This window comes from Paenibacillus sp. FSL R10-2778, assembly GCF_038593035.1.
Classification (GTDB): domain Bacteria; phylum Bacillota; class Bacilli; order Paenibacillales; family Paenibacillaceae; genus Paenibacillus_AQ; species Paenibacillus_AQ odorifer.
Genome location: NZ_CP151956.1, coordinates 6,106,585 through 6,164,255 on the forward strand (window position 1 = coordinate 6,106,585; position 57,671 = coordinate 6,164,255).

Below are 57,671 nucleotides of genomic sequence, written 5' to 3' on the forward strand. Positions count from 1 at the left end.
GGCACGAACTTTTTCTTCTTCCGTTAACAGACAAGCCTCAATGATGACTTTTGTCAGGGCTTTGCCGCGCGCTGCATCTACAACAGCTGCAATATCACGTTTAACCAACTCATCGTTGCCATCTTTTAATGCTCCGATATTGATGACCATATCCACCTCGCCTGCACCTTTAGCGATAGCATCGGTAGTCTCGAATGCTTTGCTCTCTGTTGTCGATGATCCCAGCGGGAAGCCGATTACTGTACATACTTTAACCTCAGGCGTATCTTTCAGCACTTCATGGGCAGTAGCTACCCAAGCAGGGTTTACGCAAACAGAAGCAAACTTATAAGTTTTAGCTTCCTCCGCCAATTTAATAATGTCTTCTTTCCGTGCATCTGCTTTAAGCAGTGTATGATCAATGATCCCCGATAGTGTAATTTCGCTCATTTTTATTATTCCTCCATGATTTGGATAGTAGTTTTTTTCATCTCTGTAATCATACCAATAGAACTGTGCTTTGCAAAGCAAACAGGATGGGCATGCCTACCTCAAACCTTAATTTGTGCAGATTTTATGGATTTTAAGTAGTTTCTCATTCCCTAAATTATCTTTTTAAAAAAATAAAGGTTTAATCCCCTAAACTTTCCCAATTAAAAATACGATAATAGTCTTAGATAAATAGGTTTTTTTATCCTATTCATCAAAATTTTTCTTAGATAAAACTTAGGAGGAGATTAATCAAAAATGGGAAACTTCAATTTCGCCACAAATGCTGCCGATCAAAAACTGAATGTACAAGTGGAAGGAACTATGTCGCCAGAAGATGCAGGACGTTTCATTAATGAGTACAACCAAATCATAAGTGCATTCGACCCGAAACAATATGAGATCATCCTAGATTGCAAGACATTGAATGTATCCTCAAAGGACACACTTCCCATGCTTGAGCAATGCTACATACTGTACAAACAATCCGGATTTAAAAAAGTAACCTTTATTATTGCCAAAAGCCCTGTCCTAAAAATGCAGTTAAGCCGAGTGGCACGGGCAACGAAATTAGAAAATTACGAAATTATTGAAGCATAGGAGGCGCCACTTGGGACATATAGCGATTCGCCAAGCTGCTTATTACCACCCAGAGCATATCGTAGATAACGAATATTATCTGAAGCATTTTCAGAGTATGGGCAAGGACATCAAACGATTCCTAGAAGTCATGGGTCGCGACCGGAGATACATCGTAAAAGAACAGGGTGAAAATGCTCTGACGATGGGATTAAAGGCTGCCCAAAAAGTGCTTAGCGAAGCGAATTTGCAAGGTGAGGATATGGACATGATCATGTTCGCTTCACAGACGCCAGAGTACACCTATCCTACCAATGCACTTCTCCTACACCGTATGCTTCAAGGTAAACACCGGACCATTACGCAGGATTCCAATGCTAACTGCGCAGGAATGGTCTCCGCCGTGGAGCAGACAAGTCGTTATATGCAAGCCAATCCCAGCATCAGGTACGCACTCGTTGTAGGAAGCGACTACAGCTCAGTAAACTGCAATACAGATGATGAAATTACTTACCCTAACTTTGGGGACGCCGCAGCAGCAGTGATTCTAGAGCGCAGCAGTGAGCATGCAGGCTTCATAGATTCCCTTTATTACACCGATTCTGAAGGCTCCGAAAATATTATGTTCCCGGCCTGCGGCCTGTCGAATATTTATCAAGAGGGTATGACCCCAGAGCAGATTCGGATACGGTGGACCCCTTTTGACGGTACAGTGTGTGTGGATGCGGCTATAGCGGATATGAAGGAGCTTCTCTCACGCAACGGTCTGACTACGGATGATATCTCTGCATTCTGCCTTTCACAATTCTCACTGAAAAATATCGAGCTCATCCAAATCGGACTTGGGCTAACCGCAGAAAAGTTCATTTATGTAGGCGACGAGTTCGGCTACACAGCCACAAGCAGTCCTTTTATCGCCTTTCAACGCGGAGTCGAGGACGGACGAATTAAACGTGGCGATTATGTCTTCTTTTGGTCAGTTGGCGCTGGCTGGCAAATTCCTACGATGCTTTATCAATATTAATAGCATAAAAAGCCCTACTTCTATAGAAGTAGGGCTTTCCTATCAGAGGATCAGTTGTTGATACACTATGGGCTGTCCTTATTGCCAAACCCGAAATTATATAAGGTAAAATAGGGAGAATTATTGCGTACGAGCCACTATCGGACACAGCTGACCTTATAGGCAGCCTAATTGCACATTTGGGAAACTATCGGACCCCATAGCCGCTATTGGCATAAAAAACACCAAATCCGAACCTCTACCTAATGGATAGCGCCACTGGAGTCCGAAGCCATGCTCCTAAGCCTTAAAACTTACAAATAACATCTTCTGAGTCCGTAAGCGTAAAGGGATAATAAATACTCTGTTGAAGCAGACAGCTACGATCTCAATCACAGAACAGCAAATTGTGAAATAAATCTGAAACCCAATAATGAATTATTTAGTCAGAGATTGAACATCCACAAAAGGTGTGGCTCCCCCTGTTACAGATGGCAACACGCCGTTCCATTTTTCCAGCGCTTTCTCCTGAACCTCAATTTGCTTCAGCTGCACCAGCTCAGGTGTAACCTCTTGCTTCTTAAGTCTTAAAGATTCAGCCTCTGCTTGCGCCTGGGCGATTTTTTGCTTCGCTTCAATTTCAATCCGCCGGAGATCATTTTCGGCCTTCAATGCCTGCTGCTGGGCGACCTGCTTTGCTTCAATCGACTGGTTAAATGCCTCCGAGAATTTAAAGTTAACGATGTTAATATCGTTGACGATCAGGTCATATTTTGCCAGCCTAGCGGTTAAGTGCTCACTAATCTCACTCGACACTACATCACGACGCGTAATCAAATCTTCTGCTGGATATTTGGCTGTCACTTCTTTAACGATTTCTTGAATGGCCGGATTGATAATTACACTATCAAAATTACCTCCGATATTGTTCATCAGATTAAAGGCGGAAGCCTTATTTACGGAATAGTTCACCGCCACATGTGTGGACACGGGCTGAAGATCTTTTGAAGAGGCTGAAGTATCGGTCTCCGCCTTCGTTACCTGTGTATTGACCTGAATCACCGTCTGAATAAATGGAATTTTAAAATGAATGCCGGGTGACAATGTATTGTCATTTAATTTACCAAAGGTTTTGTATAAACCTACATGCCCATATTCCACAGATACAAAAGAGTTCGCGCCGATCAACAATACAATAAGCACCGCTGCAATACCGGTGACTATTTTTCCCGGACGCAGCTGTTTCAATTTCGGATTCATTTGCATATTCATCCAATACCCCTCCTAGATTATGGATAATCATTCAAGCTTAACCGTCTATACGGAGGTTTAGGGTAAATGGTCGCAGGAAATATTTCAACAGCAGTGGTCATGGCGTTACCGCTCTGGAATCAGTCCTTCTACGGTCAACCGGAATTTCTTGCTCTGCTTGTCCCCGCTATTAGAAGCTTCATATATTCCTTCATCCGTTAGCACCACGGAGTCCGCCTTTAAAGCATCATTAACAAAAGTTATCTCAGCGTGATCAACATTCCAGCGGTAAATATAGGCACTCATCGGATTTCCATGTGCGGCTACACCCTCAAAAGATCCATCCTGATCAACATCCAGCTCTTTGGAATGTCCGGTATCAATTTGCAGCAAACCCGAGGGGTTACCGCTCTCATCGATTAAATAATAGTTACTGAGCGAGTTATTTGCTCCTAATCCTCCGGTGATTTTCAACACCTTTTCGCTAAATAGCCGCACTACTTCTACCTTGATATCCTCCGGTTGACGATAATTATAAGTTCCTATCGCCCCTAGACTGTATTGTCCTTTGGAAGTAGAAGTTCTGGCATACACATAGTCTTCGTCACTAGCCATCGTATACACACTCACTTTGACTCCTCCAAAATCCTCCAGCTTCTTCTCTGTAATCAAAGTAGCGCCTGTGGGTGGAGCACTTAGTTGAGAGACTATGGGCATTGTATCCACCAGGTTCCACTCCAGCTTAATGAGGTTAGCAGCGGTGTTTGTTGGCTTCGGTCTTGAGGTGTGGTAGTCGTTAGCCGATTGAGCGGGGGATGGGTCCACCTGATGTTGGCAACCTGCCAGTAGATTCATTAGAAGCAAGGCTGTCAGCGTAACGGATTTATGTAAAGGAAACATCCTTGATCACTTCCTAACCTCTTTTTAAAAATAAATCTTTCATTAATCATAGATGAAGTTAGGCATTCAAATGTTACTTTTAGGAGGCGGGAGGGTTAATTTATTGTCTTTTGAGGGTATGCGCCGATCAAAAAGCTAAATTGGCATACAAAAAACCCGCATCAAATGCGGGTTAAGGTTAGCTATCCAGAATCAAGAGCCTAGCAGTTCACGCGCCAGTAGCCGGTAAACCTCTAGCCGTTTCTCCTGCGAATGTGGGATGCTGCATATCATTGCTTCTTGGAATCCATATTGTGCTTGTTCTTCTTGCAAACGTACGGCGATGTCTTTAACCGCACCAACTAAATGAATCTTGCGCCCTTCCTTGATTGACATCCGGTCAATTTCCGATAGCGAAATGTTCTGAGCTTCTTCTGGTGTCAGCACCTGAGTAATCCGGCCCTTACTCATCATCAACCGAAAAATATCCTGCGGTAATGCTTCATACTCAGCTTCTTCCTTCGTTTCTGCTGTGGTCACCATATAGGATACACTGATCTCTGGTTTGTCCATAAAGATAGAAGGCTGGTAGTTATTCCGGTAATGGTCCAAGATCTCATTATTCATCGCACCATTAAAAAATTGTGCGAAGGAGTATCCGACTCCCATTTGTGCAGCTTTTCGCGCACTATTGCCGCTCGAGCCTAACAACCATACTTCAGGGAGCGCCACCTTCGTTGGAGCAGCGAGATTTTTGGCATATAGCTCATCTTCCGGAATCTGATCACTAAGCAGCTGCATGGTAATGCCAAGCTTGTCATACATATTATGCAGCATTAACTCACGGCCTTCAGATAAAGCGTACATGGCGCTTGTATCGCCACCAGGAGCTCGTCCCACACCAAAATCAATTCTCCCCGGGGAAAAAGCACTTAACGTTTTAAATACTTCAGCCAGCTTAAGCGGAGAATAATGCATCATCATTACACCGCCGGTGCCGATTCGAATACGGTTGGTCTTGGCGGCTAAACGGGCAGCCGTTACTTCCGGAGCTGAGCTAGCAAATGTATTTCCGCCATGGTGCTCTGCCATCCACATTCTGCTATATCCCAGCTCATCTGCTAAAATAGCGAGTTCTTCTGCTTTATTCAGGGCACCTTCCGCAGTGTTGCCGCTTGTCACGGGTGCCTGATCCAATACGCTTAATCTCATGCGAATACATCCCTTCTTTGGTTAGATGACCATTTTATTACTGACCCATTCCTCTAAGACTGCAATCTTATCTTTAAAGCGTTCACCATGCATTTCCTCCGACAACGAAGCAATAGTCTCCCGCTTTAATACGGCTTTCCAAGAGGATTCAGCTTCTTCCATCAGATTCGATAACAGGCAGCAGCTGTCTTCTTTTTCTAAATCCAACATATCTACCAGAATACCATTCGATGAATACAGCGACTGCTGGCCTTCCACCGCGAGGTAAACGTCATATACACGAATATCTTCAGGGCTTTTCTTTAATTTAAAACCGCCTTTAATGCCGGGAACAGACGTGATGATGTCTGCGGTTACCAGCTTTCTTAACAGTTTCTGAAAATAGGTCGCCGATGCTCCGAGCTGCTGGCTAATCGCTTCCCCAGACAACACCGCCTTATCCGGCAGCATGTTGAGTAGAACCAGTGCATATACCGACTGCTCTACCCCTGTTTTCATATGCATGTACAGCACCTCGATTTACGTAAATAGCTTGATTCAAACTGTAGATAATACCATCCGCGTATAAAGCGGATAAACATTATCCACTTTATATTTTATATTATTTTAAACCCAAAGTAAAACCTTGCTGGCCTTTCTTTCAGTTAATATCTGCTATAAAAAAAAGATCGCGCATATAGCGCAATCTTTTTTCATATGGATAATCCCACCCGCTGAACCAGCTGTGAGCTCTGGTCATTAAGTCCGGTAATGGTGACTTTTTTGCCATGCTCGGCGTATTTGCTCATCGTCTTCGCTATGGCATGGACAGCGGATTGGTCCCACACATGGGAGTGTGAAAAATCGATAATAATATGATCCGGATCGCTATCGTAGGCGAATTCATGAATGAAGTGGCTTGTCGTGCCGAAGAACAACTGGCCGGATACCGCATATGTTTTGGAAGAGGTTGCTTCCTGAACAGTTAGGCGGATCGAAGCTATTTTCCAAGCAAACGTTAAAGCACTTAGCAGAACTCCAAACAAAACCCCAATAGAAAGGTTGTCCGTAACCACCACAGTGACCACCGTCACAATCATAACCAGCGCATCGCTTAGCGGAACACGGGTTAAAGTTTTGAGTGAGCCCCATTCAAAGGTGCTGATACAGACCATTATCATTACGCCGACGAGCGCACCCATCGGGATCTGCTTCACCACATCGCCAAGTACGATAATTAAGAATAATAAAAAGATCCCTGATACAAACGTGGACAGACGCGTGCGTCCTCCTGACTTCATGTTAACCATCGATTGGCCAATCATCGCACAGCCTGCCATCCCTCCGAAAAAACCAGTGACTACATTCGCAAGCCCCTGTCCCTTCGCCTCTCTGTTCTTATCACTACCTGTGCCCGTAATATCATCTATTAAGGTGGCAGTCATCAGGGATTCCAATAGCCCAACTACGGCCAGCGAAAGTGAATATGGCAAAATAATAAGCAGCGTATCCAGCGTGAACGGGATTTGCGGGAGATGGAATAGTGGCAAAGTTGCTGTAATATTCCCCATATCGCCTACGGTTCTTACGTCCAGATGAAGAGCGATACTAAGAACAGAAACAATAACAATCGCTACAAGTGCTGAAGGTACGGCTTTGGTAAACCGAGGAACCGTGTAGATAATAAGCAAGGTCAGAGCTACCAGTCCGTACATCACCCAGCCTTGTCCTTTAAAATGGGTAAGCTGTGCCATAAAAATCAGTATCGCCAGCGCGTTGACAAAACCCGTCATGACCGGCTGTGGCAAAAACGTGATAAACCGCCCCAGCTTTAGCATCCCCATCAATATCTGAAACACGCCAGCCAATACAGTTGCCGCGAACAGATACTCTATTCCGTGTTCCAGTACGAGACTTCCGACTAACAGAGCCATAGCTCCCGTAGCCGCCGAGATCATTCCGGGTCTGCCTCCGGCAAGTGCCGTTACAATCGCAATGCAAAAAGAGGCATATAAACCAACCATCGGACTTACTCCCGCCAGGATCGAAAAAGCGATCGCTTCAGGAATCAGCGCAACGGCTACGGTCATCCCCGATAAAATATCGGTTCGAGTGTTAGAAAACCACCCATTATTTAAGGTAAGCTGCTTCAAAATCTATTTTCCTCCTGTGACTATTAAAATGTGTGGATCTTTTGTCAGAAAAGACCCGGGGCCGGTGCAACGCTAATGTTGCTTATTGTACTCGACCCACCTTCACCTTCACAAAAAGATTAGTTAGACTTGTAAGCGCTTATACACCTCATTTTCTAGCGAATCCTTAAAATATCAAGCAAATTCTATATTTCTAGATTACCGGTACAATCCGGAAGCCTTCACTTCATTAAAGAAGGTGTTGAATTCATCAATGTTCAGCTGCTGAGCGGCATCAGACAATGCCGTTGCAGGATCAGGATGCACTTCCACCATAATGCCGTCAGCTCCAGCTGCGAGTGCGGCTTTCGCACATGGAATAAGGATGTCTTTGCGGCCTGTCGAGTGAGTTACATCAACCAATACTGGCAAATGACATTCCTGTTTGAGAATTGGCACTGCTGAGATATCAAGCGTGTTGCGGGTCGCTTTTTCATAGGTACGAATTCCACGTTCAATCAGCATGATCTGTGTGTTTCCACGAGACATGATGTATTCCGCTGCATGGATGAATTCATCGAGTGTGGCAGCCAATCCACGTTTCAGCAGTACCGGCTTGTCGACTTCTCCGACCGCTTTTAGCAGCTCGAAATTATGCATATTACGTGCACCGATCTGGATGATATCCACATAATCAAGTGACTCTTCAATATGTCTTGGATCTACAATTTCGCTGATGGTCAGCAGTCCATATTCATTTGCTGCTTCTCGTAATATTCTCAAACCGTCCATTCCCAGTCCTTGGAAATCATAAGGTGAAGTCCGAGGCTTGAAGGCACCGCCACGCATTACACGTACTCCGGCTTTTTGCAGGGCGGCAGCTACGGTACGAGTCTGCAGTTCACTTTCCACGGAGCAAGGACCGGCTACCATCAGTGAAGAAGGACCGCCAACCGTTACATCTCCCGGCAGAACAATCACTGTATCCTCTTTGTGGCTCTTGCGGGCTACCAGTAAAGTTTTTTTATGATCATCTGTTTGTAAGTCCAGAGAAGCTGAGAAAATTTGTTTGAAGAGGCTACGGATCGTCCCGTTAGTGAAAGGGCCTTTGTTGCTCGCTACGAGCTTATCCAGCATCTGTTTTTCCCGTTCTGGATCAAATTTAGGGACACCTTGTTTTTCTTTAACTCCTCCAATCTCCTGAACAATCTTAGCCCGCTCGGAGATCAGCTCCAGCAATTGCCCATTAATTTCATCCAGACGACCTCTAAGAACATCCAATTCCACGTTACTCATTACCCTTCCACTCCCTCTTTTTGTTATAATTTGGAACGCAAAAAGGCCCCCCGTCGCAAGGGACGAGGAGCCGTGGTACCACCCTTATTTAGAATTAACCCGAATACTAGCACAAAGGAATAGAATCTCATATTCCCCTGACTAAGAATTAATTCTGTCTTTCACCCGGTAACGCGGGGCGCGGGCCTCCCTACTCATACCTGCCACAACCTGTGACAAACTACTTCAGGGGCCGACTCGGAAGTGAACTTCGGCATTAATCGTCTCATGAGGGTGCTCTCAGTCTCCGGCACGCCTTCCCTGTTAAGATCCGCTATAATGCTTACTCTCTTCGTCATAGTCCTTATCTATGTCAGCGCGGCTTTTGCGCTGGTTTCTGCTATCTTAATCAAAAAACGTCCCCGATGCAAGATAATAATGGAACGCAGAGTAGCTTTAACGCAATAAATTTTTTTGACTGATCCATACCCATTATCTATCCTATTCCAACCTGGCAATTACGGTTCCAATTCCTTCAAGCTGTATTGTTTGACAGCGATAATTGAATTGTTTACAATTTAATTATTATAAATATTTCCTGTTCTTTTTCAAAAAGCATAGATAACTGAAGGGATGTAGCAGCCATGAGCATTTATCAATATTCAGCACGCAGTATTCGGGGAAAAGATATCGAGCTAGAGCAATACAAAGGTAAAGTGCTACTGATAGTGAATACAGCAAGTAAGTGCGGATTTACCCACCAATATTCAGATCTGCAAAAGCTTTATGAGCGGTACGAGGAACGCGGCCTCCAAATTCTCGGCTTTCCTTCCAATCAATTTGGAGAGCAAGAACCCGGCAGCAATGAAGAGGTTAATGTATTTTGCCAAATCAATTACGGGGTAACCTTCCCACTCTTTGAAAAGGTTGACGTAAAAGGCGAAGCTAAACACCCTCTTTTCACCTACCTGACAGAACAGGCTGGATTTGAAGGGTTCGATATCAACCATTCTTCAGGAAAGCTGTTGCAAAGCATGCTTGAAGACAAAGATCCAGAGGCTCTGAACAATGACGAAATCAAGTGGAACTTCACTAAATTCCTGATTGATCGCGAAGGCAATGTGGTCACTAGATTCGAATCTACGGTGGACCCGCTGGATATTGAACCAGCTATCGAAGCCCTGCTATAAGTTTCTAATATATGAAAAATCCGCCCAGCTTTCGGGCGGATTTTTTGGGTTTAAGCATCTGCTTAATCATGTACGGTACTGCTCGGTAAATACTTCAAAATAAGGAGTCGTGTCCCTCTCCGCCATCGAACCATTCGCACCAGGTCCCCAGCCGATTTCAGCACGCCAGCTTCCCAACACACCTGACTGAATCAGCGCCTCCTCATTTACACCGATCAGCTGATCCGCCTGTGGTGCCACGTATAAAGCATCTACAGGACAATAAGCTTCACACATGAAACAGGTCTGGCAATCTTCCTGACGGGCAATGACCGGAATCTTCCCCTGCATTTCGAATACGTTCGTCGGACATACTTTCGTACACAGCTTACAACCAACACAACGCTCCAAGCTGATTAATTCGATCATATCGCTTGCCCCTCCTTCAGCGCATTCAGTTCATGAGCATGGGGCACAGCCTCTGTACTGACGCTTATATGTTGAATACCGGATAAGATCAGCCGGTGAGTCTGGCGCGGATCAAGCTCCGGATATTCCGCTAGTTTTTGCAGTCCGCGGGTCTCTTTCCGGGCGAGTGCCGCGGTGTACATCCACCTGCCGACCGCGAGCATAGCCGCGGCTTCACGTGATTGCACGATGCCCTGAACGCTGGCAGGAGCCTGCCCGTTCAAATAGGGCATCAAGGCATTCAGCCGCTTCAAGGCTGAAGAAATGCCCGGCTCGCTGCGGAAATAATTGATCTGCAGCGGCAAGATTTCACGCTGGATTGCCGCGATTAGCGGCTTCACCTCCAGCGTTTCCGAGGCATCGGCGCCAGCCGCCAGCCCGTAGCGTCCCGCTGCGGTCAGCTTGCGGCTGTTCGCCTGTCCTCGGCAGGACAGCGCATGCTGCGCGGCTCCCTGTCCAGCCCAGCTTCCGCTGCACATGGCCCAGGAAGCGTTATAAGCCCCGCCGCCGGAGATGGCGCCGGTCACTTTCTCGCGAGATGCGGCATCTCCGGCCGCATAGAGTCCGGGCACGGTCGTCTGGCAATCCGTACCGCTCAAGCGCAGACCCCCAGTCCCGCGCATCGTGCCCTCATAGCGCAGGGTGAGCGGGAATTTCTGCTTAAACGCATCAATTCCCGCCCGCTCCAGCGGCATAAAGAAAATCGGATGCGCTTTGCGCAGGAAATCCTGTTTCTCCGCGGTGTCTGCCAGATCCAGCGAAGCGTAAACCGGACCCTTCAGCATCAGCTCAGGAATGCTGCCAAAGGTCCGATCCCCTCTATGCAACGGATGACCGTCCGCGTCATAGAGAGTGGCCCAAGCCAGCATGCGTCCACGTGTTACGGTTCCGTCCGCAAAGCTTGGCGCATATTGGCGGCTGAATTCCATACCCGAAAGATCAGCTCCCACCTCTGCGGACATCAACAATCCTTCCCCTGTCAGCACATTGCAACCAAGACCTTTACTGAGAAAAGCACAGCCGCCGGTAGCCATCACAACGGCATTTGCCTTCACTTCCCAGGACTCTCCTGTCAGGCGGTTGATCCCACGCGCTCCACCAACACCGTGTTCATCGTGAAGAAGTTCCAGCGCTGGTGACTGATCAAGAATTGTGACCCCTGCTTTGCGCACAACTTTTCGCATAATCCGCATATATTCTGGTCCATGGAGATGGGTACGCAGTGAGTTTCCTTCTTCATCCTTCGGAAACGGATACCCCCACTGCTCCACTTGAGCCAGGTTCTGCTCTACCTGATCCAGCACCCGGTGAATCCAAGCATTCTCCGATAAATATCCGCCGGCCTTAAGTCTGGCCTGCACTGCCTGCTCCCGCAGCTCGGCAATGGGAGGAATAACGAGCAACGTTGTTCCTCCCGGTGCAGTTGCGCCACTAGTGCCCAAGTAGCCCTTATCCGCCAGGACTACCTTTGCACCTTGCGAGGCTGCACTCCATGCCGACCACGCCCCAGCAGGACCTCCGCCAAGCACGAGGACATCCACTGTCATTTCCTTCTTAAGCTGCGACATATTTTTTCCTCCTACACCATTAGCTGAGTTAGTTGAACTTAAAAATCACTAAAGGGAGGAGTGGCGGAGAGGCGGCCGAAAGTCCAAACATTCACCGCAGTCACTCAATTACCTTTACAGAAGAATCTTAAGTTCAATTAAAGCAACCTTTAAGCAACTTATTTCAGCTGCCAATCGCTAATATTGAAGTCTTTTTTCGCTAACTTCTCTTCGACGAGGAAGTTTTTGGTACCGTCCAGCAGCTTTGTTCCTTCATCAGTGAACGCAGTATCCTTGATATCACTAATCGGATTCACTTGCTTCGCCAGCTCAGGCGTTGTATCTCCGATTTCAGCCAGAAATTGATAATACTCATCTTCATGCTGCTTCAAGTCTGCCAAGGCCTTCTCTCTAGCTTCGTTCCATACCTTCGGAAAATCAGGGAATTTCGCCAGATAATCCTCAGACACAACTGTTGCGCTAGAACCAAGCAGGTTCGGGTGCTTCGAGGCATCATCCAAGTGAGTGTAGCCTTGGTCAATCAGCTTCAGCGCAGGAACACCTAGATTTGTTGTAGCATCTACATCTCCACGGGCTAAAGCTGCAGTAGCATCAGGAATGAGCATATGCACGAGTTTGTAGTCGGTCACGCCTTCTTCCTGTAGTAATCCAACTACATATCGGTGCATGAAGGAGCCTTTTTGAATCGCGATAGTTTTACCTTGCAGATCTTTCACCGTCTTGGGCCCATCCTTCTTGCCGATCAAATAACCAATCGTGTTCGCGGAAGATTGTGAAATCAGACGGGTCTTGGCCCCAGAAGCGTAGGCAATAATAGCAGGTGTATCTCCAAGACTGCCGATATCCAGCCGACCACTAATCAAGGATTCTGTCTGATCCGGACCGTTTGGAAAGCCAGTAAGCTTCACTTCAGTAATGCCGTATTTCTTCAACTCTTCTTGAATAATCCCTTTATAAAAGCCCCAACCCTCTGCACCGCCGGGCACATTCAATTTGTTGGAACCGATAAACCCAAAGTTCAATACCGCTGGAACATTGCTCGTGCTCGTGGCCCCTTCTCCCGCCTTCTCCGTATTTGATCCCCCGGAGGCAGATGCTCCATTGCCGCCCGTATTATTTCCGCAAGCCTGAAGCACCAGCATGGCCATCATAATTGTAGTTAAAAGTGCAAACCGAATCTTCCTAGAACGTTTCCCTTGAATCTCTCTGTACGCTTGTTTCATTGTTTCTCCCCCTAGGTTTATGCTATTTATTTAAATCTTGATCAAGCTCAGAACCCTGCCCTCGACGCCAACTTATACATAAAGTCATGGCTTGCCACCGGCTGCCTGCCCTTACCCCAGCCTACTTTTTCACGATAACCGCCAAGTAGTCCCTGCTCCTGAAGTTCCGCTTCTGTCACACCAATAATATTCTCAGAGTCTGGTGCAACGTAGAGAGCATCGACAGGACAATACAGCTCACACATAAAGCAAGTCTGGCAATCACTCTGCCGGGCAATAACAGGAATGCCATCCTCTACCCGTTCGAAAACATTAGTCGGGCAAACAGATACACATTGGTTGCACTCTACACATCTGGCAGCGCTGATCACCTCAATCACGATAGAACACCCTCCTTAGCCACGGCTTCCGTCTTCACCCATACCTGATCTAATCCGCCACTGATCAAGCGGTGATGCTGGCCATGATCTGTAGCCTTGAAATCCTCACGCTTATGCATGCCTCTCGTCTCTGTACGAGCAAGTGCTGAATTGTACATCCAGCGGGCTGTTGCGGTCATGGCTTCGGCTTCCCGTGCCTTGACCCCTTCTGGCGTACGCTGAATTTCGCGGCTTCGTTGCTCTTTCCACAATCCATCCAGACGATCTAGTGCAGACGTCAGCCCTTGTTCTGTCCGGAACAAATTGATATCATACGGCTTCACCTCAGCCTGTACAGCAGACACATACTCTGCTGTTTGGGCTGCCACTCCCGGCTTCACTTCCTGATGTACCAGTGGTGATGACGATAAGCCGACTGGACTACGCTGCGCGGCATGCGACCCCAGACTCTGTGCATAGACAGCAGCTCCTTCACCAGCAAAAGAACCTGAAGACATCGCCCACGCCGCATTATGGCTGCCTCCGCCAGTAAAACCTCCGCAAATCAGCTCGCGGGTAGCAGCATCTCCTGCCGCGTAAAGTCCGGGAACACCTGTGCCGCAGCTTTCATCTGTAATATGGATGCCACCCGTCCCCCGAACCGTGCCTTCGAGCCGCAAAGTAACCGGAAACGCATCCTTGAACGGATCAATTCCCTGGCGGTCAAATGGAAGGAAAAAGTTCGTCTGCGCCACCCGCAGCAGCGGTCTTAAATCCTCTGGTGCCCCATCCAGCTTGGCATACACCTGATTACCTGCCAACAGATTCCGGGCAATTACAGAACGGCCTTTCTTGGAACCGGCTCCCTCCACAATGCTTCCATCCTCATAATAAAAGCTGGCATAGCTGTAATACGCCGTCTTGGTCACCGAAGAGAACGTAGGGCAGATCGCATAGGCATTGGAGAATTCCATGCCGGACAGATTCGCCCCAGCCTCAGCAGCGAAGAGATAACCATCTCCGGTCAACACGTTGCAGCCAAGTGCCTTGCTTAGGAAGGCGCAGCCTCCGGTAGCAATAACGACTGCTCCTGCCTGAACATTCCAGGTTTCTCCACTCTGGGTATGAACTCCAGCCGCTCCAGCTACGCCATGCTCATCTGCCAGGAGTTCCAAGGCTGGGCTGTGATCTAGAATTTTAACGCCTGCCTTTTTCACCAGCCTACGCATTAATTTCATATATTCCGGTCCTTGCAGACTTCTTCGGAATTGATTGCCCTGCTCATCTACAGGGAATGGATAACCGGAAACACCCAGCTTGTTCATATTGGCATAGGTTTGATCCAGCACCCGGTCCATCCAGCGAGATTCAGCCAGCTGACCGCCAAGCGCATAACGACTTGCTTTTGCCTCTTTCCGGAGCTTCTCATCCGGCTTCACATACCAGACTCCCGTTCCCGACGGTGCCGTTGCCCCACTTGAACCGCAGTACCCTTTATCTGCAAGGATTACTTTGGCCCCCTTCGCTGATGCAGTAAGGGCTGCCCACGTTCCTGCCGGACCTCCTCCGATAACGAGCACGTCTGCCACCAAATTCACCGATCCTTTTTTCACCGATCCACTCATATGTTCAAGACCTCCTCAGTTTGTTTAGCCTTCGTAACTATCGCGCCAGAACAGGAACTTTCGTTCAATAATCCGGAACAAGGAATCGATCAGCTTACCGACAATTGCGAAAATAATAATGCCTACGAATACAACCTCCGTATTAGAGTTCTGCTTCGCCTCATTGATAAGAAACCCAATACCTGACTGTGATCCAATAAGCTCTGCTACAACCAAACCAATCCAAGCTACAGCCAGCGACAACCTTAGCCCTAACAAAATTCCGGGCAGCGCCGCCGGGAGTATAAGCCTGCGCAGCTTCTGATATGGACTGAATCCCAATACCCGAGCTACTTCGAACAATTTATTGTCCACATTACGGATGCCCATAAACGTATTAATATAGAGCGGAAAAAATGAGCCTGTCATAATGATCACAACTTTAGACATCTCTCCAAACCCGAACCAGAGAATAATGAGCGGCGCTATAGCTAAATGTGGAACAAGCCTAAGCACTTGTACGCTAGGATCGAGCACGTATTCTACACTGCGAAACAAGCCGGTCAGTACGCCGAATAGAAGACCCAACACACCTCCAATAAGAAACCCGATGCCCGCCCTACCCATGCTGACACCCAGATGATGAGTTAACTCTCCAGTAACCAACAAGTCGGTAAAAGCTCTTGCAATCGAAAGCGGAGTCGGCAAAAAGGTTGCTGAGACCAGCCCTGTACTCCCTGCCAGCTGCCAAAGAACTAACGTCGCCACCGGGATAATTGCCCCCATTCCCCAATCAGAGAGCAGGGGTTTCCATGCAACTTGTATTGCGGGTTTCTTCGGTGTCTTCTTGGATAAAGGAGCTGTGCCGCTGCTATCCAGCGTTTCTCTGGCTCTTTTAGTATTTTTGATAATAGCTTCTACTCCATCGCTCATGGTGCATCCCCCTTTTGTTTAATGAGCGTTCAAGGTTATCCGCGATAGCTGTCTTGCCATCTCAACAACCGTCGTTCAATGTAACGAACAATGGAATCACTCAACAATCCAGCTACGGCAAAAATAATAATTCCCACGAACACCACTGGTGTGTCCGCGAATTGACGCGCATCGGACATCATGTATCCAATGCCTGAGGTAGATGCAATAAGCTCTGCCACTACTAACCCCAGCCAAGAAAGCCCTAGAGAGAGACGCACTCCGAGAATAATGTTCGGCAGCGCTGCTGGAAGTACTAACCTGCCAATCTGCTTCAACCGGCTGAAGCCAAGTACCCGGGAAACTTCGAACAGCTTGTTATCCACGCCGCGAATTCCCATGAACGTATTAATATAAAGTGGAAAAAAAGCTCCCTTAGCAATCAATAGCACCTTCGACTCCTCACCGATCCCGAACCATAAAATGAACAGCGGTACTACCGCCAGACTGGGAATCATGCGGATCATTTGCAGGGAGGGATCTAACAGCTTCTCCGATCTGCGGAACAGGCCTACGAGAAGTCCTAACAGCAGACCCAGTCCACCACCTAGCAGGAATCCAGAAAAGGCTCTGACCAAGCTGATTCTAAAGTTCGGCCACAGATCGCCTGAAGCCGCTAAAGTTACAAAAGATTCCGCAATCGTATACGGCGTAGGGAACAGCATCTCCGAGATCATTCCATAATGCCCGAGCGTCTGCCACAGAATTAGCACACTGCCCGGCAGCAAAAGACCAAGTCCTAGTGTTGCCACCTTTCCGGGTCTTCCGGAAGTTCTTATGGCTACAGCCCGATTTGTCATACTTTGTACCCACCTTTTTCCAGATTTACAATCACTTTAAATAAACAGAAAGAGACCCTCGAATGTAATGCCTTCGAAAGTCTCCATGGGTATGGTCGACCTATTTTATATTCCGGCTCCGTCTGTAAGCTCTAGCTCATCTACCTTTTCAAAATAATTCAACACCTTCAAACGCAGCTCTTGAAAGGAGGTCGTTGTTTTTTTCCGTGGATACGGTAAATCTATCGGTACAATTTTACGTATTTTCCCGGGACGCGGCTCTAGAATCACTACCCGATTCCCCAAGAACACAGCCTCATCAATATCATGCGTCACAAAAATCATGGTTGTTTGGTTAGCCCGCCAAATGTCCAGCAATACCGTCTGCATATGAGCCCGAGTGAATGCATCCAGTGCACCAAACGGTTCGTCCAGCAGCAGTATTTTCGGATTGCGCAGAAGTGCACGAGCTATTGCCACCCGCTGGGCCATCCCACCCGACAACTCGCGGGGATAAGATTTCTCAAATCCATTTAACTTCACCAGATCAATCAATTCATCGACCTTCCCCCTAACCTCCTTGTTCCCTAGCGGTAAATCAGAGGCAATATTCTTCTCAACGGTAAGCCAGGGAAAGAGGCGATGCTCCTGAAAAATAAAACCCTTATCGATCCCAGGACCCCCAATCTCCGCCCCTTCCAGGGTGACACTGCCAGTGTACCCGCTATCCAGACCGGCTACGATGCGTAATAGTGTGCTTTTTCCACAGCCGCTGGGGCCGATGACTGTAATAAATTCGCCCTCCTGTACATGGAGATCTACATTATGGAGTGCTTGAACATGACCACCGGCAGACTCAAAACGTTTATTTAGGTTCGAAATAGACAGCAACGCTTCTCCCACCTTGACCCCTCCTTTAATCTGTATGGACAAAAAAACAGAGGCATTGCGTTTTTACATTCGCAATACCTCTGTAGGAACAGTCGGCAATCATTATTCAAAGTAAATCAATTGGAATTATAATATTTAAAATATCATCGATTTTATAAGCTGTCAACAAAAAACAAGCCCTTTTATGGAACAGAAGTGGAGTTATTTCTAGTTCATAAGTTAGAAAAGCAATGAATTTAATCACTTTTAGTAGGATGAAAGTATTAAAAAACTTTGCTTTTGCGTCGATATAATGAAGTAAGCTTATGACAAATTGGTTCTAAGGAAGGGGCTTTTGCTTGAAAAGCATATCATTAAAATGGGGAGCAACACTTGTTGCCCTTAACACCTTGTTCGGTGGTACTCTCTATGCATCTGCAGCTGAAATCACTCCACCGTTCTCCGATTTAACCGAAATACAACAGACGAAAAGTGCCGCAATCCTTGAGGCTGCTCGTCTAGGATTGCTTAAAGGCGATCCCAATGGACAATTCAGACCCACTGCGACTATGACTCGCCAAGAGCTGGCAGCCATTTTAGCGAAGACCTTAAAGCTAGATTCCCCAGTGAATTCCGCTTCTTCCTTTAGAGACGTATCTGATTCCAGTTGGAGTGTCTCCGCTATTGAGGCTGTTAAAAAGGCAGGATTTATGGAGGGTGATCTTACAGGTAATTTTAATCCATCCAGACCTGTAACTAGAGAAGAGCTTGCAGTTATATTTGTACGTGCCATCCGCGGAACTGGAGCACAAGGCGGACAAGCCAACAAGGTTAATGACGAATCCACAATCAGCAATTGGGCAAAAGAGTATACTGATGTCGCACTACGTCTTAAACTTATAGACTCTCCCGAAGATAGGTTCAGCCCCAAAGGTACTGTTCAGCGGCAGGATATGGCTTCTTTTCTGCTGAATATTTTTAAAGAAGAACAACAAACTGCAACGATCGACAATATAGATGGAGATTTCGTAACGATCAATGGCACGCCTTACCTCATTGAAGGTACACTCAAAGAATTAATGGGTGATAGCAACCATGATGCTTTAAGAGGAGCTGTCCTTAAGTTCAATTCCTTGAATCGTCATGTAGATGGTTTGCAAGAGCTTGAAATTGTACAAAAAGGGGTTCAACTAAATACCGCCGGCTTACCCTCCGGTTCTTTGCTCAATATTTCTGGAAATGATGTTGTTATTAAAGGCAATGTTACCGGTGATTTGAAGATTAAAAATGGCGTTTCGAGTATAACTTTTCAGGGCCAAGTGGGGCAGATCATTGTGGATTCTATAACTCCAGTTACTATTCATGGCAGCGGTTCCCTGCAAACCTTAAAAATAGTTGAAGGCGGCGCTAAGATCACCATCGATCCCTCCTTGTCTATTCAAAATCTGCAGTTGCCTGGCAACAGTCTGCCTTCACATTTCATAACAAATTACACAGCCATTCAAGATAATATCCAAAAGGTTCAAAATGCATCTGGAGCCGTTGCTCCTGTGTATACTTCGTCCACGTCTGCTAACGCCGTGAGCGATCCGACTCCGACGCCTACTCCCGTTGCGACTCCTGAGCCTACTCCGGTCGCGACTCCGATTCCTACTCCAGTGGCGACTCCTAGCCCTACTCCGGTGACGACTCCGGTGACGACTCCGGTGACGACTCCGGTCGCGACTCCTAGTCCTACTCCGGTGCTGACTCCTGAGCCTACTCCCGTTGCGACTCCTAGTCCTACTCCGGTGACGACTCCGAGCCCTACTCCCGTAGCGACTCCTAGTCCTACTCCGGTCGCGACTCCTGAGCCTACTCCCGTAGCGACTCCTAGTCCTACTCCGGTGACGACTCCTAGTCCTACTCCGGTCGCGACTCCTAGCCCTACTCCGGTGACGACTCCTGAGCCTACTCCGGCGACGACTCCTAGTCCTACTCCGGTGACGACTCCTGAGCCTACTCCGGTGACGACTCCTGAGCCTACTCCTGAGCCTACTCCGGTCGCGACTCCTAGCCCTACTCCGGTGGCGACTCCTGAGCCTACTCCGGCGACGACTCCTGAGCCTACTCCGGTCGCGACTCCTGAGCCTACTCCCGTAGTGACTCCTAGTCCTACTCCGGCGCCGACTCCTAGTCCTACTCCGGTGGCGACTCCTGAGCCTACTCCGGCGACGACTCCTGAGCCTACTCCGGCGACGACTCCTGAGCCTACTCCGGTCGCGACTCCTAGTCCTACTCCGGTGAACCATGCACCAGTCGTGCAAAATAATATTGATCCAATATCTGCTCTGATCACAAGTGGTGTCCAAAACGTCGACATCAGTAATGTGTTCATTGATCCGGACGGCGACCCGCTTACATTCGCAGCTGCATCCTCTAACGCTAGCGTTGCCACTGTATCTGTAAATGGGAATCATCTCAACCTTTTGCCGGTCGATTCAGGCACAGCCATGATTACAATAACAGCAATGGACGGCCAAGGTGGCGTTAACACTGCTACTTTTGCATTCACTGTAACGTCTAATCAGCCACCCATTGCGATATCTGGAATCACTACTCAACTCTTAACACCAGGTATCACTGCACCACGTACATTTGATCTGGCCCAGCTTTTTCAAGATCCCGACAATGACATGCTTACTTATTCAGCTTCTATAGATAACGTAAATGCTGGTACACTTAGCCTTAATGGCAACACTCTGACGGTAACTCCGGCAGCTAATAGTTCAGCTAGTGGTTTAGTGACCCTCACAGCAACGGATGATAAAGGAGGTTCAGCTACCTCAACTTTCACCTTGATTACAGCCCAGCTTGTAAACAACGGCTTTGTGCCAATAACCACCAAGCAAGGTGTATCCAATATTTCCTTCGATATTTCCAAGCTGATTCCTAATCAGAGTCAATTTAAAGTGTATACAGAAAGCAGCACAGGTTCATTGAGCGGACCTGCAACTCTGAATGGAGCTATATGGAATGGTCCTACAAGTCCAGGAACGGTATGGATAGTAGGTTCTGATGGCAAAGCGGTTGTATTATCTATAAGCGTGGCTTCACAGGGTACCTCTGAGCTATTCTTCTCAGAGTATCTGGACGGCGGTGACGGCAGAATCGCAGTTGAGCTGTACTATAAAGGAAATGGTAATCCCGCAGGAAAAGCAGAAGGTTACACCCTTGAAGTTCACCAATTTATGAAAGCCACCCAAACCAAACAGGTTTATTCCCGGCCATTATTTCCTGTACCTGTAGCAATGCCGTATATGTTTATAGATTCTACTTTTGGGGACGCATTTGATTTAATGAATATCTCCTATTACAATGATGAGCTGAGTCTATATAATCCAAAAACATATAATATTACAGCATTAGTACTGAAGAAAAACGGCCAAATCGTAGATGTTATCGGTGACCCTACCTCTACTCAGCAATTCCTCTCCACAGGTGGAACTATTGTCCGTAAATCTGGTATATACACTGGATCACAGCAGTATTCACTTGAGGGCGAGTGGAATCAATATCCCAAAGGAACTTACCAGTATTTTGGAAGCCATACTCCTTAAGCAGCCCTTTCTAATGTAAAAAACAAGCAGGCAGTGAGCCTCCAGATATTGGAGAAACACTGCCTGCTTGTTTATCTGCATTGCGTAGGGTTAAGTCGACTTTGGGTAAACCTCGGAATAACTCCTCCGGACCCCCCGTATATTTTAATTACCGAATCTAAACCCAATCTTTGATTTAGTTGCATTCTGTACACTTATTTCGTATAAAAAAGGGGTTGTCCTGAATATAACTGTATTCTATACAATTAAAATCCAGAAAAATCACCTTTAGCTGAGGAAATCATGAAAATAAGTGTACTGAATACAGCTATTTTTTGGGGACAATTTATTCGATGAGTTATAACTGTACAAAATACACTTATATGCTCCCACCGTCACTCCAACCTATGTCTACCGCTTCAAAATCTGCATTTTGCCTCCACTTGTTACTTATACTTCTGCATCTACTCCCTCTACTCCCACTACTTCCTCTATTTCCACCACTTCCACTATTTCCACCACTTCCTCTACTTCCACTACTTCCACTACTTCCACTACTCCTACTCCTTCTACTTCCTCCACAACTTCTACCGTTTCAAAATATCACTTCAAGCATATCGCTCCCCGGCTCTTAGCAACGCTGCTTACATCAGATATCTTAAATATAAATACACGCTGGAGATCACAATGGACAACAGCATTAAAGGAAATCCGACCTTCAAATACTTCATGAATGTAATCGGGTACCCCTCTTTTCCTGCCAAACCTGCTACGATCAAATTAGCACTCGCACCAATCAATGTGCCATTGCCACCCAGACAAGCGCCTAAGGCCAAACTCCACCATAACGGCTCCAAATTGCTGATCCCCATATTGCCCATCTCCTGAATCAGCGGGATCATAGTTGCTACAAAAGGGATGTTATCCAGAAATGCCGAGGTAATGGCGCTGACCCATAAAATCATCATTGAGCTCATCAGCACATCACCATTCGTTATTTCAATCGCTTTTGCTGCCAGCTCTGCAATCACACCTGTCTCTACAAGCCCTGACACCAACACGAACAGTCCGATAAAAAAGAAGATCGTAATCCATTCCACGCTGTGAAAAGCTTTTTCCAGCATATGCTCCCCTCCGGTCAGCAGCAGCAGTAAAAATGCACCAGCCAGCGCAACCGTAGCGGACTCCAAATGTAACGCCTGATGTAAAAAGAACCCGGCAATCGTAATTGCCAGTACGATCAAACATTTTCGCAGCAACTTATGATCTGTAATCATAACCTTCTCATCCATGTCCATGATGCTCTGCTGCAATTCAGGTGTAGTTTTAATTTGTTTACCGAACATCAATAACAGCAGCGGGATATACGCCAAAACGATGATGATAATCACGGGTGTCAGATTGCTAATAAAAGCCATGAAGGTCAGCTCCTTAACCGCACTGCCAATCATGATATTAGGCGGGTCTCCGATCAAGGTTGCCGTTCCCCCTACATTAGATGCGATAATTTGTGACATCAAAAAAGGCAGCGGATGTATGCGCAGTTGTCTTGTAATACTGAAGGTGACTGGCACCATAAGCAGCACTGTCGTCACATTATCCAAAAAGGCTGAAGCCACTGCGGTAATCACAAACAAAGCAATCAGTATTCTCTTCGGCTTCCCCTTCGCCAACTTAGCTGATTTCACAGCTGCGTATTTAAAGAGCCCCGTCTCTGCGGTAATCCCTACAATCATCATCATCCCTACAAGCAATCCTATAGTATTAAAATCGATGTGCTGTAGTGCCGTCTCCTGATCCACAATGCCCATCGCTATCATGACGATAGCTCCTAACATCGCCAGAATGGTACGGTGAATCTTTTCGGAAATAATAAGTCCATAAATCAGCAGAAAAATACCTATCGCCCAAACCGCTTGCTGTTCCATAATATCCCTCGGTCCTTCTATGTAATTTCGTTAACTTACAGTCTACTCATCCTATAACCTTATTATCATAAAATAGATTTGTATTTTTCGCACTGGGATTGTGGAATCATTTCACTAAAAAACGACTCTGCCGGATGTTTATCGGAGAGCCGTTGTGGATTCGATTATTTCATTTTCAGAGCCTGAGGCTCCTTGAAAGCAGTTAACTTCCCTTTACTCTGCACAATAATCATCCCATCCTCCAGCAAGGTTGGGCCGAATACTCTACCTGATGTTTTGAGCTGCACGATAGGTTTGGCGGTAATTAGATCAATAGCATCCAATTTCCCATCGGTCTGGGCAACATACATGCCATGTCCGAGCAGATCGAAGCGGGCAATCGGATTGCTGATTCCTCCGTACTGGAACACAGATTTATTAGACATTTTAACACCATAGATGCTCTGTTCGTTACTAAAAAGAATTCTTCCATCATAAGGACCCGCCGCGTAGGATAACTTAGCTCCGATGGATTCATACGAATAATTATCTCGTGTTACGGCAGCTGGATCAACATTTACTGGGTAGCCATAGACTCCTTTTTGTCCCCCAATATATATCCTGTCCCCAATGATCCAGGCTCTGCCTCCGCTAGTCATATATTCTTCTTCTGGTTTCGGATGATTAGGATCTATATGAGTGGGGTTATACTCTACAGCCTTTACAAGCTTACCTGTCTTCACATCCAAATGATCGAGTGTCGTCAAAGGAAGAGGGTCTACCAATGTAGCTTCCCGTTGTGAGATAAGCGTAGTCCCATCTGCTGCAATCGGAAGACTATGATTACCACTATTCCAAAGCTCTTTACCTGTTGTTCGATCAAACGCATGTAAAATGTCATACGTATACGCTCCGGATTCTGAGTTTTGAGCTAGCACCAGATTCCCCTCAACCATAAATGGTTCAAACAGCATTTCGCTGAAATTATCGCGCCACTGCAACTTGCCATCTTTCAGATTGTAGGCTTGAATATCGCCATTAGCAGCGAATAGCTGCTCTTTATCAATTAACAATTTACTGACACCTTTACTGGTTGCCGATGAGCTCCATTTATTTTTGCCCGTAGCCGCGTTAACTGCATAGATCGTACCTGCCTCCGAAGTGACGTAAGCCACGCCATCCTGATAGAGCAGCGGCGTTGTTAATTTGGAGCCGTATTTCCACATTACTTTTCCAGTCTGGACGTTAATCGCTAAAAGCTGACCCTTTTGAAGGATAAAAGCTTTGCCCGCTCCGACTGCAATAACACCCTTACCCATGATATAATCCGACGGCACATCTTTCAAAGCTGGCAAATCCATTGTTGTTGACCATTCAACCTTCGCAGCAGGCAGGTTTGCATAGTAATCATCACCATTCGAGCCTATAAAAGAGGTGTGTGGATCAACCGCAGCTGCTTGTACCGGATTTACCATAAGCAATACCCCTAAACCAATAACTGCAGTACGAAAATAAGATTTCAATATTGTTCCTCTCACCACCAAACTCCTCCTCATATAAGTAACTGCCTCATTTGGATAGCTTCTTAAAATCAAATATAATAATATTGGACGAGCAGGACATAATACTTATGGATTATTATTCCATTTTGTCAAAAACAACAGAAGAAATCAAAACATTTACTCACAAACTTACATTTTGTAAGTCATTGTGTTATAATAATCACATTCCTCCATACACGGACAGGCTTTAGCAAATATATGAATAACAAGGGGTTTGTGAGCATGAGTAACGAAGCAACCGCAGCACCAGCATCCGATTTTGAATTTGGTATCTATACCTTAGGAGACATCGTAGCGGATTGTCATACAGGGAAGAAGATCAGTCCAAAACAACGTCTCGACGACGTTGTAGCTGCAGCTAAGCTGGCAGATGAGGCGGGACTTGATGTATTTGGTGTAGGTGAGCATCATCGTCTTGATTTTGTAATTTCTTCGGTGCCAGTGGTGCTGGCTGCCATTTCTCAGGTTACTAACAGAATTAAACTAACGAGCGCAACAACCGTATTAAGCACCATTGATCCTGTACGGGTGTTCGAGGATTTCGCCACACTTGATTTGCTGTCGAATGGACGTGCAGAGATTATTGCGGGGCGTGGTGCTTTTGTGGAGTCTTTTCCGCTCTTCGGGTATGAGCTTGAAGATTATCACCGTCTATTCTCCGAGAACATCAATTTACTCTTGGAGCTTAACAAACATGAAGTTATGAACTGGGAGGGCTCCTTCCGTTCATCGCTGAAGGATTCGGAGATTGCTCCACGTCCATTGCAAGAGAATCTTCCGCTCTGGATTGGTGTAGGCGGTTCTCCAGAAAGTGCGGAGAAGGCCGGGATGCTCGGGACCGGAATGGCTATCGCCATCCTAAGCGGCAGTCCAGAGCCTTTTCAAGAGCTTGCCGCAACCTATCGGCGTGCCGGAATTCAAGCAGGACATCCACCTGAGGATCTAAAGATTGCGATCACTAGCCACGGCTACATTGCTGAAACCTCACAGCAGGCTTTGGATGAATATTACCCTTACTACTATAGTTACCGTAACTCTATCAGTCCAAAACCGGGTCAAGAGTACAAGGTGTCTCGTGATGACTTTGGGCAATATGTATCTGCTGATAACACGATGGCTGTAGGCAGCCCGCAGCAAATTATCGAAAAAATTCTCTATCAGCATGAGCTGTTCGGTCATAGCCGCTTTATGACTCAGCTCGATATCGGCGGCCTTCCTTACGCTCAGGTAGCCAAAGCCATTGAACTTTTGGCAACAGAGGTTGCACCTGTCGTACGGCGCGAGATCGCCAAGAAGAACAGCCGTTAGAATGGAATACCAAAAAGGGGCCCTCAAGCCAACGGCTGAGGCCCCCTTTTTATAAAAAAAATCACGCAAAGGATGGTTTATTATTATCTACTTTCCCGCTGATAAGCTTCTTATATTCGTCGTCTCCGCCGTCCAAAGAAGGTGCAGTATAAATCTGAGCTGAAGCTGGCTGCTGAGCAGAATGACTCGAGCCTGCTTTTCTTTTGGTGCTTTTGTCATCGCCGCCTGCACTCCTGCTCCCACCACTCGCAGATCGGAGAACAGCATCGGATAAGCTGTTAATACCTTTTATTCTCTTCATGCTGAATCCTCTCCTACTAAATGATTGATGGTACGGAATAAATCCTGATTATTCCCAACTACCGCCTTAAGATCATCTGCAGATAATCCATCACTTCCTGAGAAATGAACGGAAAGAACATACTTCTTACCTAGAGGATAGCATAGGATATATACCTCTGCAACTTCCGTGCGTTGAAAAAAAGTCCATTTACTCGATAAAAATGCATCTACCACACTAGGCTGCTTCTCATTCCCTTTCGTTACAGACAAGGGATAGGAGTGACCACGTCCGACATTCCCCCCCACCTGAACAAGTTGTTCCTTCTCTTGTGCCTGCCAGATGGCTGCACCGATTACACGACAATGCTTCGGAGGTAAAAAGGAATTGCGTATCGCCTCACTAAGTGCGTGATATTTATCTCCATTCTCGGAGATGGTCACATTACTATTATATTGCCAAAAAAAATGAAGGATACTTTCCTTGCGCCTTAAATCCATCTTTAGCTGCTCTAAATCTTTAAGCGGGTCACGGAATCTTCCACGTTCTTGAATACTATCAATAATCTTACCACAGCTCACATCCACAGCAGCCGTAGGATTATCGTGATGCACTTCATACTCTAAAGATGTAATTCCCGCTAAATCAGATAGCAGATGATATTCTTCTACATTTTCTCCAGGGATGAGATCATCACGCGCAGTTACCTGATCAGGCACTAGACAAAAAACACGGCTGCGCCGTAATCTAGCCCAAAACAAACCCATTTCAAACCCCGTATTATCGCGGGTCACATAATAATATTTACCACGGATTTTGGCGACATCATCTGGCGAGAACACAAATACGGCAAAATCGCTCTCATCCAAATTTCGCTCCAACGCCTCCATAGTGTATTCATTCGCCCGAAAAGCGTTGGCATACCAAGGATGCACTTCAGCATCCCTCTTCAGCTGCTCATGAATCGCTCTTGCATAACGTATAGACTCCCTGGAAGATCCAATGAATAGCTTTGGTTTAGTCACGGCAATGCTCCTTCATCCTCTTTCCCGATATGTAATAATTATACAAGTCTTTAGACCACCAGAAAAGAGGCCATATTCTCAAAAAATATTATTCTAAACCTCGTAAATTGGGTAAGGAATTACGACTACTCTCAAAAAGCGAGGATACTATGAACAAAATGATAGGTGTCACCCTGCTCACAGCTTGCCTTTTGGGTATAGCAGCGCCACAGTCTGCTGAAGCAAAGACAGCAGCGGGAAGTTATACCGCACAGGTATATGCGAGTTCTTTAAATGTACGCGATGAACCGGCTAAGAATGCAACTGTTGTAGGATCAATTAAGAATGGGGCTCGGGTTACTGTGACTGATGAGCAGCACGGATGGTTAGAGGTTAAAGCGGGGAGCACCTCTGGCTGGGTCGCGGGTTATTACCTAAAAAAGGTGAACAGAAACTCCCTGCAATCCAGCGCTTCTGGAACGTCTATTGCTTCTAAAACCAATACTGCCTCGTCAACATCAGCCAATGCTTCTAGTAGAACTTCAAAGGCTACAGTCACGGCTGATTCTCTGCGCATCCGAAGTGGCCCAGGAACACAATATAAGGTGCTCGGTTCTTTAAAAGTCAAGGATACAGTCACTCTCCTTCTTCATCAGAACGGCTGGGCTCGAATTCGCACAGTCAGCGGTGAAACCGGTTGGGTGGCAGAGCAGTATATCCGAAGTGGAAGCACATCAAGCAGTACAAGCAGTACAAGCAGTACAAGCAGCATAAGCACCGTCCAGCATAAAGGCGGACTACGAGGAAAGCTGATCGTCATCGATCCTGGTCATGGCGGCAGTGATCCGGGCATGCTTGGCACTACATATAACACCATGGAAAAAGATTTGAATCTGCATACTGCACTTTATGTCCGCGATGCTCTTGTTGCTAAAGGAGCACGGGTAGAGATGACGCGCACCCGAGACGATCAGAAGCCGACGTTAGCTCGTCGTGTTCAGATGAGCCAAGCCCTGCGTGCTGATGCTTTTGTAAGCGTTCATTATAATTCTTCACCTAAAAATGTATCCGGAACGTTGACCTTCTTTTATTCAGAAGCGGATGATTTGAAGCTGGCGCGGGCGATTGAAACCCGGCTGGGGCAAGGCATCGGTCTGAAAAGCAACGGGTTGTCCTTTGGCGATTATCACATCCTAAGGGAGAATCGGATTCCAGCTACCTTGGTTGAGCTTGGATTCCTTACCAATCCTACAGACGAGTCCATTGTCCGCAAGGCCTCCTATCAGAAAAAAGCGGCTAAAGCCATCGCTGAAGGCGTTGCGGATTATTTTAAATAACTGGCTGGAACAACACTCCAAAAAAAGCCCGACCCATGTATCTCTCAGGTATGATCTGAGGAGATCTGTGGGTCGGGCTCTTTTGACTGCTTCCTTATACGAGCATTTGATAGACCAAGAACAAGTTCAACGATACAACCAGACCGGAGATAATCCAGCCCAGAGTGGCTGTCATTTTGCGATTCACTAACCCGCCCATAATCTGGCGATTGCTTGTAAACACAACCAGCGGAATCAACGCGAACGCAATCCCAAAGGACAGGATCACCTGACTGATCACGAGCGCTTTGGTTGGATTCACACCAAAACCAATGATCGCTAGTGGCGGAATGATGGTAATCGCACGGCGCAAGTACAGGTTAATTCTTTTGTTGATGAAGCCTTGCATAACCACATCGCCAGCCATAGTCCCTACGGAGGAACTCGACAGTCCCGCAATGAGTAGTCCCAACCCAAACGAGATCGCCGTTACTGGCCCAGCTAAGTGACCAAATTGTTGAAACGCGACATCCAGATCCTCAACCACGAGACCATTTTTGAAAAACAATGCCGCGGAGACAATAACCATAGCCAGATTTACTGCACCTGCGATAATCATCGCAATAATAATATCTATAAATTCCAATTTGAAAATCTGTTTTTTCTCCGATTCATTCACCCCGACGATACGGTTCTGTGTAAGTGATGAATGCAGGTAAATCGCATGTGGCATCACGGTTGCACCTAGAATTCCTGCGGCCAATAGGATGCTGTCCACCCCTTCAAACTTAGGTGTAAACATGCCTACGGCAACTGCTCCCATATCCGGTTTAGCTACAATAACTTGAAAAGCGAAGGCTAATACGACTATAAGGATCATCGCGGCAATCCCTGCCTCTAAGGAGCGATATCCCCGGCGTTGCAGCTCTAGGATAGCAAATGAGCCCACCGCAGTAATCAGTGCTGCTGGCAGCATGGGAATATCAAATAAGAGATATAGTCCTAATGCCGCCCCGATAAACTCTGCCAGATCCGTAGCTATAATCACTAGCTCACTTTGAATCCATAAGAAGATAGATACACTCTTCGGAAAACGATCATGAGCGATCTCAGGCAAGTTCTTGCCTGTCGCAATCCCCAGCTTGGCGGATAACGCTTGGATTAGCACAGCCATTAGATTAGAGGCCACGATCACCCACAATAAGAGATATCCATATTTGGAGCCCGCCGTAATATTGGTGGCAAAATTACCTGGATCCAGATAAGCAACAGCAGCGATAAAAGCTGGGCCTAGAAAAGGAAGTAATCGTTTAATCCCTTTGATCTCCCCGTTAAGTACGGCTTGTGCTGAAATCGAGTTCTTATGTTGTTTTATATGTGGTTGTTCTACTAAAGTTTGTTCGAGCATTTCAATTCCTCCTCTTGCCCTGAAAAAGTTGTCTATATACACGAAAGTTTCCCCTGTGCAACTTATATTTAAAGTATATGCTTATTTCTGAAAAATGTAAACATGTTTCATATGGAATTTTCATTTGCTTGTTCACCAACGACTAGGCACAAAAAAAGCTGGACGATGATCAGGAATTACCCGATCTTCGCTCAGCTTAAGCTGCTTATGAATTTTTCTTCCAAGTGTCCTTGAGCGGTACTATCCGGTTCAGCACCAGCTTATCTGCCGTGGTATACTTCTTATCCACACAGAAAAATCCGTGCCGGATCAATTGAAATTTATCTTCTGGCCTTGCGTTGCCCATTGATGGCTCCAGCAAACAATCCTTCAGGACCGTTAAGGAATCTGGATTAAGATATGCGTCCCAGCGCTCACCGTCTTCTTTAGGACCGTCGTTATCTTTTAGCAGCCGCTCATATAGATGAACATCAGCCTTGATAGCATGGTCTGCCGATACCCAGTGAATGGTTGCCTTAACCTTCCGTTCATTAAACCCGCTTCCGCTCTTCGTTCTCGGATCATAGGTGCAGCGAAGCTCTAGGATTTCTCCGGTAACTTCATCCTTGATTACTTCATTGCACTTTATGAAATAAGCACCCTTCAGCCTTACTTCGTTCCCCATAGTCAGCCTGTGATACCCTTTTGGCGGCTCCTCCATGAAATCTTCTTGTTCAATATAAAGGGTTCGTGAAAAAGGAACCTCTCTTTCTCCAAGTGACTTATCTTCACTGTTATTCTCAATCGTCAGCCATTCATTATGATCTTCAGGATAATTAGTAATGACCACTTTTAAAGGCTTAAGAACAGCCATCACACTTGGAACCTTTGCCTTCAAATCTTGTCTAAGCGCATGCTCTAACATGGCAATATCCACAATGGTGCTATTTCTGACAAAGCCAATTTCCTTCACAAAATTCCGGATACTCTCCGGCGTAAAACCTCTTCTGCGTAAACCGCGAAGCGTAGGAAGTCTCGGGTCATCCCAGCCATCCACATAATGGCCTGTAACCAGCTGTCTGATATACCGTTTACTCGTCACAACTCCGGTGATGTTCACCCGTCCAAACTCTCTTTGCTTAGGAGCCTCAGGGATATCCAGCTCCTTCAATACCCACTCATAGAGCGGCCGATGATCCTTAAATTCAATCGAGCATAAGGAATACGTAATCCCTTCGATAGCATCTTGTATAGGATGGGCAAAATCATACATCGGATAGATACACCATTCGTTACCCGTTCTATAATGCTCCGCATGAATGATTCTGTAAATCACCGGATCACGTAAGTTGATATTAGGTGAGCTCATATCTATTTTAGCCCGCAACACTCTGGCTCCCGTTGGATAATCTCCAGCTTTCATCTCCGTAAATAACCGCAAATTCTCTTCCACAGAACGCTCCCGGAACGGGCTGTTTTTTCCCGGCTCCGTAAGCGTCCCTCTATAGGCTGTCACCTCTTCAGGTGATAAATCACAGACATACGCCTTTCCTTTTCGGATTAACGTAACTGCGCTATTGTATATTTTCTCAGAATAGTCTGATCCATAAAAAATATAGTCCGGTGGATAGCCCATCCATTGAATATCTTCGATGATGGCATTTACATACTCCAGATCCTCTTTTAAAGGATTGGTGTCATCAAAGCGCAAATGGAACTTCCCGCCATACTTTTTCGCAGTCGTATAGTTTGTATGAATAGCATACGCACTGCCAATATGCAGATACCCGTTAGGCTCCGGTGGAAATCTCGTGCATATATCTCTACTGTAAGTCCCTGCTTCCAGCTCTTCTTGAATCAATCTGTCGATGTAACTCTCTGTTAATACTTCCGGTTCCTCGTTCATTGGTGTTACCTCCTGTTTATAAGTGATATCCGCCTGCTTAATCTGCAAAATAAAAAGAACCTCACCTCCAAGACTTATGGTCTTGGGGACGAAATTCTCGCGGTACCACCCCAGGTTCATTAATATGTCGCCATATTAATCTCATCAAGTACGGCAAAACATCTTGCGCAATGCTTATACTCTAGCTCTATAACAGGAGCTCCTGTCATACCATCCCCTTAGTCGGGTTCCGATATGCCGCTCAGAGGCTTGTTTCGATAAAATCCCCCTTACCCTGTTCTCATCATCCAGGGCTCTCTGTGAAGGAATGATTTCATGTACTCTTCTCGTCATCGCGTTTGATTATTTTGTATAGGATACCAAAAAGATAACCCTATGTAAATGTGCTTATTCCCCGCTAAGCGTCGTTAGGAGCTCCAATACTACTTCATTGTCAGGCTCTGCAGCCAAAGCTCTACGCGCGTATTCCAATGCAGCAGCTTCAGCTCCTAGCTCATAGTTACAGATTGCCATGCTATACAGCACTGATGCCAATGGTTCTTCCGTATTCGCATGCATGGAGCGTTCTAAGTAACCCAATGCTTCCGCGAATTTATCCATTTCATACAGCAGCAACCCCGCATCTAGCGACAAATCATAACTCTGTTCCATCGGATAATAGCCCGTCCACATCAACTGTATACCTCGCTGTAGATCCAGCATTTCTTCATCACTGGCACCCGGCAGCAGCTCCGAAATCTGTTCAGCGCTATGGATAAACCATTCAGCATCATACCCACCCAAACGCCAAAAGGCCAAAATTTGCTGCAGCCCCATCGTATCTAATTGCTGATCCATCCATTCCTTCATACTAAAGAAATCATCCGGGCCAAAACGTTCTATAAACCGCTTGTAACCCAGCCGAGTGTTTGTATAGCTCAGCGGTGTTGGAAGCATAAGAATACAGCCGATGTTCAGGTTTTTATAGTGATGACTGGTGAATATTGAATGCGCACCCTTTTGTTTCAGCACATGCTCTATCGCATGATAATTCGCGGTCAAAGAGAAGCTTCCGTGATGAATCAGCAATGGAGGTTCTGCAAATTCCCAGTTCTCTAAGCGATGGTCTCCCTTATCCGCTGTAAGCAGCACGAATCCCTCTGTAGAGAGCCGCGCAAGCCGCTCCAGACAAGTAAGCCCCACCACCGGAAAGAGTATATGTGAATCCTCCAGCTTCTGCTGATAAAGCGTTATAACGTCATGATAGGGATAAGTCTCCTCTTCATAACTAGCCGCACGCCGATAATGGTACTGCGGGATGATTTTGCCGAGCGCATCGGAGGGGTTATCCGGATCAACTTCCGCCGAATACTGGATCGAAACCTCACATTCATATATTTTTCCTTCATCCACATAAATTAATTCTTGCGGAATGCTGTCAAAAAAGTAATTTGCCACAATCACCAATGGCTGCTGTAAATCACCCGGCCGAATGCTGAGCTTAGCGTGTACTAAATGTAGTTCTACATCCTGCACAGCATCAAAACGAGCGAAGTCCAAAATACCCTGCTCTACGTAAGGAAGTAGGCTCGGGTGCTGCTGCCAGCTGGATATATTTTTGGAAGGCAAATCACTCATCACATAACGAAAAGGAGGAAGAGGAATATCTGCGTAGTCTACGATTTCACATAACTTTTTAAGCACATGGAAGGCTAACCGGCCTGCTCCCGCTCCAAGTTCTAGAATCGTAACGGTCTCTGAGAGATGCCCTTGTCCAGCCCGGTCTTGCAGAAATCCAAAGATCATCTCTGCGTATGCTGTCGCAATCATAGGGTTACTCGTGATGTACTGCGGGACCTGATCATTATTCCAAGCCTTTAATCCCTGCTCTTCATAATATGTTCGTTGCAATTCCCATATCGGTGCTTCGCTGAAGCGATATTGCTGTTCTTTGTTACCTGTCATCTGTTTCTTTACCCGCTCTCTGTCTAGCTTGTTGGAATAATCTATAGCAATTGCCTTATTGCGCTCTCAAGGTGCGTGACCTGAAAATGACGTATTCAGCCTCTGTTGGAATGGTAGCGGAAAATGATAATAATGCCGTCTTGGAGGTTGAGGAATCAGGTCCTTTCAACGTTTGATAAAAAGAATTCCCTTTACTGTCCACACTCACCAGCTCTAATTCCGCGTTTCCTTTAGGGATGATGAATCCGGAGGTATTTTGCACGCCTAAGGTCAATCTATATTCTTTCCCGGCCTGAGCCTGCGTTAGCATAGTAGGATATAACGGATACGGATGTGCTGTCGTTTCGAGTGGATAAGGAGCAAGCGCACGATCTGCCTCAGGCTTCACCCATTCCTCCCCTTTTCTGGCTCCAATACCAAGGGTTAATTTATTCACATTATTAAATTGCACTTCCCAGCGAAAAGACTTAAGCCCTTCTAAAATGGGGGACGCCGGAACAAACAGAGTGCCATCCTTTATCTCTGGAGCAACGCCTAATGAATCTACGGTCTCCCCATTAAAATCTGCCTCTAGCTGCCCTGCTTTAATATTTCCTACCGATCGGTCCAGCAGTGAAACAGTAATACTCTTGCTCAGAGCGTCATAGAGCAAATCTGCGCCAATCGCATTGGAGAAGGCTCGAATCGGCACCATTAATTTACCTGCTTTGAAATAAGGGGCGAGTTTACCTGGAAAAAGCACGTAATATCCCCCGTATGACAGTGGCATTACCTGTGTCCCTAACTGGACAGCCGCCGACACCGATGTAGGTGTAACCGCAGATCCCGCGGCGAACATAATCACTAATAGACCTATTACATAAGCTTTTATTTTCCCTAATCGTTGTAAGGACTCCTTGATGTGAATCATCACAAACCCCTCTCCAGTTCATCTAGAACCTTAGCCTCTATTAGTAATAATCAATGATGACCCTACACATGTCAACTTGTACCACTTCTGCTATCCATCATAAAAGACAGCATTCCGCATATATTTTCATTGAACGCTTAAGGAACAAGAAAGGAGAACATCTTATGACTTCTGCTGGACAGGATTCGGCAAACAAAACAAACATCCCCCAGCCCATCCGAAGTGATGGCACAGGGGGATTAGATAAAGGACCCCGCGATGTTATGCGGGATCTTGAGAACCCGGATATGTTCGTACCTCCGGTGACTGATGCGGGCCTGGTTCCCAATTTAAAATTTTCTTTCTCTGATGCGCATATGCAGCTTAATCATGGTGGCTGGTCCAGAGAAGTAACACTCAGAGAACTCCCTATCGCAACTACACTGGCAGGTGTGAATATGAGCCTGACCCCCGGTGGAGTACGAGAGCTTCACTGGCATCAGCAAGCGGAATGGTCTTATATGCTGTTAGGCCGCGCCCGGATTACTGCTGTGGATCTGAATGGACGGAACTTTATAGCAGATGTAGGACCTGGTGATCTATGGTATTTTCCGCCGGGTATTCCTCACTCTATACAAGGTCTTGAAGAAGGCTGTGAATTTCTCCTTGTCTTCGACGACGGAAGCTTCTCTGATCTGAATACCTTGTCTATTTCCGATTGGTTCACCCATACGCCCAAAGAGGTACTTTCAGCTAACTTTGGAATACCTGCCGAGGCCTTCGACTCCATCCCCACTGAACAGGTTTACATTTATCAGGATCAAGTTCCCGGCTCATTACAAAGCCAAAAGGTGCAATCGCCGTATGGAGAAATTCCACAGAGCTTCAAACATTCGCTGTTGGCACAGCCTCCATTGAAGACTCCTGGCGGGAGCGTCAGAATCGTTGACTCCAGCAACTTTCCGGTCTCCAAGACCGTGGCTGCTGCACTGGTAGAGATTGAACCTGGAGGAATGAGAGAGCTCCACTGGCACCCCAACAACGATGAGTGGCAATATTATCTTACCGGAAAAGGACGGATGACTGTGTTTGCCGGAAACGGTGCAGCACGTACCTTTAATTACAGGGCTGGCGATGTTGGGTATGTTCCTTTTGCATTTGGACATTATATTCAGAATACAGGAGAAGAGTCGTTGTGGTTCCTCGAAATGTTCAAAAGTGACCGTTTTGCCGACGTCTCTCTGAACCAATGGATGGCTCTCACTCCCCATGAATTGGTTCAAAGTAATTTGAACGTTGGGCCCGAAGTGATCAATGCCTTACGGAAAGTGAAATGGCCCGTGGTGAAATACCCTAAGTTAAAAGAATAGGTTACTTCCTCCCTTTGCTTATTCACCCGTCTCCGCAAATTGTTTGATTCTTTCACCAATCTGGTCACGCACATGCTGGAACACTGCCCACTTCTCTTCATCACTCCCTTGCGCTTTTGCCGGATCATCGAAGCCCCAGTGTTCCCGTTTGACCTTCGGAGGGGTCATTGGACATTTATCCGCAGCATCTCCACATAAGGTAATGACCAGATCGGCATTATTCAGCAGATTAGCATCAATAATATCCGAAGTCTGGCCGGAAATATCTATGCCTACTTCGCTCATCGCTTGTACAGCTTTTGGATTTAGACCGTGAGCTTCAATACCTGCACTGTACACGCTCCATTCTTTTCCTAGATATTGCTTAGCCCAGCCTTCAGCCATCTGACTTCTGCAGGAATTCCCTGTACATAAAAAATAAATCGTTCTCTTGTTCATCTTGATCTTCCCCTGTCCAAATTAGTTAATCAACAACCACATATAAAGACCTAAAAGCGTAATAAATAACGTTGGAATGGTTAAAATAATACCTGTCTTAAAATACGTTCCCCAAGAAATCTTCACGCCTTTAGCCGAAAGTACATGTAGCCACAGCAGTGTGGCGAGTGAGCCAATCGGAGTGATCTTCGGTCCTAAGTCCGAGCCTATAACATTCGCATATATTAAAGCCTCTCTAATGATTCCAGTGGTATGCGTCGCATCAATGGCAAGCGCGTCAATCAGAACGGTAGGCAGATTATTCATCAGCGATGAGATCAATGCAGCTATGAAGCCCATACCCATCGTTGCGGCAAATAAGCCCTGATCAGCAATAGACCCAATCATCTTAGCAAGTAAATCCGTCAGCCCAACATTTCGAAGTCCATATACTACGACATACATTCCAATGGAAAAGAACACAATCGCCCAAGGCGCTCCTGTAATCACTTCTTTCACCTTGACGTAAGGGCTTCTTCTCGCGAGAAGCAGGAACAAAATAGCTATGATCCCCGCAACCACAGATACCGGAATACCCAAAAATTCGCTGACAAAATACCCTACCAAAAGAACAGCCAATACAATCCATGACAGCTGGAACATTTTTTTGTCTTTAATCGCCTCATGCGGATCTTTTAGCTGTGAATCGTTAAAGTGCTTGGGAATACTTTTGCGAAAAAAGAAATAGAGCACTACGATGCTCGCCACAAGTGAGAACAGCGTAGGTATAATCATCTTGCCTGCATACTCCATAAACGTAATCCCGAAAAAATCCGCTGATACGATATTGACCAGATTGCTGACCACGAGCGGCAATGAGGTGGTATCGGCAATAAAACCGCTGGCGATAATAAACGGAAATACTTTTTTCTCATCAAAATGCAGCGCCCTTACCATCGCAAGCACAATAGGCGTAAGAATCAGAGCCGCTCCATCATTCGCAAAAAATGCAGACACTAACGCACCAAGAACGATGACATACACAAACATTCGTCTGCCATTCCCGCGGGCAGCCCGCGCCATATGTAAAGCAGCCCATTCAAAAAATCCGATTCGATCCAGAATTAAAGAAATCAGAATAATAGCCACAAACGCTAAAGTAGCATTCCACACGATCTGCGTTACATCCAGAACATCATTAAAGCTGACTACCCCAGCTAGCAAAGCTATGCTCGCGCCACCGCAGGCTGACCATCCAATCGATAAATTACGGGGCTGCCAGATTACAAGGATTAAAGTTACTAAAAATATAAGGATAGCTACAATAGCCAAAGTGCCATCCCCCTTTTACTGCAAATCCACATCTTTTTCAACACTCCTATATAAGCATGTGACTTCAATCCAACATCATTATATAACTATATGATTATATATAGATCAAAAAAAACCTTACCTAAATTTAGTCGCAGCATGGCTCTTTAGCCTCTTTATTCAGTTCAGCCAATATCGATTTGGAACTAGGCATCTGTTGAAGAACAGCTTTAAGATGTGGTTTATCTTCGACATTTAACGAATAATGTACCCACTGTCCCCGCTTGCTTTCCCGAACGATTCCTCTACTTTTCAATTTCCGTAAATGCTGGCTAATCGCCGGCTGGGAGATGTCAAAGATATCAACGAATTCACACACGCACCATTCCCGCTCTTTCAGAAGAGAAAGCATTGCCAATCGGGTCTTATCTCCGAACAGCTTCAAGTCTTCAGCAATTTCCATTAGTGTCTGCATTTCCTTCTCTCCTCCTCTCGAAAGTATATAAGCTAATACTTATATTCTAGTGAACTTACCATTGGGAAGCAAGAGTTAATTTTTAGCGGGCTACCGTCCACTCATGCTCCAACATACTGAACATCAAAGAATCCCGCCATCCATCTTTAATAAGCAAAGCATCCCTTAATCTTCCCTCATAGGTCATACCTATCTTGGTGAGCACCTTGGATGATCCGCTATTTCTAGGGTCACAGGTCGCGTATATTCGATGTAGTTGCAGTCCTTCAAAACCAAATTTCAACATTCGTCTGGCCGCTGCTGTAGCGACTCCCTGTCCCCAGGCATCAGGATGGACAATATAGCCGATTTCGCCGCTTCTGTCCGTATGGCTTCTAATATTTAATTCAATCATGCCGATCAAATGTTCAGTTCCTACTGCAACTATGGCTTGCGCGAACCGAGTTCTGGGAACTTTTTGAGAGTCTTCTATTGCTTGGTTCACAAATGAAAGGGTCTGCGTTTGCCTTAAGCTTCAGCCCGTTAACTATTCATAGGGTTGAGAGACAGGGATCGAGACAATAAACTGAGTTCCTTCCCCAACCTTGCTCTCCACTTCTATTTTACAATCATGCATTTTTAGAATTTTTAATACAATAGATAATCCAAGTCCATTCCCTTTATGAACGCTGCTCCGCGCTTTATCCACCATATAAAAACGATCAAAAATGCGGGGCAATGCTGCCTCTGGTATGCCTTGACCAGAATCTTTAATAGAAACCTTCACAAACGCTATAGAACGCTCGATTTCGACATGAATGATACCCTCTTGGCTTGTATATTTTATAGCATTATTGATTAGGTTTTGCCAGACTTGATCAAACAAATCTTTATCCACCGTAATTTGGCAGGGTAATAAATCCAATTCTATCTGAATGTTTTTCTGTGCCCATTGTGGCTCCGCCAGAACGATCGCTCTTCTTAACTGTTCATCCAGCTGAAAAGTGGTGAGATTAACCGGATGATGTTCTGAATCAAGCGACGCTAATCTAAGCAGATTGTCACTTAGGCGGGATAAGCGCAGCGTTTCCTGATAAATAATATCCAGATGTTCTTTTTGCTCTTCTACTGGAACCACACCATCTTGCAGCGCTCTAGTAAACCCTCTAATGGACGTAAGCGGAGACTGCATTTCATGAGAGACATTGCTGACAAAATCATCACGAACAGAGTCTATCTTTTGCAGCTCACTAGCCATATGATTAAAGCTTTCCATCAGTTCCCCGAACTCATCTTGATTTTTATGCGTCAAGCGCACAGATAAATCGCCTGATGCCATTTTTTTAGCTGCTTCCGTCAGACGTTTGATAGGCTTAACAATGAATCCGGACATCAAGAGAATCAGTAAACTTCCAATGACTAAAACCGTTAGAAGTGTAAAAAACACGTTGCGTCTGAATGTGATCAAGCTCGACGAAAAATCAATTTTAATGATGAGCGCAGCTTTCTCCTTATCTACGATGGGAATGCCAACAATAGCAACACCAGACTTATCATTAAGCATCACTGCGTCTGTGGAATCCGGCTTAAATAGAGCGGCAACCTTCTCCTTATCCACTGAAAAAACAGCATCACTCCACTCATTCACTCTCACTTTCGCAATATCGACCCCATATTTATTGAGCAGTTTAGTAAATGCCTGTGCTTTTTCCGGATCATCGATTAGGGTAAGCACTTTGGCTACGTCTCCAGCTACTCTAATGAAGATATGGTTTGGGGTCACATTATTTTCGGAAAACCGTACATTTAGCAAAAAAGAGATCATTAAGCTGACGATCACAATCCCAATGAACGTAATGACAATACGCAGACGCAGGCTTTTTTTCAACATTCAGGCCAACTCCAGACGGTATCCAAGTCCTCTTACCGTAGAAATAATTAGCTCGGGAATCGATTCAAGTCTTTCTCTCAGACGTTTGATATGCACATCTACCGTACGCTCGTCGCCTTCATAATCGACACCCCAAATATTTTCTATGAGCTGAGAACGCGTGAATATTTGCCCTGGCGAACCCGCCAGAGCAAATAACAACTCACATTCCTTTTTCTTCAACTCCACCGTTCTCTGAGCCGTAACAACGTTCAAATTCCCCAGATCAATCATCACTGCGCCTAGTTGAATCACACTCGAGGAGGTTAAATGATATCTTTTTAATAGTGATTTTACCCTCAGGACCAATTCAATGGGATCAAACGGTTTGACTAAATAATCATCTGATCCGGCATTAAATCCTCTGACTTTGTCCTTAGATTCTCCTCTAGCTGTAACCATCAGAATTGGAATATCGATATAAGACCGGATATCTTCGGTCAATTCAATACCATCTACATTTGGCATCATCACATCTACAATCACCAAATCGATCTTTGTATGCGCTAGAATGTCTAATGCCTCTTGACCGTCTGCTGCTTCCACTACGGAAAATTGGTTTTTTTCAAGATATAATCGTATTAATCTACGGATATGAGAATCATCATCCGCCACTAGAATCGTGTTCATCTCTCAATTTTCCTCTCTGCTAACCTATTTATTCATATCGTAGAGATTCCATTGGATCCAGTTTGGCAGCCTTAGAGGATGGCATCAAACCGGCGATAATACTAATCAGGGTACTCACAACGATCCCAAATAACACATAATAACCGGATAGATTAATAAGTTTCACTCCAAAAGCATTGTCCAAGAGAATATTTAACACATAACTAATGACAATGGCAAAGAGTACCGCAAAGATACCGCTGAATACACCTAATAAAGCTGATTCAGAAAAGAATATACGTTTGATATCTTTTTTCCTTGCGCCAATTGCCCGAAGAATCCCAATTTCCTTAGTCCGTTCCACTACACTGATATATAGCACAACCAATATCATGATCCCTGATACGAGAAGTGAAATCCCGGCAATACCAGAGAGAACTATAGTAGCCATATTCACATAAGTTGTGATTCGCTCCATGATTTTTGCCGATTGAGAACCTGAGAATCCAGCATCAACAGCGGCTGCATTAATATCATTCACATATTTCATATCGGTTGCAAAAGCATTAACTTGAATTGGACCTATTGTAATCCCCTTGTCAGCATACATTTGCTCCAAAGTCTGCGCTGGAAGATAACCCGTGGGTTGCATTTGCGCTCTTGGATCAGTGCTTTCATAAATACCAGAGATAGTGACTTCTTGTTCCAATGTGATCGGTTTATGCTTAGCATCCATTTCATTAATATATAGATAAATCGATTTCCCTACTAAAGACTCTGGACTGTCATTTCCGCTTAATTTACTTGCCGTTTTCACGGGTAATAATATCTCTTTGCCCTCTGGAAAAGCCCCTGCGGTAATCGTCTCTTTAGCAAAAGCATCCGTTAAGGTTGTTAATTGTGTAAGACTAACCGTCTGATCTGCATAAACCATAGTAGATTTGCCCGAAATGGAAGTGATGGTTTCTACATAATCAACATTTGGAATATTTCGGATGGTTTCAATATCGGCAGCCGTAAACGTTTCGCCGGGCAACATCATTGCCTCTGGACCTTGCATGCCTTTAGCTTCTTCACTGGGTTTAGTTATATCCACGAGTAAAGGATCCATACTTGAATTAATTTCGTCATTCATATAGTTCGTAATTCCATTCCCTAAGGAAAGCATCAACAGTACGCTTAAAATACCAATAGACCCACCCAAAGCTACCAATACATTACGTTTGGCGTTGAGTTTCATGTTCTGCAGAGCCATTTTAAAAGATGCAAATAAACTGAGATTCCGGGATGACCCCTCTCCTCCATCGTAACTAATCAAAGAGCGGTCCTTTAACTGAATATCATCTTTAATCCGTCCTTCTTCCACCTTTACGATACGGGTACCAGAGTCGGCTACTTTCTGTGAGTGGGTCACGGTAATGACCAATATCCCTCTTTTGGCTATGCTGTCCAATAAGGCTAAAATTTGATCGCCGGTATCCTTGTCCAAGGCCCCTGTAGGTTCATCTGCCAAAATAATATCAGGATTATTCGCTAGCGCGCGGGCGATGGACACTCTTTGCTTCTGTCCACCGGACAGCTGATTGGGACGTTTTTTCAGGTGCTCTTTCAAGCCTACCTCAGTCAAAATATCTATAGCACGTTTATTACGGTCCTTCTCACTGGTATCCGTCATCTGCATCGCCACTGTAACATTCTCCAAAACTGACAGATGTGGGATCAGATTGAAATTTTGAAAAACGAAACCAATATTGTTCTTACGATAATCATCCATTTCCTTTTCGGTCATCGTGCTTAAATTCTTTCCGCGGACAAGGACCTCGCCCTCATAATCGGAGTCCATTCCCCCAATGATGTTCATCAGTGTGGACTTTCCGCAGCCAGACTCACCTAGAATAGAGACGAATTCACCTGTCTCAAAGCTTAGATTCACATCATGGAGTACTGGCACCTTTTCTTTACCGTACAAAGTATATGATTTCTTTACATGTTTAACTTCTAATATTTTCATTTGTTTCTCTTCCTCTCCTGGTCATGCTCTATATCTCTTTTGATGTTTCATATCCTAACAAATTTGTGTGAACTGATAATGAACTGGATAGCCATATGGAAGAGTCAGAGCTACAGCAGATATTTAGGTTAAGCAATATAAAAAGGCGAATTCACACTCAAAATGAGTGGAACTCGCCTTTTCTATTCGGCTTATTTTCAAAAGAAATTAGTGCATGAGGTAATAAGCTAATCCTCCAACTTGTTTTCCGGCGTAATAAACGATGTCTATAATCACCACTGTTAATACAAATTTCGAGAGCAGCGGATATTTCTTAAATAAAGGCTTTATATTTTTCTCTATGTACTCCATTCGCGCGCCTCCTTTCTTAAGCTAGTGCTCTTTTTCGGATCAGCCTAATCTGGCCTCTATGATTGATTTCATCCTCAAAAACGTGAAACCACATAAAATAGTAGTTCGCAGGTTTGTTATGCCAGAATTCCTCTTCAGTATATAACCAATTATCATCGACGGTTGCGAATAATTCATAAGTCTTTTGTCTAACTTCATTTAGGCGATCTAAATAATAGCTAAGGTCATTCCCCTTAATATTGGCTCGTCCTTCGTCGCCTAAATTTAATGCTGGTCCCCATTTTGTTAGCTCTTCTTCAGACAAATCTCTTTGCTCAAACGTTGCCACTTGATATGCATATTCTACAGCAGCGTAGTGCAATAATAACGCTCCAATAGAGTTACTCTGAGCATCCAATAAATAATCCAGTTGTTCCACAGTTAGACCCTTAACGGCTTCTAATGTTGTATATCTTGCATAGTTCATCATGGATAAAAGTCGGCTGATTTGCGGGGAGTAACCTGGGATATCTGTAATCAAAAATATTTGGTTCATGTCAATCATATGGATGTTCCTCCTTGATTTATTCAGAATAATACTCTAAATACCGGAATGGTTCAGAATTATGAATTACAGGTAATGACGATCAAGATGTCAAAGTGAGGTGCTTAACACCATGAATAAAACTAACAAAACTATGTATTGGGTTGTATGGGCTTCAACTTAGAAAGTCTCCATCCTAACAAGACCTAGTCGCTTCCCTTCCACTATAGCTTCGGATCTGGAATGTACACTAAGCTTCTCAAAGATTCTCGTCAGGTTATACTCTACAGTCCTTTGTGACATTAAAAGCTTGCTGGCTATGTCTTTATTGCTTTTTCCACTAGCTACTTCTTGGAGTATTTCCTGTTCTCTTTGATTAATGGACACTTCTTCAAGCAGCCGATTATCCTGGTGATTAGAAATCTTGATATCATTTCTTCGTAGCTGTTTAAGTAAAGACACCGGAATGACCGCCTCATTCCTCAGCGCACAACGAATGGTATTTAACAACTGTTCCCGGGAAGCTGTTTTAGAGATAAATCCTGTGACCCCTGACTCCATCAAAAGATTATAGTGAGCACTGATCTCATATCCGGTATAAATCACCACTTTAGATTCAGGATCACGTTGAACGGCTCTTTTGGCGAATTCAAGTCCGCTGATGGTAGGCATGTTGAGGTCGCATAAGATGACATCAAATTCTTGTTGCTCCAGCCTATCCAAAGCTTCCATCGCTGACAAAACAAAAGTAACCTCCATATCCGCGTCCTGCTCAATCATAGTTTTAGTTCCTTCTCCGACTGAAGGATGATCATCAACCAACAAGATACGTATCATCGTCATCGCCTCCTCTGTGCTTTTCTTCTACAAAAGCCATTGTCGGTAAATAAATAATAACCTCCAGTCCCTTCCCTTTCTCCGAGGTAAAAGTGCACTTCCCCTCTAAGCTCGCAACACGTTCTTTGATTCCAGACAGGCCCATATGCTGAAAAGATTCCCTGATATCAACTATATTCATGCCAATCCCATCATCCTTATATCGAAAATAGAGGTGCTCTTGCTGGTCCAGCTCAATTTCAATCTGATTCGCCTTGGCATGTTTCCCGGCATTCCGCAGGAGCTCCTGTACTATTCGATACAACGCAATCACCAGGTCTTCACTTAGCTCACCAATCGGACTGGATGTAAAGGTGATAATGTAGTTGGACTGCAGCTGGGCATACTCAAACAATAGTTCCAGTGCCTTCACAATTCCGGTCTCTCTTAGCAGCGGTGGACGCAGTTCATTGCAGGTCTCCCTAATCTGATATATCACATCCAGAAGTCCCTCTTTAATCTGAAGCAGCTCTGGCAAAATATCCGCCTCAATATCATGATCGGAGATCAGTGTTTCCAGCCTGCGAAGCCAAATGAGCTGATCCTGAAGAGCAGAATCATGTAAATCCGCCGCCAGCTTTCTGCGTTCTTTCTCTGATAAGTTAAAGATCAGGCGTAGAACCCATGGTGCTGCATGTAGCTCTTTTTTCATCTCTGCTTCAAGGTCTTCAATCAAGCCTTCAATAAGATATAAATTCTCATAGACAATACTCGCATAATTTGCGAGGGTATTTAACCAGTTAAGCTCATCCGAATTAAGCTTTGTATGGTTCTTCTTATGATCAATCCAGAGGAGATGAAATTTTTTTTGGTGACGTCCAATTACGAGTAAGATCCCCTGTTTGAGTTGAACTACTTCTCCTACCTTAAAAACTGGAGATTTCGATACAAATTCTATGTTGATCTCTTGGCCCGAATTGTCGACTATTTGTTCGAGGTTACTCATATCCTCATCTCTCTCAAAAAAAGCAGACCGACTAACCGGTAAAATCTCATTGATTTCCTTGTAAATTGCAGCCTCCAAATCAGACCGCTTCATAACCTTGGAGATTTGCTTCGAGAATCGCTCCAGACTACCTTGATAATGATAAAGCTCACGGAACAGTTTAGGCCGGAAATAATAATCTATTTTCTCCTTAAAGAATAAAAAGATTGTAATAGATAAATATACAACCAAAAACATCTGAATCCATTTGATCCAATCATACTCTTGCCTGCTCTGAATGATCGCAAGTACGGCTACAATCATTAGCGCCGGAAAAAAAGCAATTAATAAATAATATTTAAACCGATTAAAAGCGAAATCAATATCAAATAGTTGCCTAGCCGTCAGCAGATAAAAATAAGTAACTGGCATCAAAAACAAAAAGATCGTAGTAATTTCGTAAGGAATCAGGTTGACCCCAACAGCAATGGGTGCAGCTGAGAAGAGAACAAACGGTGTAAACGCAAGGATTTGTCCGGTAAGCATAATTTTAAACATCGATTTAAGCGCTGTGCTTCGATAAGTAATGTATAAATATAGCAGCTTAAATATGCTGTAAAAAATTCCAAAAACAAAGAACCCAATAATAATTAACCTTACAAAGGAATACAAGGATCTATCCCAGGAGTAAACCATTAGACTGGAGGTGGAAAATAGGCTTAGTAAAATGACCAGGCCATAGTATATTTTGATTACAGTAGTAGATAGAACTAATACATCAAATCGTTTCAGATATACTTGGAGAAAGTGAATAAAAACCAGTGGAATTAAAGGCAACACGCTACCCATCGCGATTCTACCTATAAGATCAGATCTACTTGAGGCATATCCCGCAAAGTAAGTTATTCCGACTAATAAAAAGAATAAAATCAGCAGCTCTGCTGAGCGATCCCCGCTTTTCCTGCGGTATAATAGAAGGCTTAACACTGCCAAAAAAACAAATGTCGCTCCAGGGACTACAAGCTGGGTAAACGTATGATAGATGGAGGACTTATTCTCAATATCATAATGCAAAGCAAGTGGAGCCCCCCCTTTGGAGTTACGAAGAAGGTCAACGGATTGAACCTGAGTTAAGCTTCCATATCTCACAGCTTCATCCACTTTATCAATCGGTTTCCCATTAACCCGTAATAAGATATCCCCTTCCCTTAAATTCTGTTTATACCCTTCGCTTGAAACGTCTGCCTCAGCAATATAATATTGCCCTTCTTCATTCTGCTCCAGACCAACGCCAAGCAAGATGTTAGAGTGAATGACCCACACAAAATGAATAATAAGAAAAACAAAAAGGCAAAGTAACCCTGATATGAATAACTGGCGGAGTTTTACTGTCATTTCAAATCCCCCGAACGAACAAAATTATACATATCTCTATTCTTATTTGGTATTCCCCTACCATTTTATATGAATCACAAAGGAAATTATATACTTTTATGCATGATATTCCTTCTCCTCTAAATATCCGCATTGAATTATAGCTCTATCCTGGCTTTTTGCTGGTTCACTCTGTGGTTTCGATTCAGAATCCATATAGCTGCGCAGCTATATAAAATCACTGGAACCCAACCACTCTCCCCGGCTACATACTCCAACATAGGTGAAGAACTGACAGTAATATTGTGCAAAACACTATCTACAGCATTATTAGTTCCGTGTAAAAGCACTGCCGGCCAAATACTACCGGAGGTCAGACGCAGTTCATTTATAATGATGCCCGCAAACATAACAGATAAGGTAAAGAGCACCACCACGAGCCAGCGGCTTCCAGAGGAATGATAAGCACGCGGCCCAAGAATCGCCGGATAATGCCATATAGCCCAGATTAAGCCCATTGTTACACTAGAACTTACTCTTCCCATCCATTGAAAACGCGGGAGCAGCCAACCCCTCCAACCGATCTCTTCCCCCAAAGCAGATAATGAACCAAGAACAATGTAAACGAGCAAATATATAGCAGTCTTGATCCATGAATCTGGAGAAATTAAGCTTGAGTTCCATCCCATCCAATAGACAGCATATCCAGCTCCCAGTGAACCTAAGGGAATAACTAAAGCCAATATGTATTCTTTGCCTCCCCTAAATTTGAAGCCCAACCTTCTCCATCCCTCAGCACTGTATCCATCTCTCACAATCAGAAACATCATGATACATACTGTGAAAAAAGGAGTAAATCCATACAGACCTTGCGCCGATTCCGGAAGCAGCAACATCCCTAACGCCATTGCCCATACGATAATAATAAATAGAAGAGATTGTTTCTTGTCTGAGAGCAATATTATCACCTAACCTTTTTAGATATAAGGAACTATATCTTCCTATTTAATCCAATTGTATATAACCAGGCAGGACGTTTCACCGAAAACAACGTTCGTTAAAACCACAATTCTTTTGCGGTACTGCTTATCTGTATGCCGCAAAGTCTTCAGTAAGGTTGTCCTAAAAATAGTGAAATGGTGAGCGATGTGCGATGTGCAGCGTAAGTGTAAACTAATTAGGGAAATACTCCCTGAAAATAGCCGATTTTGGCTCTAAAAGGACGAAATCAGGGAATTCCTCCCTAATAATCAGAGGGATTTCTTTATTAGTTACTGAATCGGCCAAAATTCAGGGAAGTTTTCCCTAATTATAAGTCTGATGAACAAAATTCTCTGAATTTTAGGGAGAAATCCCCTAATTGCTGTATAAGTGCTTCACTTATTGCATCATTTGGAGCATCATTAGGTACGCCCCATGATTCAATTGGTTATCAAATAAAGGATGCTCCGCCGTAACATTAGAGACCAGGTGGCTTTACTTTTGCCCCTAATCTACTGAAACAAACAGTAGTTGACCAAAAATGCAGAACAGCGATTCCCCGATATTAGGAGAATCGCTGTTCTGTTTGACTTTTATGGTTTTGGGCATGAACGTTTTGGGGACAGCCTTTTTCTAACTATACGTTATCTTAATAGGTCCACCAGTTACCAGACATAACGATCATCGAAAACAGCTTGATGCTGTCTTCATAGTAATCTTCTGCAGCACTGCTTGCTGTGTGGCTCCAGAGAGAATTCAACCAGCTTTGGTAAGTTGATGAGGTCATCGCACTGACTCCAAATGGAGCATAGAAGGCACCGCTATTGTAACTTCCAAATACGGTTCCGTTTAGCTTATACCCATCTTTTATACTACCAGGTGTACTGCTTACTTTAGTCTTAATCCAGCTATTCATCTTATTGAGCTGCGTAAGCGCCCTGCTGTCTCCAGTAATCAAATAATCTGTTGCGATCCGCCATGGGGTACGACAAGAATTGTAATTGTAATTCCCGTCATTGGCATCCTCAAGGAAATTCGCCGCAGCAGGTTTATACACACCCCCAGAGTAAACTACGAAATCAGGCAAGAGCCCAGTGCTAGAGCTATAACCCGTATAAAGGCTATTTATAATCGTGTACGTTTTATCGATAACATTCGTCCAGCGGGTATCTCCTGTAGCCTGTTGGAATGCTTTTAAATGATTTAGCATGAAATCAGAAGGTCTAGTTGCCGTATTATACGAGCCGCTATTCGCCCAGTCACCTAGACGGATCGTCCACTGTGTCTGGTTAATCTCATTGTCCATAATCGCATTAATAATATCTTTTGCAGCTTGTAAATAATTGATTGTACCACTACTTCCCCACTGCTTGTCCGCAAGCAGCAATGAGAACGCTATATCCATATCTCCATCTGTAGCAGAGTCCTCGCCTTCAATATTTTGAAAGCTGCTGTTTTGCTTCCAGGACATCAAATAAGGGTTAATTGCACTTGGGTGAGCCTTGTAATAATTATATAAGCCGTCAAAATAAGTCTGAGCATTGCTGTCATAACCAGCCATCAAAACTGTGAACAACATCCCGTAACCATGTGCTTCAGATACCGTTTCTCCATCTGAATTATACTTAACGTAATATTTGCCAGTGCCAGCTGGTTTGAGATAGGCCGTTTTCCACGCATCCCATTTGGTCTTCACTGAATTATCCATACTGGTCTGGGTTACATTGTTTGGCTTGATAGATCCACTCGTGTAGGTGGTATGTTGCGGAAAAGGTTTGTTCACTGCTGCAAACGCGGAACCGGCAGGAAGAATACTAATTACCAAGCATACGACAATAAGGCTTTTCCAACTCAACCTAAGCTTTGCATCCTTCTTCATCATTCATTGCCTCCTCTTCAATTGTGGTAATAAATTTGAAAGAAAACAGTAAGCTAATTCGTATTCGCTATCATTGTAATACAGAATATGGAATTAATATATAAGCAATTCCATTAATAGATCATTAGTACTATATATCTGAGACTTAGATTTGTTCTCACTCCTCAACTAAAAAAAGGATGGTTCCACAACCAACTTCATTCATGGCTGTGCAAACATCCTTTAGATAAAAATCCATTCGCTATTCTCGTAATTTATTCAATTTGAATCGATACGCAATGTATGGAAGACCCGGAAAGACCAACATACAAAGTGTGACCACTACTAACACCAGGCTGATATTCCTCACGATCTCAGGTAACCATCCATTAACGCCCAAGATCGCTAGGAAGATAAAAGCAATCAAAGCTATAAGCAATGGCAAGGCTACTTTGCTCATCGTTTTCTTTTCACGTTCATATTTGTCAATGAGGGTCCCTGTGTCCGAGTAGATAGGCGCCGTGCCTGCAGCTGCCCGAAAGATATGAAACCCATTTCCGGCAGAACAGACATATGTCCATCCGGCATCTTCAAAAATCAAATAATACTCCTCATCGACATTCGTGTGATAATCTACACTGTACTCAAGATTCTGGGGATCTCCCTTTCTTAACTTATAACCAAAAGGTGCAAAGCTCTCCAGGAGCCAGCCCCTTTTGGCATACTTACTCAATTTCTGCATATCTCCTTTTTCAGTAAAAGCTAAGCCCCCGCTGGTCACATATTTTGTATTCTTCATGCCTATTCCCCACCTTTTATTTGAGAATTTGTTCTGCATGTCTAATCATTTTTTTTCGGCGCTCTACTTCTTTTCTTAGCAATCCAATTCCTTTTTCCGTTGCAATATACGTTTTTCGTTTGTCGTCCTCTTCTTCTTTATACAGCTCAATAAATTCAGCCGCTAACAGCTTCTTAATGGTTGTATACATGGAAGCAGGCCCAATTGAAAATTGATTGTTCGTCATCGTTTCGATTGATTTCATAATCAGATATCCGTGTTTGGCTTCGACTAAAGACAAGAGAATATAAAATGCAGTGTCTGTGAGCTCTCCCATTTCCAATGAGTCCGTTCTTGACACTTAATCACCTCCTCATATGTATCATCAAAAGATATATCATTAAATGAACTATATCTTTTAATGATACACTTGTCAACTGCTGGCATAAAATTCAAACTACCTTCTCATACTAGGTGAAGAATATGGAGGTGAATGTCATGCCCAAAAATAGTGCCAATCCCAAAGAAGCTCCAGGAAAACATCAACCAAGTAAGAAAAACAATGCGGAGAATAACAACAATTTCAATGAAGCCGCTCAGATGGTGAACATCGATAAGGCTGCTGATTATGTGCCCAGCTTAAACGGTGTCTCCAAAACTGATGTTTAAGCTATACCGCTAATAACTTCTTCAAACAAAAAAACACTCCTCAGAATTTTCTGAAGGAGTGTTTCAATCCGTAGCAGTTTCATTTCAAGCTCTCTAACTCAGCAGTCACTTTTTCAATTAAGTTCACGAAGGAAGCCAGCTCTTGAGAGCTTTTGACCTGATCCTTGGAATACATGGAGTTGTGTTCCGATTCTTTTTTCACCTTGGAAAGGGTGGCATTGATATTGTCGAGTTTCTGGTCAATGGTTACCAGTGAATCCTTTGAGCGACGGGCTAGCTTACGAACTTCATTAGCCACAACTTCAAAACCTCTTCCAAACTCCCCAGCTCTGGCTGCTTCAATAGCCGCATTTAGGCCTAAAAGATGCGTATGATCAGCCACTTCTCTAATCATCGTACCCACTTGATGAATAGACTCCACCTCTTTGTCCAAATATAATACCGTTTGATGCGTTTTCTCTTGATAATCAGCATTTTTACTAGCTAAACTTTCTATCGATTCACTGCTATCCTTTAATTGAACCATCAAAGATACCAGCTCCTGAACGGCTGAACTCACTCCTGTAAGCAGGTGATTTTGCTTCTCCAGCAAGTTTTCTATTTTTGCTTTTTCATCCACTTCATAGGCTTCAAGAACGAGCTGTGAATCGAGATTAAACATCTTGGTTAAGGCATGAATAACAGGCTTCCATTCGTTTGGTAATATCCGTTCAAAATAAGCAGTAGCCAAATCCAGATATAATATGTACGTCCCCAAATACCAATTCGTTGTTAATCCAATACGAGAATGGATTTTCCCGATAAGCAAACGTCTTTCAATAAATGCTTCATCGATCACACCAGCGGCCATGGATAAAAAATACCACTGCTGTGTTTCTTTCAATCGATCCAGTGTACTGTGCTGCTCAATGATGAGGAGCAGCTCTGGCTCCATCGTCATCTGTTTATACAGCTCCTCAACCAATGAGCTAACGATTAAGTTGAATTCTTTCTCCTTGCTTTTTAATAATTCTAAATCAGCCTCATTAATCCCTATGTAGCTAACTTGCTGGAGTCGTTCTGGACTAAGATTGATCATACCGTCGTTAACATCCCTCTCATAACTGTTTATTTTTCTCAGCCATCCCCTATGGCATCTATATCTCTTGATTATAAAGGTATTATTTCAATAAATTTTAACACTATATTTACCTATATTACTTAATAATTTTACAAAACCTCACTAGTTGCCCTTAGATTTGGCTTCCTATTCATGAATAAAGGGCTGCCGCAGCAGCCCCTTCAGTTTCAAGCTTTAAATTACGCCGCCATTTCACGGCAAACTTTTGCACAAGCAAAACAAGCTTCTGCACATTGCTGGCAATGTTCATGATCATGCTTTTGGCATTCGTTGCCGCAGGCTTCACAAGCTTCTGCACAAGCTAAACAAATCTCTTTTGCATATTTACTGTTCATCGACATGGCATGAGCTGCAAACTCGCATATATCTGCACATTCACGATCCAGGCGAATGCACTCCTTCATCATCCCCACATGATCCTCATCCAAACAAGCAGAGTAACAGTGATTGCAAGCTATCATACATTTTAAACACTCTTCGATACACTCTTTGTAGTTTTGATGTGCCATAACACATTCTCCTCTCAAATCATAAATTAGGATAGTCCCCTACTCTATATATACCCAATTTGAGCAAATAAAAAAGGATTCCGGGGAATCCTTCCGATTGATCAATTATCTAATTAATTTATTGATGGTAACTAATAGTTCATCCAGTACCTCGTTCTCACCTTCCTGGATACGTTCCACTACACAACTTTTCATATGATGCTCCAGCAAAAGCTTGCCCACGCCGTTCAATGCAGATTGGACCGAGGAGATTTGATGCAGCACATCATCACAATAGGTGTCTTTTTCAATTAACCCTTTTAGCCCTCTAACCTGACCTTCAATTCTATTGAGCCGGCTAATCAAATTCTTTTTAGTTTTATCTGAGTGATGACTTTTCCGCTCATCCGTACTGCATGATTCATGCTCGTGAGTCAGATTATCCATGCACCGATCACCCCTTTCCTCGTATTTTTATTATACTATAGCCCCCCTATTCTATTCAAAAAATAAATCATTGATTAGATTTTCAATTCTTCATGAACTATAGCGAAAGTTTCAACCTGAATGGTTGTATGTTGAATTTTGAAATGATCGGCAATTAACCGAATAGCTTGCTGCAAAATGTGTTGCCCATCTGCTTCCTCTTCAATTAAGATATGACAGCTGAGTGAATCTAAACCCGAAGTAATGGTCCAGATATGCAGGTCATGAACATTTCTAACCCCCTCAATGCTTTCGAGGATTTCCTTTACTTCAGCTGGATTAATTGTAATCGGGGTGCCTTCCATAAGGACGTGAACGGTATGTTTGATAATTCCCCATGCCCCTCTAAGAATCAATAGAGCAACCAGTACGCTTATGATTGGATCAGCAACATACCAGCCAAAAATCATCATGATTAAACCGGCAATAATTGCCCCTACTGAACCTAAAGCATCACCAAGCACATGGAGATAAGCACTACGGAGATTAATGTTATTTTTTACATCCCCTTTTCTCATAAGCGACCATGCACTAGCCACATTGGCTAAAAGACCAATACTTGCGATCAGCATCATAGATCCGCTGGCAACTGTCGGCGGCTCAAAAAACCGCCCATAAGCTTCTACAATAATAAATCCAGCAACTACAAATAAAGTAACTCCGTTTAAGAGTGCCGCCAAAATTTCAAATCGATGAAAACCATACGTTTTGTTCGGAGAAGCAGGTTTAGTTGCAAACCAGACCGCTACTAGGCTTAATGCTAGAGAGCTTGCATCGTTTAGCATATGCCCACTGTCCGATAACAGGGCTAAGCTGTTAGTAATCAACCCACCAAAAAACTCCAAAAACATAATTCCAACCGTAATGATCAACGCAATCAAAAGCCCTTTTTTATTTCCACTAGGATCAAAATGTTGATGCCCGTGAGAGCCATGGGAGTGACTGTGTCCTTCATGAGCGTGGTCGTGGTTACTGTGATCGTGATTGGACTGTTGCCCGTGTACATTCTCGACCTGATGATTGCGTTTGTTCTTCTTGTTCATCATGCTTAACCTCCTATTACCTTCAGCTAGATAGTATTCGTAGCCCTGCGCAGTTACATTCAAAAGCTCCAGTTAATAATAACATATGAGCATGTGTTCATATGTTATTATTAACTGGATTTTTCTTCTTGTCAATAAAAAAGCAACAAATGATTGTCTCTGACCTAATAAAATAAAGAGGACCCTCCGCAGCTCTTCCTGCATGAAGGATCCTCTCGAATCAGAACCGTGTATTAAATCAAATCTGATTGTTGCAGCAATCTTTGGATGATAGCCGCAACTTCTGCTCTCGTAATGAAGGCTTGTGGGGCAAGTACATTTCCGCTTCTGCCCGTGATGATTCCTGCTTGCAGGCTGTCTGCGATGCCACTCTTCGCCCAGTCTGATGCTTCATTCGCATCCGTGTAAATGCTCAGCAGCTCGCTTGCTTCTTTGGCCGGAAGTTTTGTCTTCAGATCGGTAATCACCATAGCTTTAGCAATAATACTCATCGCCTGTTCCCGAGTAATCTTGTCTGTTGGATGGAACGCTCCATCTTCAAAACCGTTGATTAGCTTATAGGAGTAAGCTGTCTGCACCGCATCATTATACCAATCTGAGACCTTTACATCCGCAAAGGATGTTGTCCCGCTTTCCAACTTCAATCCCAATCCACGTACGATAATCGCCGCAAATTCTGCACGTGTAATCTCCAGATTAGGGTTAAACAAATCGTCGCCGACTCCATTAATAACCTTACGGGAAGCCATCTCATTGACAATGTCCTTAGCCCAGTGGGTGGCGACATCCTTGAAGTTCTGTGGATCTTGAACTACAAAATACGTACTGTTCGTTAAACTGTGTATTTTCGCAAAGTGTTTGCCATCAATGGCAACAATCTGTGTGGGTACATGGCGGAACGTCCCCCCCGCTTCAAGCACTAGCCCAGTCGTGATCTTCTTAAGGTCTACACCATCCGCTAGAGGAATAGTTCTTTCCACATAGGTATTAAACTTAGTGAGTTCAACAGTTTTCCCAGCGTAAGTAACCTTCACCGTGAAATCTAATGGCTGAGCTACCAACGTTAGCTTTTCATTGGCTGCCAACATTTCTATTCTTTTCAGTGCATCCGCAGTCGGAACAGAAATTGAAATTTGCACCTTCACATCTTGTAGAGCAATGTCTGTGCCAAACTGTTTTGAAATTGCACTGATATCAATCTGTGCTGCTGATATTGTATAAGTACCTTTTGGAGTACGAATGATTAGCAGCGCCTGCTTCTGCTCCATATCTTTGATGATTTGGCCATTAAGCTCGCCAATAATCACATCTGAAGTCGCAGTCACAGGGATAGTTATAATTGCATTCTGGTCTTCCTTTTCGATACGTTGCTCTATTTTTGCCTGATCTACAACAATCGTGGTAACCGTCTGCCCGTTATACTCAGATATCGTTGCTGTTCCGGCATTTTCAACCTTACCGTTCACCAATACCTCAACCATGCTGCTAGATGGTGTAGCTGCAGCTGTAGCAGTGGATCCTGCTGTTGCAGTTGGTGCAGTTGTTGAAGGTGGTGCAGTCGGTGTTGATGTCGGTGATTCTGTTGGCGTTGGCGTTGGCGTTGGTGTTGGCGGTGTAGGTGTAACCTCAACCTCCGTTGATGACTTCGGTGTCACTGAGTTCGAAACTTCAGAAGCTACACTACTACCAGCGCTATTAATCGCTTTAACTGTAAACGAATAAGTGGTTCCATTCGCTAGACCAGTTACCTTTATTGGACTTGTTGCCCCAACCGTTACGATATTACCCGGAGAAGCAGTTACCTCATAATTCGTAATTGGAGTTCCCCCGTTCGAATCAGGAACTGCAAATGTCACAGTCACCTCGCCATCTCCCGCTACCGCTATTAAGTAAGTAGGTGCAGATGGTGATGTTCTTGGTTTCGTGCTGACTTCGTTAGAAGCTGCACTCTCCCCGCCCGGATTAGATGCCTTAACTACGAAATAATAAGATTGGCCATTAGTTAACCCTGTCACATCATAGTTGTAGACAGATTCGCTTACTGTAGCCACTTGGGTCTCATAGATTCCAGAAGTGATACCTTGATATATAGTGTATCCAATCGCACCCTTCACCGGATCCCATGTTAAGCCGATGAGGCCATTACTTGCCACAGGTGAATGAAGTATTGGCGCGCCCGGCGCTGGAACCTGCGGCGTTCTAGTTACTTCATTGGAAGCCGCACTGATACCATCAGGATTAACAGCTTTAACAATAAAATAATAAGCAGTTCCATTAATTAATCCTACAGCATCGTAACTGTTCTCAGAGCCACTTATAGTAGCTACCTCAGCTCCATAAACACCTGAAGCTGTAGACTGATATACAGCGTAACTATCGGTACCATATACGGGACTCCAAGTAATACGAATATGTCCGTTTCCTGCTGTTACAGACTCAATACTTGGCGCAGCAAGTTCAGGCCAGGTAAGGTCAATAACTGCACTAGTGATCTCTGTAAGTCCTGTCGCATCAAATGCCAGTTGCGCTCCGGTGATTCCAGTGGCATTCGTAGCTCCCAGATCCGTAAAGGAAATGAGGCCCGCTACTGCTGTCAACGTCGTATTCCCCGTCAACGTCCAGGTTCCAGTGTCCTTCTTCGACACAGTAACAACCGTACTGTTGTCGCCAATATTCACATTCCCAAACTGATCCAGCAGCGTTATCACTGGCTGCTGCGCGAAGCTACCGCCATTGGCTTGCGGGGCACTTACGCCCGTGGTCAGCTTCATTGTCGCTGTGCTACCTGCGACAGGTGTAATGTTCAGCCCTGTTGCTGCTGGCGTGGCTACGCCTGCTTGGCTGAACACAACCGCTTGCGCGCCAGCTTTGTTCAGCTTCAGGTTCACCTGTGCTACACCCTCAACGAAATCAACGTTGATCTTGCTCGGTGAAGCTGCCAAAGCGGTGATTCCTAAGCTTCCGTACGTTCCGTCCGGCGCAACATCATAACCCGTTACCGTCACTTCTTTTGTTCCTGTGAACGTTGTATCCGTATCGCCCAGTGAATTCTTCACGGTCAGCGTAATCCCATTATCTACACCTACGACAGGTGTTAAAGTCGCCGCTGAGGCGGTGATGCTTTGCGCTCCCTGTGGCTGTGGAAGATTCACGGTAGCGCTAGTGATCTGTGGAAGACCTGTCGCATCAAATGCCAGTTGCGCTCCGGTGATTCCAGCTGCATTCG

At 44.7% G+C, this 57,671-nt stretch carries 51 protein-coding genes and 1 other annotated feature (2 of these 52 only partly in view); of the genes, 8 read left to right on the forward strand and 43 right to left on the reverse strand.

Annotated features, from left to right (window positions below; genetic code table 11):
- A protein-coding gene (gene deoC / locus NST40_RS27335; protein ID WP_036680262.1) for a deoxyribose-phosphate aldolase crosses the window boundary here: on the reverse strand, nt 1-429 show its 5' portion. Its footprint begins 249 nt before the window's first position; the window shows 429 of its 678 coding nt (coding positions 1-429); it begins with the start codon at nt 427-429; its stop codon lies off the left edge, out of view.
- Between the two features lie 297 nt (nt 430-726).
- On the opposite strand from deoC, the gene NST40_RS27340 reads away from it, so the two are divergent.
- Both NST40_RS27340 and NST40_RS27345 read left to right on the forward strand, forming a co-directional pair.
- Complete coding sequence (locus NST40_RS27340; RefSeq protein WP_076099934.1) at nt 727-1,068, forward strand: hypothetical protein; 342 nt, start codon at nt 727-729, stop codon at nt 1,066-1,068.
- A gap of 10 nt (nt 1,069-1,078) precedes the next feature.
- Nucleotides 1,079-2,071, forward strand: coding sequence for a ketoacyl-ACP synthase III (locus tag NST40_RS27345; RefSeq protein WP_076277142.1), 993 nt, complete (start codon nt 1,079-1,081; stop codon nt 2,069-2,071).
- Nucleotides 2,072-2,488: 417 nt separating this feature from the next.
- Here the strand turns inward: NST40_RS27345 and NST40_RS27350 are convergent, their stop codons facing one another.
- The 6 genes from NST40_RS27350 to NST40_RS27375 all read right to left on the reverse strand — a co-directional run bounded on the left by NST40_RS27350 (nt 2,489) and on the right by NST40_RS27375 (nt 8,799).
- A complete protein-coding gene (locus NST40_RS27350) occupies nt 2,489-3,322 on the reverse strand; it encodes a prohibitin family protein (RefSeq protein WP_076128733.1) in 834 nt (277 codons plus the stop codon).
- A gap of 105 nt (nt 3,323-3,427) precedes the next feature.
- A complete protein-coding gene (locus NST40_RS27355) occupies nt 3,428-4,201 on the reverse strand; it encodes a hypothetical protein (protein ID WP_076304779.1) in 774 nt (257 codons plus the stop codon).
- A 192-nt stretch (nt 4,202-4,393) separates the two neighbouring features.
- Nucleotides 4,394-5,392: an LLM class flavin-dependent oxidoreductase gene (locus NST40_RS27360; RefSeq protein ID WP_248549622.1), complete on the reverse strand. Its 999-nt coding sequence runs from the start codon at nt 5,390-5,392 to the stop codon at nt 4,394-4,396.
- Between the two features lie 21 nt (nt 5,393-5,413).
- Nucleotides 5,414-5,896, reverse strand: a complete 483-nt coding sequence (locus NST40_RS27365; protein WP_076185449.1) for an Rrf2 family transcriptional regulator — start codon at nt 5,894-5,896, stop codon at nt 5,414-5,416.
- 188 nt (nt 5,897-6,084) lie between these two features.
- Nucleotides 6,085-7,461 carry a SulP family inorganic anion transporter gene (locus NST40_RS27370; RefSeq protein ID WP_254847764.1) on the reverse strand — a complete coding sequence of 459 codons (1,377 nt, stop codon included), beginning with the start codon at nt 7,459-7,461 and terminating at the stop codon, nt 6,085-6,087.
- Between the two features lie 261 nt (nt 7,462-7,722).
- Entirely contained in the window at nt 7,723-8,799 is a 1,077-nt protein-coding gene (locus NST40_RS27375) for a bifunctional 3-deoxy-7-phosphoheptulonate synthase/chorismate mutase (protein ID WP_076193656.1), read from the reverse strand.
- A gap of 623 nt (nt 8,800-9,422) precedes the next feature.
- On the opposite strand from NST40_RS27375, the gene NST40_RS27380 reads away from it, so the two are divergent.
- Nucleotides 9,423-9,968, forward strand: a complete 546-nt coding sequence (locus NST40_RS27380; RefSeq protein WP_038573366.1) for a glutathione peroxidase — start codon at nt 9,423-9,425, stop codon at nt 9,966-9,968.
- 66 nt (nt 9,969-10,034) lie between these two features.
- Here the strand turns inward: NST40_RS27380 and NST40_RS27385 are convergent, their stop codons facing one another.
- The 8 genes from NST40_RS27385 to NST40_RS27420 all read right to left on the reverse strand — a co-directional run bounded on the left by NST40_RS27385 (nt 10,035) and on the right by NST40_RS27420 (nt 17,823).
- A complete protein-coding gene (locus NST40_RS27385) occupies nt 10,035-10,376 on the reverse strand; it encodes a 4Fe-4S binding protein (protein WP_076099941.1) in 342 nt (113 codons plus the stop codon).
- Nucleotides 10,373-11,983: an FAD-binding protein gene (locus NST40_RS27390; RefSeq protein WP_076099943.1), complete on the reverse strand. Its 1,611-nt coding sequence runs from the start codon at nt 11,981-11,983 to the stop codon at nt 10,373-10,375. Before NST40_RS27390 ends, NST40_RS27385 begins: the two co-directional genes overlap by 4 nt.
- 158 nt (nt 11,984-12,141) lie before the next feature.
- Nucleotides 12,142-13,206, reverse strand: coding sequence for an ABC transporter substrate-binding protein (locus NST40_RS27395; RefSeq protein ID WP_076282670.1), 1,065 nt, complete (start codon nt 13,204-13,206; stop codon nt 12,142-12,144).
- A 47-nt stretch (nt 13,207-13,253) separates the two neighbouring features.
- Nucleotides 13,254-13,586, reverse strand: coding sequence for a ferredoxin family protein (locus tag NST40_RS27400; RefSeq protein ID WP_036680289.1), 333 nt, complete (start codon nt 13,584-13,586; stop codon nt 13,254-13,256).
- Nucleotides 13,583-15,190, reverse strand: coding sequence for an FAD-binding protein (locus tag NST40_RS27405; protein WP_342410176.1), 1,608 nt, complete (start codon nt 15,188-15,190; stop codon nt 13,583-13,585). The genes NST40_RS27400 and NST40_RS27405 overlap by 4 nt, the downstream gene beginning before the upstream one ends.
- 24 nt (nt 15,191-15,214) lie before the next feature.
- On the reverse strand, nt 15,215-16,102 hold the full coding sequence (locus NST40_RS27410) for an ABC transporter permease (protein WP_342410177.1): 888 nt from the start codon (nt 16,100-16,102) through the stop codon (nt 15,215-15,217).
- Nucleotides 16,103-16,137: 35 nt separating this feature from the next.
- On the reverse strand, nt 16,138-16,941 hold the full coding sequence (locus NST40_RS27415) for an ABC transporter permease (protein WP_038573373.1): 804 nt from the start codon (nt 16,939-16,941) through the stop codon (nt 16,138-16,140).
- A 105-nt stretch (nt 16,942-17,046) separates the two neighbouring features.
- Nucleotides 17,047-17,823, reverse strand: a complete 777-nt coding sequence (locus tag NST40_RS27420; RefSeq protein ID WP_076277135.1) for an ABC transporter ATP-binding protein — start codon at nt 17,821-17,823, stop codon at nt 17,047-17,049.
- A 326-nt stretch (nt 17,824-18,149) separates the two neighbouring features.
- On the opposite strand from NST40_RS27420, the gene NST40_RS27425 reads away from it, so the two are divergent.
- Nucleotides 18,150-21,389: an S-layer homology domain-containing protein gene (locus tag NST40_RS27425; protein WP_342410178.1), complete on the forward strand. Its 3,240-nt coding sequence runs from the start codon at nt 18,150-18,152 to the stop codon at nt 21,387-21,389.
- 623 nt (nt 21,390-22,012) lie between these two features.
- On the opposite strand, the gene NST40_RS27430 is transcribed toward NST40_RS27425, so the two are convergent.
- Nucleotides 22,013-23,296, reverse strand: a complete 1,284-nt coding sequence (locus NST40_RS27430) for an ArsB/NhaD family transporter (protein WP_036680299.1) — start codon at nt 23,294-23,296, stop codon at nt 22,013-22,015.
- 164 nt (nt 23,297-23,460) lie between these two features.
- On the reverse strand, nt 23,461-24,813 hold the full coding sequence (locus NST40_RS27435) for a PQQ-binding-like beta-propeller repeat protein (RefSeq protein ID WP_179087022.1): 1,353 nt from the start codon (nt 24,811-24,813) through the stop codon (nt 23,461-23,463).
- Nucleotides 24,814-25,059: 246 nt separating this feature from the next.
- On the opposite strand from NST40_RS27435, the gene NST40_RS27440 reads away from it, so the two are divergent.
- The gene (locus NST40_RS27440) at nt 25,060-26,145 is read left to right on the forward strand and encodes an LLM class flavin-dependent oxidoreductase (protein ID WP_076277132.1); all 1,086 of its coding nucleotides are present in this window, start codon (nt 25,060-25,062) and stop codon (nt 26,143-26,145) included.
- 61 nt (nt 26,146-26,206) lie between these two features.
- On the opposite strand, the gene NST40_RS27445 is transcribed toward NST40_RS27440, so the two are convergent.
- Nucleotides 26,207-26,446, reverse strand: coding sequence for a hypothetical protein (locus NST40_RS27445; protein WP_036680302.1), 240 nt, complete (start codon nt 26,444-26,446; stop codon nt 26,207-26,209).
- Nucleotides 26,443-27,450, reverse strand: a complete 1,008-nt coding sequence (locus NST40_RS27450; RefSeq protein WP_175617364.1) for a TIR domain-containing protein — start codon at nt 27,448-27,450, stop codon at nt 26,443-26,445. The genes NST40_RS27445 and NST40_RS27450 overlap by 4 nt, the downstream gene beginning before the upstream one ends.
- A 149-nt stretch (nt 27,451-27,599) precedes the next feature.
- Between NST40_RS27450 and NST40_RS27455 the strand changes: the two genes are divergently transcribed.
- Nucleotides 27,600-28,766: an N-acetylmuramoyl-L-alanine amidase gene (locus NST40_RS27455; protein WP_342410179.1), complete on the forward strand. Its 1,167-nt coding sequence runs from the start codon at nt 27,600-27,602 to the stop codon at nt 28,764-28,766.
- A gap of 94 nt (nt 28,767-28,860) precedes the next feature.
- Here NST40_RS27455 and NST40_RS27460 read toward each other — a convergent pair whose 3' ends face one another.
- The 4 genes from NST40_RS27460 to NST40_RS27475 form a co-directional block, all read right to left on the reverse strand.
- On the reverse strand, nt 28,861-30,153 hold the full coding sequence (locus NST40_RS27460) for an Nramp family divalent metal transporter (protein ID WP_076219332.1): 1,293 nt from the start codon (nt 30,151-30,153) through the stop codon (nt 28,861-28,863).
- Between the two features lie 205 nt (nt 30,154-30,358).
- On the reverse strand, nt 30,359-32,038 hold the full coding sequence (locus NST40_RS27465; protein WP_342410180.1) for a glutamine--tRNA ligase/YqeY domain fusion protein: 1,680 nt from the start codon (nt 32,036-32,038) through the stop codon (nt 30,359-30,361).
- Nucleotides 32,039-32,119: 81 nt separating this feature from the next.
- Nucleotides 32,120-32,380: a binding site (T-box leader), on the reverse strand.
- A gap of 45 nt (nt 32,381-32,425) precedes the next feature.
- Nucleotides 32,426-33,982 carry an SAM-dependent methyltransferase gene (locus NST40_RS27470; protein ID WP_342410181.1) on the reverse strand — a complete coding sequence of 519 codons (1,557 nt, stop codon included), beginning with the start codon at nt 33,980-33,982 and terminating at the stop codon, nt 32,426-32,428.
- A gap of 55 nt (nt 33,983-34,037) precedes the next feature.
- Nucleotides 34,038-34,892 (reverse strand): copper amine oxidase N-terminal domain-containing protein, encoded by an 855-nt coding sequence (locus tag NST40_RS27475; protein ID WP_341003939.1) that lies wholly within the window; start codon nt 34,890-34,892, stop codon nt 34,038-34,040.
- Nucleotides 34,893-35,056: 164 nt separating this feature from the next.
- Here NST40_RS27475 and NST40_RS27480 point away from each other — a divergent pair, with 164 nt between their 5' ends.
- Complete coding sequence (locus tag NST40_RS27480; RefSeq protein WP_342410182.1) at nt 35,057-36,241, forward strand: oxalate decarboxylase family bicupin; 1,185 nt, start codon at nt 35,057-35,059, stop codon at nt 36,239-36,241.
- An 18-nt stretch (nt 36,242-36,259) separates the two neighbouring features.
- On the opposite strand, the gene arsC is transcribed toward NST40_RS27480, so the two are convergent.
- The 15 genes from arsC to NST40_RS27555 form a co-directional block, all read right to left on the reverse strand.
- Entirely contained in the window at nt 36,260-36,679 is a 420-nt protein-coding gene (arsC, locus tag NST40_RS27485; protein ID WP_076304789.1) for an arsenate reductase (thioredoxin), read from the reverse strand.
- 21 nt (nt 36,680-36,700) lie between these two features.
- Nucleotides 36,701-37,990: an arsenic transporter gene (locus tag NST40_RS27490; RefSeq protein ID WP_312151011.1), complete on the reverse strand. Its 1,290-nt coding sequence runs from the start codon at nt 37,988-37,990 to the stop codon at nt 36,701-36,703.
- Nucleotides 37,991-38,117: 127 nt separating this feature from the next.
- Nucleotides 38,118-38,444: a metalloregulator ArsR/SmtB family transcription factor gene (locus NST40_RS27495; RefSeq protein WP_076185465.1), complete on the reverse strand. Its 327-nt coding sequence runs from the start codon at nt 38,442-38,444 to the stop codon at nt 38,118-38,120.
- A gap of 82 nt (nt 38,445-38,526) precedes the next feature.
- The gene (locus NST40_RS27500) at nt 38,527-38,928 is read right to left on the reverse strand and encodes a GNAT family protein (protein ID WP_341003943.1); all 402 of its coding nucleotides are present in this window, start codon (nt 38,926-38,928) and stop codon (nt 38,527-38,529) included.
- Nucleotides 38,929-38,970: 42 nt separating this feature from the next.
- On the reverse strand, nt 38,971-40,314 hold the full coding sequence (locus NST40_RS27505; protein WP_081392613.1) for a HAMP domain-containing sensor histidine kinase: 1,344 nt from the start codon (nt 40,312-40,314) through the stop codon (nt 38,971-38,973).
- Nucleotides 40,315-40,983, reverse strand: a complete 669-nt coding sequence (locus tag NST40_RS27510; protein ID WP_076128780.1) for a response regulator transcription factor — start codon at nt 40,981-40,983, stop codon at nt 40,315-40,317.
- A gap of 28 nt (nt 40,984-41,011) precedes the next feature.
- Nucleotides 41,012-42,973, reverse strand: a complete 1,962-nt coding sequence (locus NST40_RS27515) for an ATP-binding cassette domain-containing protein (protein WP_312151014.1) — start codon at nt 42,971-42,973, stop codon at nt 41,012-41,014.
- A 207-nt stretch (nt 42,974-43,180) separates the two neighbouring features.
- The gene (locus NST40_RS27520) at nt 43,181-43,324 is read right to left on the reverse strand and encodes a hypothetical protein (RefSeq protein WP_162636847.1); all 144 of its coding nucleotides are present in this window, start codon (nt 43,322-43,324) and stop codon (nt 43,181-43,183) included.
- Between the two features lie 16 nt (nt 43,325-43,340).
- On the reverse strand, nt 43,341-43,859 hold the full coding sequence (locus NST40_RS27525; protein ID WP_341004327.1) for a DinB family protein: 519 nt from the start codon (nt 43,857-43,859) through the stop codon (nt 43,341-43,343).
- 168 nt (nt 43,860-44,027) lie between these two features.
- Nucleotides 44,028-44,684, reverse strand: coding sequence for a response regulator transcription factor (locus tag NST40_RS27530; protein WP_341003945.1), 657 nt, complete (start codon nt 44,682-44,684; stop codon nt 44,028-44,030).
- A complete protein-coding gene (locus NST40_RS27535) occupies nt 44,662-47,043 on the reverse strand; it encodes an ATP-binding protein (protein ID WP_342410183.1) in 2,382 nt (793 codons plus the stop codon). The genes NST40_RS27530 and NST40_RS27535 overlap by 23 nt, the downstream gene beginning before the upstream one ends.
- 137 nt (nt 47,044-47,180) lie before the next feature.
- Entirely contained in the window at nt 47,181-47,981 is an 801-nt protein-coding gene (locus tag NST40_RS27540; protein ID WP_342410184.1) for a CPBP family intramembrane glutamic endopeptidase, read from the reverse strand.
- A 671-nt stretch (nt 47,982-48,652) separates the two neighbouring features.
- Complete coding sequence (locus tag NST40_RS27545) at nt 48,653-49,885, reverse strand: glycosyl hydrolase family 8 (protein WP_254847763.1); 1,233 nt, start codon at nt 49,883-49,885, stop codon at nt 48,653-48,655.
- 238 nt (nt 49,886-50,123) lie between these two features.
- Nucleotides 50,124-50,660, reverse strand: coding sequence for a DUF2812 domain-containing protein (locus NST40_RS27550; RefSeq protein ID WP_342410185.1), 537 nt, complete (start codon nt 50,658-50,660; stop codon nt 50,124-50,126).
- Between the two features lie 16 nt (nt 50,661-50,676).
- Complete coding sequence (locus NST40_RS27555) at nt 50,677-51,000, reverse strand: PadR family transcriptional regulator (protein ID WP_342410186.1); 324 nt, start codon at nt 50,998-51,000, stop codon at nt 50,677-50,679.
- Between the two features lie 137 nt (nt 51,001-51,137).
- Here NST40_RS27555 and NST40_RS27560 point away from each other — a divergent pair, with 137 nt between their 5' ends.
- Complete coding sequence (locus NST40_RS27560; RefSeq protein ID WP_155288200.1) at nt 51,138-51,308, forward strand: hypothetical protein; 171 nt, start codon at nt 51,138-51,140, stop codon at nt 51,306-51,308.
- Nucleotides 51,309-51,387: 79 nt separating this feature from the next.
- On the opposite strand, the gene NST40_RS27565 is transcribed toward NST40_RS27560, so the two are convergent.
- From NST40_RS27565 to NST40_RS27585, 5 genes are all read right to left on the reverse strand, one after another.
- Entirely contained in the window at nt 51,388-52,386 is a 999-nt protein-coding gene (locus tag NST40_RS27565) for a globin-coupled sensor protein (protein ID WP_076219251.1), read from the reverse strand.
- 221 nt (nt 52,387-52,607) lie between these two features.
- Nucleotides 52,608-52,937: a four-helix bundle copper-binding protein gene (locus NST40_RS27570; protein ID WP_076185472.1), complete on the reverse strand. Its 330-nt coding sequence runs from the start codon at nt 52,935-52,937 to the stop codon at nt 52,608-52,610.
- A 105-nt stretch (nt 52,938-53,042) separates the two neighbouring features.
- On the reverse strand, nt 53,043-53,363 hold the full coding sequence (locus tag NST40_RS27575) for a metal-sensitive transcriptional regulator (protein ID WP_076128794.1): 321 nt from the start codon (nt 53,361-53,363) through the stop codon (nt 53,043-53,045).
- A 74-nt stretch (nt 53,364-53,437) separates the two neighbouring features.
- A complete protein-coding gene (locus NST40_RS27580; protein WP_342410926.1) occupies nt 53,438-54,445 on the reverse strand; it encodes a cation diffusion facilitator family transporter in 1,008 nt (335 codons plus the stop codon).
- Between the two features lie 233 nt (nt 54,446-54,678).
- Nucleotides 54,679-57,671, reverse strand: partial view of an S-layer homology domain-containing protein gene (locus tag NST40_RS27585; RefSeq protein WP_342410187.1) — the final stretch only. 3,826 nt of this gene lie beyond the right edge of the window; only the last 2,993 of its 6,819 coding nucleotides appear in the window; the start codon falls outside the window, past its right edge; its stop codon occupies nt 54,679-54,681.

Excerpts from the sequence above, each read along its gene's own strand:
- NST40_RS27455 (WP_342410179.1), top strand. The coding sequence starts at position 27,600 with ATGAACAAAATGATAGGTGTCACCCTGCTCACAGCTTGCCTTTTGGGT.
- NST40_RS27370 (WP_254847764.1), bottom strand. The coding sequence starts at position 7,461 with ATGACCGTAGCCGTTGCGCTGATTCCTGAAGCGATCGCTTTTTCGATC.
- NST40_RS27515 (WP_312151014.1), bottom strand. The coding sequence starts at position 42,973 with ATGAAAATATTAGAAGTTAAACATGTAAAGAAATCATATACTTTGTAC.
- NST40_RS27505 (WP_081392613.1), bottom strand. The coding sequence starts at position 40,314 with ATGTTGAAAAAAAGCCTGCGTCTGCGTATTGTCATTACGTTCATTGGG.
- NST40_RS27360 (WP_248549622.1), bottom strand. The coding sequence starts at position 5,392 with ATGAGATTAAGCGTATTGGATCAGGCACCCGTGACAAGCGGCAACACT.
- NST40_RS27530 (WP_341003945.1), bottom strand. The coding sequence starts at position 44,684 with ATGATACGTATCTTGTTGGTTGATGATCATCCTTCAGTCGGAGAAGGA.
- NST40_RS27480 (WP_342410182.1), top strand. The coding sequence starts at position 35,057 with ATGACTTCTGCTGGACAGGATTCGGCAAACAAAACAAACATCCCCCAG.
- NST40_RS27375 (WP_076193656.1), bottom strand. The coding sequence starts at position 8,799 with ATGAGTAACGTGGAATTGGATGTTCTTAGAGGTCGTCTGGATGAAATT.
- NST40_RS27510 (WP_076128780.1), bottom strand. The coding sequence starts at position 40,983 with ATGAACACGATTCTAGTGGCGGATGATGATTCTCATATCCGTAGATTA.
- NST40_RS27565 (WP_076219251.1), bottom strand. The coding sequence starts at position 52,386 with ATGATCAATCTTAGTCCAGAACGACTCCAGCAAGTTAGCTACATAGGG.
- NST40_RS27545 (WP_254847763.1), bottom strand. The coding sequence starts at position 49,885 with ATGATGAAGAAGGATGCAAAGCTTAGGTTGAGTTGGAAAAGCCTTATT.
- NST40_RS27395 (WP_076282670.1), bottom strand. The coding sequence starts at position 13,206 with ATGAAACAAGCGTACAGAGAGATTCAAGGGAAACGTTCTAGGAAGATT.
- NST40_RS27465 (WP_342410180.1), bottom strand. The coding sequence starts at position 32,038 with ATGAACGAGGAACCGGAAGTATTAACAGAGAGTTACATCGACAGATTG.
- NST40_RS27355 (WP_076304779.1), bottom strand. The coding sequence starts at position 4,201 with ATGTTTCCTTTACATAAATCCGTTACGCTGACAGCCTTGCTTCTAATG.
- arsC (WP_076304789.1), bottom strand. The coding sequence starts at position 36,679 with ATGAACAAGAGAACGATTTATTTTTTATGTACAGGGAATTCCTGCAGA.
- NST40_RS27415 (WP_038573373.1), bottom strand. The coding sequence starts at position 16,941 with ATGACAAATCGGGCTGTAGCCATAAGAACTTCCGGAAGACCCGGAAAG.
- NST40_RS27535 (WP_342410183.1), bottom strand. The coding sequence starts at position 47,043 with ATGACAGTAAAACTCCGCCAGTTATTCATATCAGGGTTACTTTGCCTT.
- NST40_RS27405 (WP_342410176.1), bottom strand. The coding sequence starts at position 15,190 with ATGAGTGGATCGGTGAAAAAAGGATCGGTGAATTTGGTGGCAGACGTG.
- NST40_RS27390 (WP_076099943.1), bottom strand. The coding sequence starts at position 11,983 with ATGTCGCAGCTTAAGAAGGAAATGACAGTGGATGTCCTCGTGCTTGGC.
- NST40_RS27350 (WP_076128733.1), bottom strand. The coding sequence starts at position 3,322 with ATGAATATGCAAATGAATCCGAAATTGAAACAGCTGCGTCCGGGAAAA.
- NST40_RS27340 (WP_076099934.1), top strand. The coding sequence starts at position 727 with ATGGGAAACTTCAATTTCGCCACAAATGCTGCCGATCAAAAACTGAAT.
- NST40_RS27580 (WP_342410926.1), bottom strand. The coding sequence starts at position 54,445 with ATGAACAAGAAGAACAAACGCAATCATCAGGTCGAGAATGTACACGGG.
- NST40_RS27470 (WP_342410181.1), bottom strand. The coding sequence starts at position 33,982 with ATGACAGGTAACAAAGAACAGCAATATCGCTTCAGCGAAGCACCGATA.
- NST40_RS27380 (WP_038573366.1), top strand. The coding sequence starts at position 9,423 with ATGAGCATTTATCAATATTCAGCACGCAGTATTCGGGGAAAAGATATC.
- NST40_RS27410 (WP_342410177.1), bottom strand. The coding sequence starts at position 16,102 with ATGAGCGATGGAGTAGAAGCTATTATCAAAAATACTAAAAGAGCCAGA.
- NST40_RS27460 (WP_076219332.1), bottom strand. The coding sequence starts at position 30,153 with ATGCTCGAACAAACTTTAGTAGAACAACCACATATAAAACAACATAAG.
- NST40_RS27560 (WP_155288200.1), top strand. The coding sequence starts at position 51,138 with ATGCCCAAAAATAGTGCCAATCCCAAAGAAGCTCCAGGAAAACATCAA.
- NST40_RS27570 (WP_076185472.1), bottom strand. The coding sequence starts at position 52,937 with ATGGCACATCAAAACTACAAAGAGTGTATCGAAGAGTGTTTAAAATGT.
- NST40_RS27385 (WP_076099941.1), bottom strand. The coding sequence starts at position 10,376 with ATGATCGAATTAATCAGCTTGGAGCGTTGTGTTGGTTGTAAGCTGTGT.
- NST40_RS27550 (WP_342410185.1), bottom strand. The coding sequence starts at position 50,660 with ATGAAGAATACAAAATATGTGACCAGCGGGGGCTTAGCTTTTACTGAA.
- NST40_RS27575 (WP_076128794.1), bottom strand. The coding sequence starts at position 53,363 with ATGGATAATCTGACTCACGAGCATGAATCATGCAGTACGGATGAGCGG.
- NST40_RS27475 (WP_341003939.1), bottom strand. The coding sequence starts at position 34,892 with ATGATTCACATCAAGGAGTCCTTACAACGATTAGGGAAAATAAAAGCT.
- NST40_RS27495 (WP_076185465.1), bottom strand. The coding sequence starts at position 38,444 with ATGCAGACACTAATGGAAATTGCTGAAGACTTGAAGCTGTTCGGAGAT.
- NST40_RS27525 (WP_341004327.1), bottom strand. The coding sequence starts at position 43,859 with ATGAACCAAATATTTTTGATTACAGATATCCCAGGTTACTCCCCGCAA.
- NST40_RS27365 (WP_076185449.1), bottom strand. The coding sequence starts at position 5,896 with ATGCATATGAAAACAGGGGTAGAGCAGTCGGTATATGCACTGGTTCTA.
- NST40_RS27445 (WP_036680302.1), bottom strand. The coding sequence starts at position 26,446 with ATGAAGAGAATAAAAGGTATTAACAGCTTATCCGATGCTGTTCTCCGA.
- NST40_RS27520 (WP_162636847.1), bottom strand. The coding sequence starts at position 43,324 with ATGGAGTACATAGAGAAAAATATAAAGCCTTTATTTAAGAAATATCCG.
- NST40_RS27440 (WP_076277132.1), top strand. The coding sequence starts at position 25,060 with ATGAGTAACGAAGCAACCGCAGCACCAGCATCCGATTTTGAATTTGGT.
- NST40_RS27430 (WP_036680299.1), bottom strand. The coding sequence starts at position 23,296 with ATGGAACAGCAAGCGGTTTGGGCGATAGGTATTTTTCTGCTGATTTAT.